Annotated in this window: 56 protein-coding genes, 1 tRNA gene and 3 pseudogenes (1 of these 60 running past the window's edge); 30 read left to right on the top strand and 30 right to left on the bottom strand. The window is 75.9% G+C overall.

What is annotated here, in order from left to right:
* Positions 1-148 carry the 5' portion of a carboxymuconolactone decarboxylase gene (locus AB0442_RS24835; protein WP_363550294.1) on the bottom strand. Its footprint begins 188 nt before the window's first position, so 148 of the gene's 336 nt are visible here — the first part of the coding sequence; the start codon lies at positions 146-148; the stop codon falls past the left edge of the window.
* Positions 149-599: 451 nt separating this feature from the next.
* On the opposite strand from AB0442_RS24835, the gene AB0442_RS24830 reads away from it, so the two are divergent.
* Positions 600-1,067, top strand: coding sequence for a nuclear transport factor 2 family protein (locus AB0442_RS24830; RefSeq protein WP_344626994.1), 468 nt, complete (start codon positions 600-602; stop codon positions 1,065-1,067).
* A 19-nt stretch (positions 1,068-1,086) separates the two neighbouring features.
* Here AB0442_RS24830 and AB0442_RS24825 read toward each other — a convergent pair whose 3' ends face one another.
* Positions 1,087-1,653: a TetR/AcrR family transcriptional regulator gene (locus tag AB0442_RS24825; RefSeq protein ID WP_366165409.1), complete on the bottom strand. Its 567-nt coding sequence runs from the start codon at positions 1,651-1,653 to the stop codon at positions 1,087-1,089.
* Positions 1,654-1,827: 174 nt separating this feature from the next.
* Between AB0442_RS24825 and AB0442_RS24820 the strand changes: the two genes are divergently transcribed.
* Positions 1,828-2,550 carry a (2Fe-2S)-binding protein gene (locus AB0442_RS24820; protein ID WP_366165407.1) on the top strand — a complete coding sequence of 241 codons (723 nt, stop codon included), beginning with the start codon at positions 1,828-1,830 and terminating at the stop codon, positions 2,548-2,550.
* A gap of 24 nt (positions 2,551-2,574) precedes the next feature.
* Here AB0442_RS24820 and AB0442_RS24815 read toward each other — a convergent pair whose 3' ends face one another.
* Both AB0442_RS24815 and AB0442_RS24810 read right to left on the bottom strand, forming a co-directional pair.
* Positions 2,575-3,369 (bottom strand): helical backbone metal receptor, encoded by a 795-nt coding sequence (locus AB0442_RS24815; RefSeq protein WP_366165405.1) that lies wholly within the window; start codon positions 3,367-3,369, stop codon positions 2,575-2,577.
* Between the two features lie 85 nt (positions 3,370-3,454).
* The gene (locus AB0442_RS24810) at positions 3,455-4,099 is read right to left on the bottom strand and encodes a TetR/AcrR family transcriptional regulator (RefSeq protein ID WP_363544118.1); all 645 of its coding nucleotides are present in this window, start codon (positions 4,097-4,099) and stop codon (positions 3,455-3,457) included.
* Between the two features lie 92 nt (positions 4,100-4,191).
* On the opposite strand from AB0442_RS24810, the gene AB0442_RS24805 reads away from it, so the two are divergent.
* The 3 genes from AB0442_RS24805 (at position 4,192) to AB0442_RS24795 (ending at position 6,052) form a co-directional block, all read left to right on the top strand.
* Complete coding sequence (locus AB0442_RS24805) at positions 4,192-5,136, top strand: beta-ketoacyl-ACP synthase III (RefSeq protein ID WP_363544120.1); 945 nt, start codon at positions 4,192-4,194, stop codon at positions 5,134-5,136.
* A 73-nt stretch (positions 5,137-5,209) separates the two neighbouring features.
* Positions 5,210-5,286, top strand: a tRNA-Met gene (locus AB0442_RS24800).
* A 91-nt stretch (positions 5,287-5,377) separates the two neighbouring features.
* The gene (locus tag AB0442_RS24795) at positions 5,378-6,052 is read left to right on the top strand and encodes an SUMF1/EgtB/PvdO family nonheme iron enzyme (RefSeq protein WP_366165403.1); all 675 of its coding nucleotides are present in this window, start codon (positions 5,378-5,380) and stop codon (positions 6,050-6,052) included.
* A 33-nt stretch (positions 6,053-6,085) separates the two neighbouring features.
* Here the strand turns inward: AB0442_RS24795 and AB0442_RS24790 are convergent, their stop codons facing one another.
* Positions 6,086-6,676, bottom strand: a complete 591-nt coding sequence (locus AB0442_RS24790) for a MarR family transcriptional regulator (RefSeq protein WP_366165402.1) — start codon at positions 6,674-6,676, stop codon at positions 6,086-6,088.
* A gap of 80 nt (positions 6,677-6,756) precedes the next feature.
* On the opposite strand from AB0442_RS24790, the gene AB0442_RS24785 reads away from it, so the two are divergent.
* From AB0442_RS24785 to AB0442_RS24770, 4 genes are all read left to right on the top strand, one after another.
* Positions 6,757-7,680 carry a DUF1028 domain-containing protein gene (locus tag AB0442_RS24785; protein WP_366165400.1) on the top strand — a complete coding sequence of 308 codons (924 nt, stop codon included), beginning with the start codon at positions 6,757-6,759 and terminating at the stop codon, positions 7,678-7,680.
* Between the two features lie 434 nt (positions 7,681-8,114).
* Positions 8,115-8,279, top strand: coding sequence for a Beta-galactosidase C-terminal domain (locus AB0442_RS24780; RefSeq protein ID WP_366165398.1), 165 nt, complete (start codon positions 8,115-8,117; stop codon positions 8,277-8,279).
* Between the two features lie 108 nt (positions 8,280-8,387).
* Positions 8,388-8,558, top strand: a complete 171-nt coding sequence (locus tag AB0442_RS24775; RefSeq protein WP_366165396.1) for a hypothetical protein — start codon at positions 8,388-8,390, stop codon at positions 8,556-8,558.
* On the top strand, positions 8,555-9,334 hold the full coding sequence (locus tag AB0442_RS24770; protein ID WP_366165394.1) for a phosphatase PAP2 family protein: 780 nt from the start codon (positions 8,555-8,557) through the stop codon (positions 9,332-9,334). The genes AB0442_RS24775 and AB0442_RS24770 overlap by 4 nt, the downstream gene beginning before the upstream one ends.
* Before the next feature lie 768 nt (positions 9,335-10,102).
* Here AB0442_RS24770 and AB0442_RS24765 read toward each other — a convergent pair.
* A complete protein-coding gene (locus tag AB0442_RS24765) occupies positions 10,103-10,747 on the bottom strand; it encodes a TetR/AcrR family transcriptional regulator (protein ID WP_366165392.1) in 645 nt (214 codons plus the stop codon).
* Positions 10,748-10,831: 84 nt separating this feature from the next.
* On the opposite strand from AB0442_RS24765, the gene AB0442_RS24760 reads away from it, so the two are divergent.
* Positions 10,832-11,497, top strand: a complete 666-nt coding sequence (locus AB0442_RS24760; RefSeq protein ID WP_366165391.1) for a methyltransferase domain-containing protein — start codon at positions 10,832-10,834, stop codon at positions 11,495-11,497.
* A complete protein-coding gene (locus AB0442_RS24755) occupies positions 11,494-11,718 on the top strand; it encodes a hypothetical protein (RefSeq protein ID WP_366165390.1) in 225 nt (74 codons plus the stop codon). The genes AB0442_RS24760 and AB0442_RS24755 overlap by 4 nt, the downstream gene beginning before the upstream one ends.
* Positions 11,719-11,757: 39 nt before the next feature.
* Here the strand turns inward: AB0442_RS24755 and AB0442_RS24750 are convergent, their stop codons facing one another.
* The 4 genes from AB0442_RS24750 to AB0442_RS24735 all read right to left on the bottom strand — a co-directional run bounded on the left by AB0442_RS24750 (position 11,758) and on the right by AB0442_RS24735 (position 14,574).
* Positions 11,758-12,156 (bottom strand): hypothetical protein, encoded by a 399-nt coding sequence (locus tag AB0442_RS24750; RefSeq protein ID WP_366165389.1) that lies wholly within the window; start codon positions 12,154-12,156, stop codon positions 11,758-11,760.
* Positions 12,153-13,109, bottom strand: coding sequence for a M56 family metallopeptidase (locus AB0442_RS24745; RefSeq protein WP_366165388.1), 957 nt, complete (start codon positions 13,107-13,109; stop codon positions 12,153-12,155). Before AB0442_RS24745 ends, AB0442_RS24750 begins: the two co-directional genes overlap by 4 nt.
* Positions 13,106-13,492 carry a BlaI/MecI/CopY family transcriptional regulator gene (locus tag AB0442_RS24740; RefSeq protein ID WP_344628152.1) on the bottom strand — a complete coding sequence of 129 codons (387 nt, stop codon included), beginning with the start codon at positions 13,490-13,492 and terminating at the stop codon, positions 13,106-13,108. The genes AB0442_RS24745 and AB0442_RS24740 overlap by 4 nt, the downstream gene beginning before the upstream one ends.
* A 245-nt stretch (positions 13,493-13,737) precedes the next feature.
* On the bottom strand, positions 13,738-14,574 hold the full coding sequence (locus AB0442_RS24735; RefSeq protein ID WP_363544140.1) for an undecaprenyl-diphosphate phosphatase: 837 nt from the start codon (positions 14,572-14,574) through the stop codon (positions 13,738-13,740).
* A 479-nt stretch (positions 14,575-15,053) separates the two neighbouring features.
* Between AB0442_RS24735 and AB0442_RS24730 the strand changes: the two genes are divergently transcribed.
* Positions 15,054-16,295 (top strand): geranylgeranyl reductase family protein, encoded by a 1,242-nt coding sequence (locus AB0442_RS24730; protein ID WP_366165435.1) that lies wholly within the window; start codon positions 15,054-15,056, stop codon positions 16,293-16,295.
* Between the two features lie 141 nt (positions 16,296-16,436).
* On the opposite strand, the gene AB0442_RS24725 is transcribed toward AB0442_RS24730, so the two are convergent.
* From AB0442_RS24725 to AB0442_RS24715, 3 genes are all read right to left on the bottom strand, one after another.
* Positions 16,437-17,342 carry a squalene/phytoene synthase family protein gene (locus tag AB0442_RS24725; RefSeq protein WP_366165387.1) on the bottom strand — a complete coding sequence of 302 codons (906 nt, stop codon included), beginning with the start codon at positions 17,340-17,342 and terminating at the stop codon, positions 16,437-16,439.
* Between the two features lie 209 nt (positions 17,343-17,551).
* The gene (locus AB0442_RS24720) at positions 17,552-17,752 is read right to left on the bottom strand and encodes a hypothetical protein (RefSeq protein ID WP_363544144.1); all 201 of its coding nucleotides are present in this window, start codon (positions 17,750-17,752) and stop codon (positions 17,552-17,554) included.
* A gap of 94 nt (positions 17,753-17,846) precedes the next feature.
* On the bottom strand, positions 17,847-18,551 hold the full coding sequence (locus AB0442_RS24715) for a ribonuclease H (RefSeq protein WP_366165386.1): 705 nt from the start codon (positions 18,549-18,551) through the stop codon (positions 17,847-17,849).
* Positions 18,552-18,947: 396 nt separating this feature from the next.
* Here AB0442_RS24715 and AB0442_RS24710 point away from each other — a divergent pair.
* Positions 18,948-19,565: pseudogene (locus AB0442_RS24710) on the top strand (serine protease); the annotation flags it as partial.
* 210 nt (positions 19,566-19,775) lie between these two features.
* Positions 19,776-20,495 (top strand): annotated as a pseudogene (locus tag AB0442_RS24705) (putative Ig domain-containing protein); the annotation flags it as partial.
* 134 nt (positions 20,496-20,629) lie between these two features.
* Here AB0442_RS24705 and AB0442_RS24700 read toward each other — a convergent pair.
* On the bottom strand, positions 20,630-22,186 hold the full coding sequence (locus tag AB0442_RS24700; RefSeq protein WP_366165384.1) for a PEP/pyruvate-binding domain-containing protein: 1,557 nt from the start codon (positions 22,184-22,186) through the stop codon (positions 20,630-20,632).
* Positions 22,187-22,203: 17 nt separating this feature from the next.
* Here AB0442_RS24700 and AB0442_RS24695 point away from each other — a divergent pair, with 17 nt between their 5' ends.
* On the top strand, positions 22,204-22,830 hold the full coding sequence (locus AB0442_RS24695) for a transcriptional regulator (protein ID WP_366165382.1): 627 nt from the start codon (positions 22,204-22,206) through the stop codon (positions 22,828-22,830).
* A gap of 25 nt (positions 22,831-22,855) precedes the next feature.
* Here the strand turns inward: AB0442_RS24695 and AB0442_RS24690 are convergent, their stop codons facing one another.
* From AB0442_RS24690 to AB0442_RS24680, 3 genes are all read right to left on the bottom strand, one after another.
* On the bottom strand, positions 22,856-23,230 hold the full coding sequence (locus AB0442_RS24690) for a hypothetical protein (protein ID WP_366165381.1): 375 nt from the start codon (positions 23,228-23,230) through the stop codon (positions 22,856-22,858).
* Between the two features lie 184 nt (positions 23,231-23,414).
* Entirely contained in the window at positions 23,415-25,904 is a 2,490-nt protein-coding gene (locus AB0442_RS24685) for an RICIN domain-containing protein (RefSeq protein WP_366165379.1), read from the bottom strand.
* Between the two features lie 323 nt (positions 25,905-26,227).
* The gene (locus AB0442_RS24680; protein WP_366165378.1) at positions 26,228-27,154 is read right to left on the bottom strand and encodes an SDR family oxidoreductase; all 927 of its coding nucleotides are present in this window, start codon (positions 27,152-27,154) and stop codon (positions 26,228-26,230) included.
* A gap of 285 nt (positions 27,155-27,439) precedes the next feature.
* Here AB0442_RS24680 and AB0442_RS24675 point away from each other — a divergent pair, with 285 nt between their 5' ends.
* Together AB0442_RS24675 and AB0442_RS24670 are read left to right on the top strand one after the other, a co-directional pair.
* The gene (locus AB0442_RS24675; protein ID WP_366165376.1) at positions 27,440-27,835 is read left to right on the top strand and encodes a VOC family protein; all 396 of its coding nucleotides are present in this window, start codon (positions 27,440-27,442) and stop codon (positions 27,833-27,835) included.
* A gap of 216 nt (positions 27,836-28,051) precedes the next feature.
* Positions 28,052-29,383 (top strand): diaminopimelate decarboxylase, encoded by a 1,332-nt coding sequence (locus AB0442_RS24670; protein ID WP_366165434.1) that lies wholly within the window; start codon positions 28,052-28,054, stop codon positions 29,381-29,383.
* A gap of 232 nt (positions 29,384-29,615) precedes the next feature.
* Here the strand turns inward: AB0442_RS24670 and AB0442_RS24665 are convergent, their stop codons facing one another.
* Positions 29,616-30,107 (bottom strand): DUF1269 domain-containing protein, encoded by a 492-nt coding sequence (locus AB0442_RS24665; RefSeq protein WP_366165374.1) that lies wholly within the window; start codon positions 30,105-30,107, stop codon positions 29,616-29,618.
* 200 nt (positions 30,108-30,307) lie between these two features.
* On the opposite strand from AB0442_RS24665, the gene AB0442_RS24660 reads away from it, so the two are divergent.
* The gene (locus AB0442_RS24660) at positions 30,308-30,715 is read left to right on the top strand and encodes a hypothetical protein (protein ID WP_366165372.1); all 408 of its coding nucleotides are present in this window, start codon (positions 30,308-30,310) and stop codon (positions 30,713-30,715) included.
* Between the two features lie 82 nt (positions 30,716-30,797).
* The gene (locus AB0442_RS24655) at positions 30,798-31,562 is read left to right on the top strand and encodes a dienelactone hydrolase family protein (protein WP_366165370.1); all 765 of its coding nucleotides are present in this window, start codon (positions 30,798-30,800) and stop codon (positions 31,560-31,562) included.
* 18 nt (positions 31,563-31,580) lie between these two features.
* Here the strand turns inward: AB0442_RS24655 and AB0442_RS24650 are convergent, their stop codons facing one another.
* The 3 genes from AB0442_RS24650 to AB0442_RS24640 all read right to left on the bottom strand — a co-directional run bounded on the left by AB0442_RS24650 (position 31,581) and on the right by AB0442_RS24640 (position 33,519).
* Positions 31,581-31,844 carry a hypothetical protein gene (locus tag AB0442_RS24650; RefSeq protein ID WP_366165368.1) on the bottom strand — a complete coding sequence of 88 codons (264 nt, stop codon included), beginning with the start codon at positions 31,842-31,844 and terminating at the stop codon, positions 31,581-31,583.
* A gap of 87 nt (positions 31,845-31,931) precedes the next feature.
* Positions 31,932-32,498 carry a GNAT family protein gene (locus AB0442_RS24645; RefSeq protein ID WP_366165367.1) on the bottom strand — a complete coding sequence of 189 codons (567 nt, stop codon included), beginning with the start codon at positions 32,496-32,498 and terminating at the stop codon, positions 31,932-31,934.
* A gap of 76 nt (positions 32,499-32,574) precedes the next feature.
* Complete coding sequence (locus tag AB0442_RS24640) at positions 32,575-33,519, bottom strand: EamA family transporter (protein ID WP_366165366.1); 945 nt, start codon at positions 33,517-33,519, stop codon at positions 32,575-32,577.
* 45 nt (positions 33,520-33,564) lie between these two features.
* Between AB0442_RS24640 and AB0442_RS24635 the strand changes: the two genes are divergently transcribed.
* Positions 33,565-34,062 carry a MarR family transcriptional regulator gene (locus AB0442_RS24635; RefSeq protein ID WP_366165365.1) on the top strand — a complete coding sequence of 166 codons (498 nt, stop codon included), beginning with the start codon at positions 33,565-33,567 and terminating at the stop codon, positions 34,060-34,062.
* 32 nt (positions 34,063-34,094) lie between these two features.
* Positions 34,095-35,279: a hypothetical protein gene (locus AB0442_RS24630; RefSeq protein WP_366165363.1), complete on the top strand. Its 1,185-nt coding sequence runs from the start codon at positions 34,095-34,097 to the stop codon at positions 35,277-35,279.
* Positions 35,280-35,291: 12 nt separating this feature from the next.
* Here the strand turns inward: AB0442_RS24630 and AB0442_RS24625 are convergent, their stop codons facing one another.
* The 5 genes from AB0442_RS24625 to AB0442_RS24605 form a co-directional block, all read right to left on the bottom strand.
* A complete protein-coding gene (locus AB0442_RS24625; RefSeq protein ID WP_366165361.1) occupies positions 35,292-36,020 on the bottom strand; it encodes a VOC family protein in 729 nt (242 codons plus the stop codon).
* Between the two features lie 118 nt (positions 36,021-36,138).
* Positions 36,139-36,765, bottom strand: a complete 627-nt coding sequence (locus tag AB0442_RS24620) for a maleylpyruvate isomerase family mycothiol-dependent enzyme (protein ID WP_366165359.1) — start codon at positions 36,763-36,765, stop codon at positions 36,139-36,141.
* Positions 36,766-36,950: 185 nt separating this feature from the next.
* Positions 36,951-37,724 carry an alpha/beta hydrolase gene (locus tag AB0442_RS24615; RefSeq protein WP_366165357.1) on the bottom strand — a complete coding sequence of 258 codons (774 nt, stop codon included), beginning with the start codon at positions 37,722-37,724 and terminating at the stop codon, positions 36,951-36,953.
* A gap of 84 nt (positions 37,725-37,808) precedes the next feature.
* Positions 37,809-38,261 (bottom strand): SRPBCC domain-containing protein, encoded by a 453-nt coding sequence (locus AB0442_RS24610; protein ID WP_366165356.1) that lies wholly within the window; start codon positions 38,259-38,261, stop codon positions 37,809-37,811.
* Complete coding sequence (locus AB0442_RS24605; RefSeq protein WP_366165354.1) at positions 38,258-38,626, bottom strand: metalloregulator ArsR/SmtB family transcription factor; 369 nt, start codon at positions 38,624-38,626, stop codon at positions 38,258-38,260. The genes AB0442_RS24610 and AB0442_RS24605 overlap by 4 nt, the downstream gene beginning before the upstream one ends.
* 110 nt (positions 38,627-38,736) lie before the next feature.
* On the opposite strand from AB0442_RS24605, the gene AB0442_RS24600 reads away from it, so the two are divergent.
* The 6 genes from AB0442_RS24600 (at position 38,737) to AB0442_RS24575 (ending at position 47,138) form a co-directional block, all read left to right on the top strand.
* A complete protein-coding gene (locus AB0442_RS24600) occupies positions 38,737-40,584 on the top strand; it encodes a GDSL-type esterase/lipase family protein (protein ID WP_366165352.1) in 1,848 nt (615 codons plus the stop codon).
* Between the two features lie 46 nt (positions 40,585-40,630).
* On the top strand, positions 40,631-41,152 hold the full coding sequence (locus AB0442_RS24595; RefSeq protein ID WP_366165350.1) for a nucleoside 2-deoxyribosyltransferase domain-containing protein: 522 nt from the start codon (positions 40,631-40,633) through the stop codon (positions 41,150-41,152).
* A gap of 161 nt (positions 41,153-41,313) precedes the next feature.
* Positions 41,314-43,380 carry a family 20 glycosylhydrolase gene (locus tag AB0442_RS24590; RefSeq protein ID WP_366165348.1) on the top strand — a complete coding sequence of 689 codons (2,067 nt, stop codon included), beginning with the start codon at positions 41,314-41,316 and terminating at the stop codon, positions 43,378-43,380.
* A 236-nt stretch (positions 43,381-43,616) separates the two neighbouring features.
* On the top strand, positions 43,617-44,324 hold the full coding sequence (locus AB0442_RS24585; protein WP_366165346.1) for an N-acyl homoserine lactonase family protein: 708 nt from the start codon (positions 43,617-43,619) through the stop codon (positions 44,322-44,324).
* A 64-nt stretch (positions 44,325-44,388) separates the two neighbouring features.
* Positions 44,389-44,577, top strand: a complete 189-nt coding sequence (locus tag AB0442_RS24580; protein WP_366165344.1) for a hypothetical protein — start codon at positions 44,389-44,391, stop codon at positions 44,575-44,577.
* 155 nt (positions 44,578-44,732) lie between these two features.
* A complete protein-coding gene (locus AB0442_RS24575; RefSeq protein WP_366165343.1) occupies positions 44,733-47,138 on the top strand; it encodes a SpoIIE family protein phosphatase in 2,406 nt (801 codons plus the stop codon).
* A 105-nt stretch (positions 47,139-47,243) separates the two neighbouring features.
* Here AB0442_RS24575 and AB0442_RS24570 read toward each other — a convergent pair whose 3' ends face one another.
* Positions 47,244-48,599 carry a PHB depolymerase family esterase gene (locus AB0442_RS24570; RefSeq protein WP_366165342.1) on the bottom strand — a complete coding sequence of 452 codons (1,356 nt, stop codon included), beginning with the start codon at positions 48,597-48,599 and terminating at the stop codon, positions 47,244-47,246.
* Between the two features lie 27 nt (positions 48,600-48,626).
* On the opposite strand from AB0442_RS24570, the gene AB0442_RS24565 reads away from it, so the two are divergent.
* Positions 48,627-49,787, top strand: a complete 1,161-nt coding sequence (locus tag AB0442_RS24565; protein ID WP_366165341.1) for a helix-turn-helix domain-containing protein — start codon at positions 48,627-48,629, stop codon at positions 49,785-49,787.
* 109 nt (positions 49,788-49,896) lie between these two features.
* Here AB0442_RS24565 and AB0442_RS24560 read toward each other — a convergent pair whose 3' ends face one another.
* Positions 49,897-50,853, bottom strand: a complete 957-nt coding sequence (locus AB0442_RS24560) for an alpha/beta hydrolase (RefSeq protein WP_366165340.1) — start codon at positions 50,851-50,853, stop codon at positions 49,897-49,899.
* A gap of 223 nt (positions 50,854-51,076) precedes the next feature.
* A complete protein-coding gene (locus AB0442_RS24555; RefSeq protein ID WP_366165339.1) occupies positions 51,077-51,898 on the bottom strand; it encodes an NAD(P)H-binding protein in 822 nt (273 codons plus the stop codon).
* A gap of 99 nt (positions 51,899-51,997) precedes the next feature.
* On the opposite strand from AB0442_RS24555, the gene AB0442_RS24550 reads away from it, so the two are divergent.
* Positions 51,998-52,594 (top strand): TetR/AcrR family transcriptional regulator, encoded by a 597-nt coding sequence (locus AB0442_RS24550; protein ID WP_366165338.1) that lies wholly within the window; start codon positions 51,998-52,000, stop codon positions 52,592-52,594.
* 26 nt (positions 52,595-52,620) lie between these two features.
* Here the strand turns inward: AB0442_RS24550 and AB0442_RS24545 are convergent, their stop codons facing one another.
* Positions 52,621-52,986: a three-helix bundle dimerization domain-containing protein gene (locus AB0442_RS24545; RefSeq protein ID WP_366165337.1), complete on the bottom strand. Its 366-nt coding sequence runs from the start codon at positions 52,984-52,986 to the stop codon at positions 52,621-52,623.
* A 456-nt stretch (positions 52,987-53,442) separates the two neighbouring features.
* Between AB0442_RS24545 and AB0442_RS24540 the strand changes: the two are divergent.
* Positions 53,443-53,936, top strand: a pseudogene (locus tag AB0442_RS24540) (hypothetical protein); the annotation flags it as partial.

Raw genomic sequence — 53,936 nt, 5'->3', positions numbered from 1 at the left:
GGTAGGAGATCGTCGGTGCGTCCATGGCGGCGAGCGCGGCGATCCGGGTGAGGATGAGCATGTCCTCGCTCATCCCGCACCGCTCGATCGAGTCGATCGTCATCGCGGCGAGGGTGTCCAGGACGGGCGTTTCGGACGTCGTAGGCATGGTCGACTGCCTTCCGAGGAGTGCGGAGCGGAACGGACCGCCGGGCGCGTGCACCCGTTCGGCCGCTTGCAGTCCGACCCTAGGTCAGCCGGCCGGATCACGCCGTCCCGGTGTCCGGCATCGGAGTGGTTCCGTCGGCGGGCCGGTGTGTCCGCGGCGGGAACCGGCCGCCGACAGGGTCTGCCGGACGGATCCGACGATCCTGCCCGCCGAGTCCCGCGGGCACTTCCCTGCACGGGTCCACCCGCGGCTCGCGGACCCGTACCGCGAGCACGTGTGCGCGGCGGCGGTGCCGGCCGCGGACAACACCGCGCAGCCGTCCCGGCGGGCGCCCGTCGGGCGGGTGACGGCAGGCCCGCGTTTGCGGGAGAGCGATCGTTCTCCTAGGGTGGGGCCATCGGGAGAACGATCGTTCTCTCGACTGGACGAGCCCGCGTGGCCGGAGGATCCCATGAGCAAGCGCCCGCCCCTGCCGCCGTTCACCGAGCAGAGCGCGATCGAGAAGGTCCGCCTCGCCGAGGACGGCTGGAACACCCGTGACCCCGAGCGGGTCGCCCTCGCCTACACCGTCGACTCGCGCTGGCGGAACCGCTCCGAGTTCGCCACCGGCCGCGACGAGATCGTCGCGTTCCTGACCCGCAAGTGGGCACGCGAGCACGAGTACCGCCTCGTCAAGGAGCTGTGGGCGTACGGGGAGCGGCGCATCGCGGTGCGGTTCGCCTACGAGTGGCACGACGACTCGGGCCGGTGGTACCGCTCGTACGGCAACGAGAACTGGGAGTTCGACGAGGACGGGCTGATGCGGGTGCGCCACGCCAGCATCAACGACCTGCCGATCGCGGAGGCCGACCGCAAGTACCGCTGGCCGCTCGGCCGCCGGCCCGACGACCACCCCGGTCTGAGCGAGCTGGGGCTCTGAGGCGCTCCCCGTCGGGGCGTCAGGCGGCGGCCGGTGCGGCGGACGCCAGCAGCGCGGCCGCCGCGTCGCGGGCCCGCAGGGCCACCTCGGGGGAGCCGGTGATCGCGGCGGTCGTCATGGCGCCCTCGGCCAGCAGGAACACCGGGTCGAGCAGGGACCGCGGCCGACCGGCCAGCCGCAGCAGCCCGCCGAGGTAGTCGCGCAGCGCGCCCTTGTGGGCCCGGACGGCCTCGGCGGCCGCCGGGTCGGTCGCGCCGAGTTCGCCGAAGGCGTTGACGAAGGCGCAGCCGCGGAAGTCCGGCTCGCCGAACCAGGCGTGCAGCCAGTCGAAGACCGCCAGGATCCGTTCGTCGCCCGCCGGCCGGGCGTCGGCGTACCCGGTGAGGGAGGCCAGCCAGCGGGTGTCCCGCCGATGCAGGTAGGCCAGCACCAGATCGGACTTGGACGGGAAGACCTGGTACAGCCGCTTGAGCGAGACGCCCGAGGCGGTGCGGATCTGGTCCACGCCGACGGCCTGGATGCCGCGCTCGTAGAAGAGCCGCTCGGCGGCGTCCAGCAGGCGCGTCCGGGCCTCGGCCTGGTCCATGGATCCCCCAGCGGTGTCGGAGAACGTTCGCTCTCCGACGAGCTTACGCCGTGGACCGTGCTGGTGTGCGAATGCGCCGCGGGAGCCGTCCCCGCCGGGTGCGGCGGACCCCGATTGCGCGGCCTACCGGGCCCCTGGTTGGCTTGCCGCGCAGGCCGGGAGGGAGAGGTGGCGATGGGGGTGTCCGAGGTGTGGGCGGCGGTCGGTCGGGTCGGGCCGTACTTCGCGGTGCGGACGGGCCAGGCGCCGCCGGCCGGGTTCCGGCCGCTGCGGGAGCTGTACGCCGCGGGGCCCGACGGGCCGCTCGCCGCGCGGATCGGGCAGGCCGCGCGCCAGATGGGCACCCGGGAGCCGCGGGTGGCGGCCTCGGTGGTGCACCTCGGCCTCGCCTCCCGGCTCTGGTCGGTGGCGCTCGGCGTCGCCGCGCTCGGCGGCGTCGTCCCGGACCTGCACCCCGACCGCGCCCACGGGACGCTGCCCGCCCGGGGAACCTTCGAGCTGTGGCTGCCGGACCGGCCGACCGCCGCGGACAGCCCGCTCGCCGACGGCCTCCGGCAGGCCGTGGCGGTGGAGAACCTCGCCCCGCTGGCCGCGGCCGTCCGTTCGGTCGCACCGGTGGCGGAACGCCTGCTCGACGGCAACGCCGCCTCGGCCCTGGTCGGCGCCGGCCGGGTGCTGGCCGCCGCGCCGTCCGTCCGGCACACCGGGGCCGCGCGCCGAGCCGAGGCACTCGTCCGGGACCTGCTGGACACCCCGCCGCTGGAGGGCGCCGGGAGCGTCACCGCCACGGACCGCCCGCTCGCCTTCCGGCGCAGCTCCTGCTGCCTCTACTACCGGGTGCCGGGCGGCGGGGTCTGCGGCGACTGCGTCTTCGACCGCCCGCCCGGCGCCCGGTGACACCCCCGGCGGACCGCCGGCGGCTCAGGACGGGGTCGCGGCGGCGAGAGCGGCGGTGAGGAGGGCGGGCGCCTCGGCCAGGGAGGGGCCGTACCAGGTGAGGTGGCGGCCGCTGACCAGGGCGGCCGGGACGCCGGGGAAGGCCTCCGGCCCGTCGGTCGCCGTGAAGCGGTAGGGCTCGTCCGGCAGGACCACCAACTCCGCTCCCGCGGCCTGCAGTTCGTCCAGCGGAACGGCCGGGTAGCGCTCGGCGTGGTCGGTGTACAGCTGGTGCACGCCGAGGCGGCGCAGCAGGTCGCCGGCGAAGGTGTCGCGGCCGAGCACCATCCACGGCCGCCGCCAGATCGGCACCACCGCGCGGCGCGGCGGCCCGGCCGGGACGGGCAGGTCGCGCCAGGCCCGCTGCGCCTCGTCGAGCCAGGCGGGCCGGGGCAGGCCGCAGGCGGTGGTGAGCAGCCGGTCGAGCGAGGCGAAGGCCTCGTCGAGGGTGCGGACCCGGGTGACCCAGACGGCGAGTCCGGCGTCGCGGAGCGCCGCGAGGTCGGGGGCGCGGTTCTCCTCCTCGTTGGCGATCACCAGGTCGGGGCGCAGCGCCGCGATCCGGGCGGTGTCCGGGTTCTTGGTGCCGCGGATCCGGGCCACGTCCAGCCCGGCCGGGTGGCTGCACCAGTCCGTGGCGCCGACCAGCAGCCCCGGGCGGGTCGCGGCGACCGCCTCGGTGAGCGAGGGCACCAGCGACACCACCCGGGAGACCGGGCCGAGCCGGACCGGCGTGCCCAGGTCGTCGCTGACGGTCCGTTCGGCGGAGGGAAGATCCATGCCGTCCACGGTAGCGGGGGGCGGCCCGGGCCTGCGTGCCGCCGCCGGTACCCGCGTCCCGGCCGCCGCCCGGGGCGGTGCCGGCTCAGGAGGCGCGGGAGGTGAGGGTCGGGTCCGCCGGGGCGCCCGGGCCGAGCAGGCGGTCCAGGCCGCGGCGGGTGCGCTCGGCGGCGCCGGGGGCGCCGAAGAGCTGGAGCTCCTGGTTCAGCGCCAGGTAGAGGCCGCCCAGCTCGTAGACGAGCTGCTCCGCGTCGGTGCCGGCCGGCAGCTCGCCCTCGGCGACGGCGGTGCGCACCTCCGCGGCCAGCCGGCGGCGCCAGACCCGCAGCAGCCGCCCGACCGCGTCGCGCACCGGCCCGCTGCGGGCGTCGAACTCGACGGCGGCGGTGGTGAACAGGCACCCGCCGGGGAAGGTGTCCCGGTCCGTCTCCAGGTAGGTGATCCACGCCTCGCAGACGGCCCGCAGTCGGGCCAGGCCGGGCGGCCGGTGCTCGGCGGGTGCCCACACCGTGCGGGAGAAGATCGCCGCCGCGCCGTCCAGCGCGGCGAGCTGCAGCGCCTCCTTGGTGCCGAAGTGGCCGAGCACGCCGGCCTTGCTCATGCCCAGGTCGGTGGCGAGGCGGCCGATGGTCAGCCCGTCCAGCCCGTCGACGGAGGCGATCGCAATGCCGTGCTCCAGGATGCGGTCCCTCGTTCTTCGGGCCTCGGCGACGGACTTGCGTGGACTCATGCCGTCATCGTATCCAGCCGCCTCCCGCTTAGCGTCCGACCGATCGGTTGCTATATTCCCGGGAACCGTCGCCGAGCCGAGGAGAAACCGGCATGCAGGGCAGTCGCATCACCGCACTCGGGCACTACCAGCCCGCCCGCGTCCTGACCAACGACGACCTCGCCGCGATGGTCGACACCAGCGACGAATGGATCCGCCGCCGCACCGGCATCGCCACCCGCCGGATCGCCGCCCCCGAGGAGACCGTCGCCGACATGGCCGCCGCCGCGGCCGAGAAGGCCCTCGCCGCGGCCGGCCTGGAACCCGCCGACATCGGCCTGATCACCGTCGCCACCTGCAGCGCGATCGACCGCTGCCCCTCCACCGCCGCCCAGGTCGCAGCCCGGCTCGCGATCCCCTCCGCCGTCGCCTTCGACCTCAACAACGGCTGCGCCGGCTTCTGCACCGCCCTCGCCACCGCCGACCACAGCCTGCGGGCCGGCGCCGCCCGGCACGCCCTGGTCATCGGCGCCGAGAAGATGTCCGACGTCACCGACTGGACGGACCGCAGCACCTGCGTCCTGCTCGGCGACGGCGCCGGCGCGGCCGTGCTCAGCGCCTCCGACACCGCCGGCATCGGCCCGGTCGCCTGGGGCTCCGACCCCTCCCGCGGCGGCGCCGTCCGGCTCGTCGACGACTGGCAGCCGCGGTTCGCCCAGGAGGGCCAGTCGGTGTTCCGCTGGGTCACCGGCGAACTGCCCGCCATCGCCCGCGAGGCCTGCGAACGCGCGGGCATCGCCCCGTCCGAGCTCACCGGCGTGGTCACCCACCAGGCCAACCTGCGGATCATCGAAGCCCTCGTCCGCCAGCTCGACCTGCCGTCGCACGTCCTGATCGCCCAGGACGTCGTCGAGTCCGGCAACACCTCGGCCGCCTCCGTGCCGCTCGCCCTCTCCAAGCTCACCGAGCGCGGCGAACTGCCCTCCGGCGCCCGCGTGCTCCTCCTCGCCTTCGGCGGCGGCCTCTCCTGGGCCGGACAGGTCGTCACCTGCCCCTGACGGGGGATCCACCAGCCCCGCAAGGAAAATGATGTCCCGTCAGCCAGAGCCCGCCGGTGCGGTGAACACCCATCGCCGGATGGAGCAGCTCGGTAGCTCGCTGGGCTCATAACCCAGAGGTCGTCGGTTCGAATCCGACTCCGGCCACCATCCCGAGGGCCCGGCGGGCACCCCTGCCGGGCCCTCGGCGCGACCGGAGAGAGCGCCCGCGGCGCCGTCGTCGACCCTAGGATGGTCGATCATGGACCTGAGCGCGCACCACACGATGATCGCCGTCCCCGCCGGTGAGGTCGTGCTCACCGACCGGCGCACGCAGCGCAGTTGGAGCGTCCGGCCGGCCCCGTACGAGCTCGCCGACGTGCCCGTCACCCGGGCCCTCTACGCCGAGGTCACCGGGCAGCGGCCGGGCCCGGCCCGTGGCGACCGGCTGCCCGTCGAGGGCGTCTCCTGGTGGGACGCCGTCCGGTTCTGCAACGCCCTCTCCGCCCGCGCGGGGCTGCGGCCCGCCTACCGGCTGCACGAGGACGGCGAGGGCATCGACCGGGACGCCTCCGCCGACGGCTACCGGCTGCCGACGGAGGCCGAGTGGGAGCACGCCTGCCGCGCCGGCACCGACGGACCGCACTACGGGCCGCTCGACGAGATCGCCTGGTACCGCGGCAACTCGGGGGAGCGCCCGCACGAGGTGGGCGGCAAGCGGCCCAACGCCTGGGGCTTCCACGACATGCTCGGCAACGTCTGGGACTGGTGCTGGGACGTCTACGACGCCGAGGTCTACGGCAGCTACCGGGTGCTGCGCGGCGGCGGCTGGTTCGACGAGCACTGGAGCTGCCGCGCCTCCGCCCGCCGCCGCAGCCACCCCACCTTCGCCGTCGACGACGTGGGCTTCCGCCTCGCCCGGTCCCTCCCCTCCTGATCCGCCGCCCCGCTGTCCCGTCGTCTCGGCGGGTCAGGGGGTCGGCGGCCCCGCGGGGGTGCCGGCCAGGTGTTCCTCCAGACGGCGCTGGTTGTCGACCAGGCGCAGGCACAGGTGCCGGAAGACGGCGAGGTCCTCCGGCGAGAAGCCCCGGAAGACGGCGGCCATGGCGCGCTGCGTCGGACCGCGGAAGGCCTCCAGCCAGGCCCGGCCCTCCGCCGTCAGGACCACCCGGACCGACCGCCGGTCCGCCGTGTCCCGGACCCGCCGCACCAGCCCGTCGCCCTCCAGCGTGTCGACCAGGCCGGTGACGTTGCGGGAACTGACCCCGCCGGACCGGGCGAGCTCCCCGATGGTCAGGCCCGCCCCGTCCCCGTCCCCCTCTGCCGTGGCCAGCCGGACGAGGACGTCCAGCGCCCCCGTGCTCAACCCGCGGCCGCCCGCGCCCAGTGCCCGCAGGCGGTCCACCGCCTGGGTGGCGGAGCGCAGCGCCGCCGCCGCCTCCAGGGCCCGGGTGTCGCCGTCCACCGCGAACGCCGCCATCGCGGCCCGGACCCCAGCATCGTAGAACCGGCCGTCGGCATCGGCCGACAGCTCCCTCGGAATATGTACGCCCTTCATCATGAAGCAGTACTCTAAGCCGGAAGCGAGGCGGACGGAAGGCCCACTGGTGGGTTCCGGCCGGAAGGCGGAGGATCTGAGCGATGGGCGCAACCCGGGGGCGGGAGGCCGCATTGACGTACTCGATCGTGGCGCGCGACCCCGAGACCGGCGAGCTCGGCGTCGCCGTCCAGTCGGCGGCACTCGCCGTCGGCACGCTCGTCCCCTGGGCCCGGCCCGGCGTCGGGGCGGTCGCCACCCAGGGCTTCACCGAGACCTCCCACGGCCCCCGCTGCCTCGACGGACTCGCCGCCGGGATGTCCGCCCCGGACACCCTCGCCGACGCCGTCGCCACCGACCCGGCCGCCGAGATGCGGCAGGTCGCCGTCGTCTCCGCCGACGGCACCCTCGCCGCCCGCACCGGCGCGCTCTGCGTCGACCACGCCGGCCACCTCATCGAGGACGGCTGCGCCGTCCAGGCCAACATGGCCGCCACCGACCGGGTCTGGCCCGCCATGGCCGAGGCCTACACCGCCGCCCGCGGACCCTTCCCGCACCGCCTGCTCACCGCGCTGCGCGCCGCCGAGGCCGCCGGCGGCGACGCCCGCGGCCGGATGTCCGCCGCCCTGCTGGTGGTGTCCGGCACCCGCGGCGAGCCCTGGCAGGGCCGGCTGGTCGACCTGCGGACGGACCGCTCCACCGACCCGCTCGGCGACCTCGCGCGGCTGCTCACCGCCGCCGACGCCTACCGGGGGTTCGACCGGGCCGTGGAATCGCTGTACGGCGGCGACCCGGACGGCGCCCTCCGGACGATCGACACCGCCCTGGCCTCCCTGCCCGGCGAACAGGGCCTGCGCTTCCTGCGGGCCGGAGCCCTGATGGCCCGCGGTGAGGCCGCCGCCGCCACCGACGAACTGCACGCCCTGCTCGCGGACCACCCCGGCTGGGAGACCGTGCTGCGCGGCTTCGCCGCCAAGGGCCTGCTGCCGCTGCCGCCCGGCACCACCGCCGACGACCTGCTGGAGTGAGCCGGTCGCCGCCGGACCCCCGAGTCGCCGTCCGGGCGGGAGCCGATGCGGTGTCAAGCCGGGCCGGGGCAGCTGCCGGTGGGGTCGATCGCGGTGGTGACGCGGTGTCCGATTCCGCGGAGCCGGCGCTGCCGGGCCAGGGTGGGGGGTCGAAGACGAGGCGGCCGTCCTCGCCGCCTGGGCGGCCCTCGGCCTGGCGCCGACCGTGGTCGGCGCGCGGTCGGCGTCCACGCACGCCGCAAGGAGTGCCCGGGCACCGCCGTCAACCTGCTGCCGCCGGTGCTGACCGCCACCGTGGCCCGGGGGTGCTTCGGCCCCCGGGCCTTCTGTTCCGGCACGGTCCGCGGGCTGAGGCCCCCCGGCTCCTCGACCGTGCCCTGTGCCGGGTCGCGGACGGACCGCCCGAGCGGGCGCTGCCGCACGACCTCGAGGTCGTGGAACAGGTCGGCGAACTCGGCCGCCACCTCCTCGCGATCAACCACGGCGACCGCGGGGCACAGGTGCCGCTGCCCGGCGCCGGCATGGAACTGCTCACCGGACTGCTGGTCGAAGGGGTGCTGGAGGTGCCGGCGGGTGCCGTCCGGGTGGTCCACCTGTGACGGGCGGGCGGGGCGGTGCGAGGCGGCCGCGCCTGTCGTCTACATTGATGTAGACGAGGTGCGGCGGTCCGCCGTCCCCGCGGCACCCCCCGGAGAGGTGTGGCCTGAATGTCGTCCCCTGCCGTCCTGGTACCGGACGCCTGCGGCGCGCCCGGCTCCCCGGTGCCGAGCGCCGACCGTTCGGGCATCGGTCGTCCGGTCGTCCGCCGTCCGGTCGTCGGCCGTTCGGACATCGGCCCTCCGGCCGGCGGTCGCCGCAGCGCCGAGGGCGGCCGGTGAGCGCCGTGGCCGACGCGGACCGGGCCGCCGCCCGCCCCGCCCGCGGGGAGCAGCCGACCGGGACGGACGCCCCGGCGGCGCGGCGCGGTGGCCGTACCGCCCTGGCCGTCCTGGTCGGAGCCTGGGCCGGATTCACCGCGCTGGCCGTGCTCTTCGCCGTCCACGGCACGGCACCGTTCGGCTGGGAACGGGACGCGGTCCAGTGGTCCGACGACCACCGGCCCGGCGCGGCCCGCATCGCGGCCTCCCTGGTCACGTCCTTCGGCAGCGCCCTCGTCCCGTACGCGGCGGCGATCGGGGCCGGTCTGCTCACGGCACGCCGCGTCCCGGCCGGACCGCGGAGACTGCTCGTCGCCCTCGCCCCGCTCGGATGGCTGGGTGTCGGCCAACTGCTGCGGACCCTGGTCATGCACGGCTCCGGCCGGCCCCGCCCCCCGGCCTCCGGATGGGCCGTATCGGCGAGCGGCTTCTCCTTCCCGTCCGGCCACACCTTCACCTCGGCCACCGCCTTCGGCCTGCTCGCCTGGGCGATCAGCCGGCACCTCGCGGCAACCGGCCGCCCACCCGCCACCCGCCGCCGGTGGGCCGCCGTGCTCCTCGGCCTCGCCGCCCTGGTGGGCCTGAGCCGGGTCTACCTCGCCGTGCACTGGCCGCTGGACGTCCTCGGCGGCTGGCTCCTCGCCGCCGGCTGGCTCGCCCTCGGGGCGCTGCTCGCCCGCCGCATCCCGTGGTGGCCGTCGGATCCGCCGCACCGGGCGGGGGCGGACGGGCCGTAGGGGTCGCGCCGATCGGCACCGTGTACGCGATCATCGGGCCGTGAGCGTTGACCGCCGGGCACCGCTGGGCGATTCCGAACGGGCCCGGTGGGGGGGCGTCCCCCGCCGGACCGTCGGGCCGCTGAGCTCCGGCACGGAGCGCGCCGACGCCGCCGCCGTCATGGCGGGGTGCGGCTTCACGGCGGAGCAGCGCGACATCGGGGCGTGGCAGGCGACGCACCGCTCCCAGTGGCGCGTCGCGTTCGGTAGGGGGTCCGTCGGGGCCGGTGGCCGGCAGTGACCTGCTACTTCGTCGAAGGCGCGGGTCTGACGTGCGTGCTCGTCGACGGCCTGACCGGGCCGCAGGTCATCCATGAGGGGATCCGGCTGACCGGCCGCGTCCCGTCGGAGCTCTCCGCGGAGATGGAGGCATTCGCGGTCGAGCACGACGTGGGGATCCCGGCCTGCCTCGGGGGTGGACCTGAGCTGCGAAGGCTTCGAGCTCGAACCGGGCGCGCAGCGTGCCGGCGACGCCGTCGTCAGCTGGGCCCTGTTCTTCGACACCGGAGAGATCGCGGGCACCTCCCGGGACATCGCCCCGGCCGAGGTCCGGCGCCGCTTCCAGGACGTTCCGAACCGCGGCGGAGGCGTCCTCCGACCCGGCCGCGCGGTCACGCCGGACCGCGTCGGCAAGGGGGCGGTACGGCCCCTGTCCGACGGGAACGCCCGGTCGCCGTTGCCGACCCGGCACGGAGGTCGGCCGTACCCCGTGGTTCTTCGAGCGATCCGTCAGGGGGTGGGGGAGTCGCCCACCAGCAACCGCAGGGTCAGCGCGCTGAGGGCGGCTTCGGTGTGCGTGGGGTCGGGGGCGACGGTCTGGCGGAAGCGCTGCGACGAGAGCAGGGAGATCAGCCACCAGGCGCCGGCGGCGGGGGCGACGTCGGGGCGGAGACTGCCGTCGGCGCGTCCCTGTTCGAGCAGGTCGGTGAGGGTGCGGGCGAGGGTCTGATTGCCGCGGCGGGCCGCCTCGAGGACCTCGGGTTCGCTGGTGAGGGTCATGGCGTCCTCGAAGAGCACGCCGACGGTGCCCCGGGCGTGCACCTGGGCGAGGTGCTCGGGGGCGAGGAGTTCGGCGAGCCAGGCACCGACGGTGGGGCAGCGGCCCGCCCAGGAGCGGAGTCCGTCCGACATGAGCGCGGCCGCGTGGTCGAGGACGGCCGCGAAGACGGCGGCCTTGGAGCCGAAGTTCTGGAACACGACCGGCTCGCTGACCCCGACCCGGCGGGCCACCTCGGACATCTTGCCGCGCTGGTAGCCGAGTTCGGAGAAGACCTCGGTGGCGGCGTCGAGGATCGACGCCCGGCGGTCCTCCGCGCTCAGGCGCGGGCGCCGGGCCTTCTGGGCGGCCTTCTGGGCGGGCTGGGGGGCGGGCACACCGGCATCCTATCGGCCCCTTGCCAGATAACTTAGTGGCGACTAAGTTGAAGTTGCTTAGTCGCCACTAAGAAAGGTTCCGGCATGGAACTCGCACGCTTCCTGCACGGCACGGCGGACTCCCGCACGGCCGGCCAGACCATCGGCCACGCCCGCGCCTACGAGGCCTTCGGCGCGGTGTTCTTCGGCGGACGCCGCCGCCGCGTCTACACCCGCCTCGCCGAGCTGTCCGGCGCCCGGCCCGGGGACCGCGCCCTGGACGTCGGCTGCGGCACCGGCTACCTCACGCTGCGCCTCGCCGACGCCGTCACCCCGACGGGCCGCGCGGTCGGCGTGGACCCGTCCGCCGAGGTCCTCGCCCACGCCCGGCGCAGCGCCGCCGACCGCCGCCACTGCACCTTCACCGACGGCATCGCCGAGGAACTCCCGGCGGGCGACGGCGAGTTCGACGTGGTGGCCAGCAGCCTGATGGTCCACCACCTGCCCGAGGACGTCCGCGAGCGGGCCGTCGCCGAGATGCGCCGCGTGCTGCGGCCCGGCGGGCGGCTGCTGCTCGCCGACTTCCGCCCGCCGACGGGTCAGGTCGCCCGCCACCTGGTCGGTGCCGTCACCGGGCCGGTGATGGAGCACAACCCCGTCCACCTGCTGCGGCCGCTGGTGGAGCAGGCCGGCTTCACCGAGGTCCGGACGGGCGACCTGCGCCCCTGGATCCACTACGTGCAGGCGGTCAACCCGGGGTCGTCCGCATGACGGCCGCCGTGCGGACGGGCGGTGCCCTGCGGGCGAACCGGGCGCTGCGGATCGGGGCGGTAGCCCTGGTCGCCGGCGGCCTCGGGTTCCACCTGTGGCTCGGCACCAAGGTCCCGCTGGTCGCCGTCCCGGTCGGTCTGGCCTGCCACCTCGCCGCCGGGGTGGCGGCCCGCCGGGTGCTGCGCGACCGGGCGCGCCCGCCCCGGGCGGGGAACGGGTAGCGGGCAGTCGGGCCCGGGGCCTGACCCTGGCCCGGGAGGTCAGCCGTCCGTGGGGCCGGCGAGGACGTGGAGGTTGAAGGGGACCATGCCGTTGTCGTGTTCCCGGACGGTGAAGCCCGCGCTCGTCAGGACGGCGAGGAGGGCCGTGCACATGGCCGCGTGCGTCCCGCCGGACCGCCGGGCCGACGGGTGTTCGAGGTCGTTGCGCATCATCGCGGCGACCGTGTCGGCCCGCAGCTGCGGGCCCGTCCACCAGGTGACGACCACCTCGGGTGCCAGGCCGAAGAAGTGCCGGTTCCAGGTGTCGACCCGGACCTGGGCGCCGCCGCCGGCGGGCTCCTCGTCCGGGCCGGGGTCGACCACCCGCAGGCCCGCCGCGGTGAGGGCGTCGCGGACGCGCCGGGCGAGTCGCTCGGCCGCGTCCAGCGGGTCGGTCACCGGCCGGCCGGGGCGGCGGGGGAGGTGGTGGCCTGGCCCTGTTCGACGTACTCGTGGAGGTCGTAGGCGGAGCCGAGGCCGGTGGCGGCGGTGGTGCCGACGACGGCGAGCAGGCCGGCCACGACCAGGTGGAGGAGGCGGCCCCGGGGGCCCCGCGGGGCGGGGGCCAGCAGCGCGGCGACGCGGACCGGGACCGGTCCGGTGTGGGCGGCGGGGAGGGCGGCCCCGCGCGGTGCCCGGCGGCTGGAGGCTGCGGCGAGGGCGCCGCGGGCGACGGCGCGGGCGGCGAGCGGGCGGTCGCCGACGGCCCGGGCGGCCTCCTCGTCGGCCCAGCGCTCCAGGTGGAGGTCGAGCGGGGCGCGCAGTGCGCGCAGTGCGGGGTGTACCGCGCCCGCGACCTGGACGGCGCGGGAGAAGACGTGGTGGCGGCCGGTCAGGTGGGCACGCTCGTGGGCGATCAGGACGTGGCGTTCGCGGGCGTCCAGGGCGGTGAGCATGCCGGAGGTCACGACGACCAGCCCCGGTCGGCCGGGCAGCGCGAAGGCCTCGGCGGCGGCGTCCGGCACCACGACGGTGCCGTCCTCCACGGCGAAGCCGGCCACCGCGCGGCGGGCCGCGGCGAGCTGGGCGCGCTGCACGGCCAGGGCCCGGCCGGCCGCGGTCACGACGGCGGCGAGCAGCAGGCCCGCGGCCGTGGCCACCGGTACCGCGGCAGGGGAGGTCGCGGCGAGCCAGGCGAGCGGCAGGCGTCCGGCGGCGGCCAGCCACGGCAGGTGCAGCAGCCCGGCCAGGAGCAGCACGGACAGGCCGACCGCCGTACCGGCGGCGAGCAGCGCGGCGCAGCAGGCGACCGCGAGGGCCGCCCAACGCGGGGTGAGCCGGGCGGCGAGCGCCCGGACGGCGGGAGCGGCGAGCCAGGGCAGCAGGAGTGCGGCCAGGGCGGGTGTGTTCACGCCCGCTCCGGGGTGCCGCCGGCGTCGGCGAGCAGGCTGCGCAGCAGGGCCTCGTCGCCCGGGCCGAGCGCGGAGACGAAGTGCCGCAGCACGCTGTCGCGGTCGGCACCCTTGCTGAGCTCGGTGTGCATCCGGGAGGCGACCATGCCTGAGGCGTCCTGGGCGGCGGCGTACACGTAGCCGCGACCGGCCCGCTCGCGGTGGACGAGGTCCTTCTCGTGGAGCCGGGTCAGGATCGTGGTGACGGTGGTGCGGGCGAGGGCGCTGCCGAGTGCGTCGTTGACCTCGCCCGGACTGAGCGGCCGGTCGGCCTCCCAGAGGACGGCGAGGACGTCGGACTCCAGCTGCCCGTGCGGGCGCCTCGTCGCTGCGGCGTCGGACATTCCCGGTGTTCCCCTCTCCCCGTCGGACCGCGCCCGGGGCCGTGGCGGCGGCTCGGTCTCCAGGCTACGCGGCGGTGTGCGCGGCCGGGGGCGCGGTGCGGTCGGGGGTGCGTGCGGTCGACGGTGTCGACCGGGCGGACGGACGGAGGCGCTGCGGGCCGGATCCGGTGCGGCGCGCAGCCGGTGCGGACACGGCGCGGGCGGCCGCCCGGGTGGTGGGCGGCCGCCCGTTGCGGCGGTGCGGATCAGGCGTTCAGGACGCCGGTGCCGAGCAGGCCGAGCAGCAGCACGCCGACGACGATCCGGTAGGCCACGAAGGCGTTGAAGGAGTGCTTGGCGACGTACTTCAGCAGCCAGGCGATCGAGGCGTACGCGACGACGAAGGAGACCGCCGTGCCGACGATCAGCGGCAGCGGGTCGACGCCGGCGCCGAGGGCGTCCTTGAGCTCGTACAGGCCGGCGCCGGTGAGGGCCGGGATGCCGAGGAAGAAGGAGAGCCGGGTGGCGGCGACCCGCTCCAGGTCGAGCATCAGACCGGCCGACATGGTCGCGCCGGAGCGGGAGAAGCCCGGGAAGAGCAGGGCGAGGATCTGGGCGGAGCCGACGATCATGGCGTCCTTGAGGCCGGTGTCGTCCTCGCCGCGCTTGAGGCGGCTCATCTGGTCGGCCGCCCACATGACGCCGCTGCCGACGATCAGCGAGCCGGCGACCACCCACAGGGAGGCGAGCGGGCCCTCGATCAGCGGCTTGGCGGCGAGGCCGACGACCACGATCGGGATGGTCGCGTAGATCACCCACCACGCGAACTTGTAGTCGTGGTGGTACCGCTCCTCCTTGTTCACCAGACCGCGGCCCCAGGCGCCGACGATCCGGGTGATGTCCTTGAGGAAGTAGAGCAGCACGGCCGCGATCGCGCCGACCTGGATGACGGCGGTGAAGCCGACCACCGACGTGTCGTCGACCGGGATGCCCATCAGGCCCTCGGTGATCTTCAGGTGGCCGGTGGAGGAGATCGGCAGGAACTCCGTCACTCCCTCCACCACGCCGAGGACGACGGCTTGACCGACGGTGATCACGCTCACGTGGGACCCTTCCCGGATCTCGACCCTGCGGGCGGGCCACCGCCCGCACGTCTACGAGAATGTAGACGTCCTGGGTCGCGGAGGTCCACCCGGGTCGGCGTGGCGTGCGCCCGGGCCTCCGCGGGCGGCGTGCGGGCCGCCCGTCCGGCCCGCGGACGGGTGCCGCCGCCGGGGCGCGGCCCGCCGTCGACCGGCCGCGCCTGCCGCCCCGCGCCCCCGCCGCCGTGCCACGATCGTGTGGTGAGGATCACAGCCGGCGGCGCGGCGCCCCCGGTGGGTAGGGATCAGGCATTCGCACGGTGCACAGGCGCACTCAGGAGGAGACCGTGAGGCCACCGGCGCAGAACCCGCCGACACCGCAGGACCCCGAGACACCGCAGAACCCCGACCACGCGACCGCCGCCGGGGCCCCCGAGCCCCGGACGTCGCCCGACACCCCCGACGCCCACGAACCGGCCGACGGCGAGGAGGCCCGGGTCATCGTGGTGGGCGCCGGACCCGCCGGCGCGTCCACCGCCGTCCACCTCGCCCGCGCCGGCGTCGACGTCCTGCTGCTGGAGAAGAGCCGCTTCCCGCGCGACAAGGTCTGCGGCGACGGCCTGACCCCCCGCGGCGTCCACCAGCTCCTGCGGATGGGCGTCGACATCGACGGCCCCGGCTGGATGCGCTCCCGCGGCATGCGCTGGGTCTGCGCAGGCCGCCAGGTCACCATCGACTGGCCCGACCTCGGCCGCTACCCCGACTTCGGCCTCACCCGCAGCCGCCACGACTTCGACGACATCCTCGCCCGGCACGCCGAGGCCTCCGGCGCCCGGCTCCGGCTCGGCGTCAGGGCCACCGGCCCGGTCACCGACCGCGCCGGACGGATCACCGGCGTCACCGCCACCGGACCGGACGGCAGACCCGTCACCTACCGCGCACCACTGGTCGTCGCCGCCGAGGGCGCCTCCGCCCGCACCGCCATCGCCATGGGCCTGGAACGCGACCCCCGGCGCGCCCTCGCCACCGCCGCCCGCCGCTACTACCGCAGCCCCGAACTCTCCAAGGACGAGTACCTGGAGCTCTGGGCCGACCTGCGCTGCGCCCGCACCGGCCGCGACCTGCCCGGCTACGGTTGGATCTTCCCGCTCGGCGACGGACGGGTCAACGTCGGCCTCGGCGCGCTCCCGCACCGCGACCACGGCACCATCGACCTCCGCGCCACCCTCGACCAGTGGCTCGCCCGGCTGCCCCGCCACTGGGGCCTCAACGAGCAGAACGCCGACTCGCCGCTGCGCAGCGCCGCCCTGCCGATGGGCTTCAACCGCCACCCCCAGTACAGCCGCGGCCTGCTGCTGGTCGGCGACAGCGCCGGGATGATCAGCCCCTGGAGCGGCGAGGGCATCGCCCAGGCCATGGAGGCCGCCGAGGTCGCCGCCGAGGCCGTCGTCCTCGCGCTCACCCGACCCGACGGGCCCCGCCGCGACCAGGCACTGCAGCGCTACCCCGCCGAGATCCGGCGCCGCTGGGGCCGGTACTACCGGCTCGGCAACACCGCCGGTGACCTGGTGTTCAGCCGCTTCGGCTACCGGCCGATCCTCAACGGCCAGGTCATGTCCCGGCCGGGCCTGCTGGCCTCGCTCGCCCGGCTGCTCACCCACCTGATGGAGGACCCGCCGCGGGACACCGCGGACCATGTCCTGAACGCCCTGGTCAAGGCCGTTCCGCTGCGCCGCCGCTGACGCGGCGCGGGCGGGGCAGGGGCGGGACTCGACGCGGCGGGGTCGCGCGCACGGAAGGGCGGACGTGGCCGTTCCCGCGCGTGGCCCCGCCCTGCGCCCGCCCGGCAGCGCGTCCGGCCGCCCGCAGGGCCGGGAGCGGGCTCAGCGGGCCAGGCGGTCGTGCTCCAGCTCGCGGGCGTCCGGGCGGCGGGCCGCGCCCAGCAGGGCCAGCAGGCCCGTGGCGGAGTCGCGGACGGGACCCTCGGCGACGCCCGCGCCGGCCCGGCGGACCGCCGCCAGCCGCCGGCGGGCCAGCCGCAGCGCCATCCGGCTCAGCGGGCGGTACTCCGCGGGCACCTCCAGGATCGCGTCCGCCTGCAGCAGCGCCTTCTCGGCCAGGTCCGCGAGGTCCGCCACCAGGTGCTCGACGCCGTCCGTGCGGCGCCCGGCCGCCAGGTCCTCCCGGGTCACCCGGTGGTCGGCGAGGCTCTGTTCGGGCAGGTACAGCCGGCCCCCGCGCAGGTCCTCGGCCAGGTCGATCAGGAAGTCCAGCCGCTGCCACGCGTCGGCGAGCGCCCGGCCGGCCGCGGCGTACCGTTCGTCCCCGCCGCCGACGTGCACCAGCCCGGCGGTCAGCATGGTGAACGGCCAGGACAGCCGGTCGACGTACGCCTGGTAGTCGGCCTCGGTCGCGAAACCGGTGAAGTCCAGGTCGGCCCGCGCACCGGCGAGGTAGTCCTCGATCCAGTGCCGGGGCAGCCCGCGCAGCCGCACCGAGTGCGCGAAGGCCCGCGCCAGCGGCTGTCCGCACTCCTCACCGGCCAGCGCCGCACCGACCTGGTCCCGCCAGTGCGCGAACCGCTCGGCCCGGACCTGCGGCGCCCCCTGGTCGCACAGGTCGTCGGTGTAGCAGGCGAACGCGTAGCCGGCGACGGCGTGCGGCTGGTACGCCGCGACACCGAGCAGCCGCACCGCGGCGAACAGCGCGGGCTCGCGACGGCGCAGGAACCGGGCGGCCTCCCCGTAGTCCCGGGCCAGCGCAGCACCGTCCGCTCCGGAACCGCTCACTTCGGCCACTCCGGCCACTCCGGCCTCGACGAGACACCGCCGCCACGCATACACCCGGACACCTCTCCACCCACCGCACAGGAACGCATCCATGATCGGTGACGCCCTGGGGCCGGGCCGCACCGGGCCACCCACCTGGGGTTTCCCCGCCGTCCGGGCGCGCCTCGGCGCGCCCCCCGACCGGACGGGGCGGGGCGCTGCGGTGCCGCTCAGTCCGGCTCGTCGTCCTTGGTCGGCGGGTGCGGGTACACGGCGGACGACGGACCCATCAGGTCGTCGTCGCCGCCGTACTGGGCCGCGTCCTGCCGGCGCGCGGCGGACTCGCGGTGGTGGGGAGGCGAGGCATCGAGGGCGGACCACTCCGGGTCCGTCACGTCGGCCGGCCGGTGCTGTGCGGGATTGCTGCTCATCGGACTCTCCGCCCCTGCTGGTCCCGATGCTCCCGATGCTACGCCGGGCCCGGGGCCGGGCCCCGGGCGCCGGGCACACCGGGGTCGGCGGCCGTCACACGCAGTCCGGGTGCCCCCAGCTCTCGCCGACCCGGGTGATCCGCTCGCCCTTGCCGTACCCGCGCCCGCACGGGCAGGTGCCGGGGAAGCGGGCGGCGAGGGTCCGCCGGGCCCCGCCGGACGACGCGGCCGCACCGGAGGCGCCGGTAGCGCCGGAGGCCGGGCGGGAGGTGCGGGGGCGGCGGGCCGGGCGGGCCGGCCGTTCGGCGACCGGGTCGGGCACCGGCAGGTCCTCGGCGGTGCCGTCGCCGCCCTGCTGGGTGCGGGCGGCGTCGCTGGCCGCCTTGTCGGCGATCGCGTTGAGCGGGTCGCCGTCGACCCGGTGCGCGGCGACGTGGACGAAGGAGACCTCACGGTCCGCCAGCAGCGCGTCGATCCGCTGGATCAGCTCCTGGTTGGCGACCGGCGAGCCCGAGGCCGTCCGCCAGCCGTTCCGCTTCCAGCCCGGCAGCCACTTGGTGACCGCGTCCCGGGTGTAGGTGCTGTCCAGTCGCACCTCCAGCGGCACCGCCGGGTCCGTGGCGGCCAGCAGCCGCTCCAGCGCGGTGAGTTCGCCGATGTTGTTGGTGCTCCGGCCCAGCGCACCGGACTGCCAGCGCTGTGGGGCGCCCGCGGCGTCCGCCAGGACCCAGGCCCATCCGGCCGGGCCGGGATTGCCCTTGGCGGCACCGTCGCAGGCTGCAATGACTCGTTCGACCATGCCCCGATCCTTTCATCGGTCGGGCGGTGCTCCGTGCCGCCGGCCGGGGGTCGGCAGGTTCCGACCGCGTGATCGATTTCCGGTCAATCTTGCCGCGCACGGCAGGGTCTGGACCTCTGCGCGACCGGCCGCCCGTGCGGAGCAGGGCGAAGTCCGGTGGGCCGGCACCGGCCCGCCGGTGCGCGCCGCGGCGGGAGGCGCCCGCTTGCGGGGGCTGGGCGGGAGTCGTCCGGATTTGGCCGTGGCCACTTCGCGCGGTTCGGGCGCGGCCGGGCGCCGTCGGTGAACGGCCTTTTCCGCCGGGGTGGTTGACCCTCTTGAAGCGGCCATGGCAGTTTCGTGCGGCCCGCGTGCGCAACCGGTCGCGCGTCGGCACATCCCCCACAAGGAGACCCCATGTTCAAGGGACTCGCCGCCGGAATAGGCGCGGTCGCGATCGCCGCAGGCACGGTGACCGCGGCGGCCGTGCCCGCGCACGCCGTCCAGGCGGGCGATCTGACGGCCACCATCGCGCTGAGCAACTGTTCCGCCTCGCTCGTCCGGTACCCCGCATCGGTCGACACCGACCGGGCGATGATGCTCACCAACGGCCACTGCCTGCCGACCATGCCCGCCTCGGGCGTGGTGATCCAGAACCAGACCGCCAGCCGCAGCGGCACCCTGCTCAGCCCCTCCGGCTCCTCGCTCGGCACCGTCTCGGCCGACAAGGTGCTGTACGCCACCATGACCGGCACCGACGTGGCGCTGTACCAGCTGACCGACACCTTCTCGTCGATCCTCAGCAAGTACGGCGTCACCGCGCTGACCATCAGCGACACCCACCCGGTCGACGGCTCGGCGATGTTCATCCCGTCCTCGTACTGGAAGCAGACCTGGAACTGCTCCATCAACGGGTTCGTCCCGACCCTGCGCGAGGACGAGTGGACCTGGCACGACTCGCTCCGCTACAGCGCCGGCTGCAACACCACGCACGGCACCTCCGGTTCGCCGATCGTCGACGCCGCCTCCAAGAAGGTCGTCGGCATCAACAACACCGGCAACGACGACGGCGCGATGTGCACCCTCAACAACCCGTGCGAGGTGGCCGCCGACGGCACCACCACCGCCACCAAGGGCCAGAGCTACGGCGAAGAGACCTACTGGTTCACCACCTGCCTCGGCGCCGGGCGGGCCATCGACCTCAACGTCGCGGGCTGCCTGCTCACCAAGCCCGCCGGCAGCGGCACCGTCACGGTGACCAACCCCGGCAACCAGACCACCGCGCTGAACGGCACCGCCGACCTGCAGATCGCGGCCTCCGGCGGCACCGCCCCGCTCACCTTCAGTGCCACCGGCCTGCCGACCGGTCTGTCGATCAGCAGCTCCGGCAGGATCACCGGCACCGCCACCGCGGCCGGCACCTACAACGTGACCGTCACGGCCAAGGACGCCGCCAACAAGACCGGCTCCACCGCCTTCACCTGGACGGTCTCCGGCAGCATCAGCTGCGTCCCGGCCCAGCTGCTCGGCAACGCCGGCTTCGAGACCGGCACCGCCGCCCCCTGGACGACCACCAGCGGCGTCGTCGACAACAGTGCCTCCCAGGCCGCCCACTCCGGCTCCTGGAAGGCCTGGCTGAACGGCTACGGCTCCTCCCACACGGACAGCGCCGCACAGACCGTCAGCATCCCGGCCGGCTGCAAGGCCACGCTCAGCTACTGGCTGCACATCGACACGGCGGAGACCAGCACCACCACCGCCTACGACAAGCTGACCGTCACGGTCAACGGCACCACGGTGGCCACCTGGTCCAACCTCAACAAGAACACCGGGTACGGCCAGAAGACGGTCGACCTGTCCTCGTACGCGGGCCAGTCGGTCACCGTGAAGTTCAACGGCGTCGAGGACTCCTCGCTGCAGACGAGCTTCGTGATCGACGACACCGCGATCCAGACCGGCCCCTGACCGGCGCCCGACCGGCCCGAAGGCGTACGGATGCCTCATGGGGGCTCCTGAGTCGACCTCCGTCGAAGACGTCTCCTTGCACCCGGGCCCGGCCGCAGCAGCGGCCGGGCCCGGTCCGTCCGAGGCCCGGGCCCTCAGGACCCGCCGGCGGCCTCGTCGGCCCAGGCGAGGAAGCGGCGCAGGTACGGGTCGTCCGCGGCCGCCGCGACCGGCGGCGAGCCGAGGACGGCCAGGCCCAGGCCTCCGTCGAGGGTGACGACCGCGCCCTCCGGCACCGTCCGGGCGCCGACCCGCAGACAGCCGCCCGCGACGTCCACCGCCAGGCCCGCCGCGCCGACCACCGCCGGCCGGCCCATCGCCCGGGCGACGACCGCCGCGTGGCTCGCCGGCCCGCCGAGCGCGGTCAGCACGCCCGCGGCGGCGGCCAGGCCGTGCAGGTCCAGCGGAGAGGTCTGCGGCCGCACCAGCACGACCGGCCCGTCCGCAGCCATCCGGACGGCAGCGTCGGCCGTCAGCGCCACCCGGCCACCCGCCACCCCCGGCGAGGCACCGAGACCGCGGACGAGCAGGTCCGTGTCGTCGGCGAGCGCGATCCGCGGGGTGGCGGCGTCCCGCAGCCGGCCGGGGGCGACCCGGCGCAGCGCCTCGTCCCGGGAGATCACCCCGCGGTCGGCGAGGTCGACCGCCACCCTCGCGCCGGCCGCGCCGGCGAAGCGGCCGGCCCGCAGCTGCAGCAGCCACAACCGGCCGGCCTCGAAGGTGAACTCCAGGTAGCAGGCATCGCGGCAGTGCCGCTCGCCGAGCTCCAGCGCCTCCAGCAGGCCGGCCATGACCCGCGGCTCCTGCGCGGCGAGGTCGGCGAGCGGGCGGACGGCGGCGCCGCCGGAGACGACGTCCTCGCCCTGACGGCCGAACAGGACGTCGCCGCGGGGCACCGGTTCGCCGGTGGCCGGGTCCCGGCTGAACGCCACCCCGGTGCCGCTGTGCCGCCCGCGGTTGCCGAACACCATCGCCTGCACGGTGACGGCGGTGCCGAGCCCGTCCGGAATGCCGTTCAGCGCGCGGTAGGTGCGTGCCCGCGGTGAGTCCCAGGACCGGAAAACGGCGGCGACGGACTGCGCCAACTGCTCCCGCGCGTGGTCGAGCACCGGCTCGCCGAGGTGCCGGCGCACCGCCTCCGCGGCCGCCGCGAGTCGCTCCCCGTCGCTGCCCCCGCAGCCCCCGGAGCCCGCGGGGTCGGCGGGCCGGCCCGTGGCGGCGGCGACGAGCCCGGTGAGCAGGCGCAGCCGGGAGTCGCGGACGAACTCCGGTTCACCCGTTTCGGCGACCAGCGCCTCGGCGGCCCCGCCGGTCAGACCGACGTCGAGCACGGTCGCCATCATGCCGGGCATCGGGACGGCGGCGCCCGAGCGGACGGCCACCAGCAGCGGCCGCCGCCCGTCGAACCGCCGCCCGCCGAACCGCCGGCCGGTGGCGGCCTCCAGCGCGGTGACCGCGGCGGCGAGCTCCTCGGTCAGGCCGTCCGGCAGCCGTCCGTCCCGCAGGAAGGCCCGGCAGGCCGCGGTGCCGATCACGAAGCCCGGCGGCACCGGCAGCCCCAGCCGCAGCAGCGCCACCAGGCCGTGCGCCTTGCCGCCGAGGACGTCCGCCGGCTCCCGGAGGTCCGCCGACAGCGGGTGGATCCACCTCACCGCTGTAGCATACGGGCGTGCCCGAGCTGCCCCACCGCACCAGCCCCGACCTGCTGGTTCTCCACACCCTGCGCTGCACCGGATTCGCCGAACTCGCCCGGGCGGCCGAGGCCGCGGGCCTCCCCGAGGCCGACGTGGAGTCCGAGCTGATCGACCTGGCGGTGGCCGGGCTGGTCACCCGGATCTCCGGCCCCTTCGGCGGCTGGGGCCTGACCGAGGCCGGCCGCGCCGCCGACGCCGAACGGATCGCCGCCGAACTCGCGGCCTCCGCGTCCCGGAAGCCCGTCGCCGAGGCCTACGAGCGCTTCCTCGTCCTCAACCCGGAACTCCTCGACCTCTGCACGGCCTGGCAGACCCGCCCGGTCGACGGCGCGATGGCCCTCAACGACCACGCCGACACCACCTACGACACCCTCGTGCTGACCCGGCTGACCGACCTCGACCGCCGGGCCGCCGAGGTCTGCGCCGAGCTGTCGGCCGTCCTGCACCGCTTCGCCCGCTACCGGGAGCGGCTGGCCGGCGCGCTCGGCCGCGCCCACGCGGGCGAGCGGGGCGCCGTCACCGAGAGCACCGACTCGTATCACGCCGTCTGGTTCCAGCTGCACGAGGACCTGCTGACCACCCTCGGCATCCCCCGCCACTGAGCCGCCCGGCGGCCCGCTGCGCCGTTCAGCGGTCGTCGGACCAGTCCGCGTCGACCGGCGGGACACCGGTGGCCAGCACGTGGCCGACGATCCGCAGGCCCTCCGGGAGCGGCACGGTCTCCGTGTCGGGGTACTCGTCGTGCTGACCGCTCGTCAGGACGAAGCCGGTGCTGCGGCCGGCGGCCAGCGGATCCACGGCGTGCCCGCCCGGGTCGCCCTCGGGATCGAGCAGCAGCACCATCGCGCGCTCGCCGTTGCTGACGACGCCCAGCGACCGGCCGGAGGAGGCGGCCAGCCAGGTCTCCAAACGTCCCGCGGCGATCCGACCGCGCAGCAGGTCGAGCGCCGCCTCGACCGTCGCCGGAGCGGTGCCGTCGTCGAAGACCCAGGACTCGCCCATGTCTTCGACCCTCTCACAGCAGGCTCCGGCCCGCGCCGCCCGCGCCGCCCGCGCCGCCCGCACGGCCCGCGCCGCCCGCGCCGCCCGCACGGCCCGCATCGCCCCGGGCAACGGCGGTGCTCGGCCGCAGACACCGGGAGGGCCCCGCGGTCGACCTCCCCGCGGGGCCCTGCGGACCGTTCGGTCAGCCGACCGTCCAGCGCTGCAGCGCCGAGCCGGTGTCCGCCTGCTGGGTCACCGCCGCGCCGTCCGCGGTGGAGGCGGTGGTGAGCAGCAGGCCGCTCTTCTGCGAGCTGATCCGGTATCCGCCGCTCACGGCGGTCACCACCCAGCGCTGGTTGCTGCCGCCGGTGCAGGTCCACTGGATGACCTGGGCGCCGGCCGCGGTCGAGCCGCCGCTGACGTCCATGCAGAGGTTCGACTCACCGTTGGTGATCTGGTAGCTGCCGTCCGCCTGCGCGGTGAAGACCCAGGTCTGGTTCGGGCCGCCGTTCGGTGTCCAGGTCACCAACCGGGTGCCGGCGGCGGTCGAGTGGTTCGGGTCGTCGAGCGCCTTGCCGGAGGCGGTCAGCGTGTGGCTGCCCGCGAGCGCCGGGTTGACGGCCCAGGTGAAGGTGGTCGAGCCGGTGGCCGTCCCGGAGGAGGCGGTGACCGTCACCGTCGACGATCCGGTGGCCGTGGGCGTCCCGGTGATCAGACCGCCCGCGCCGATCGTCAGGCCGGCGGGCAGGCCGGTCGCCGAGAAGGTGAGCGTCCTGTTCGCGGAGTCGCTGCCGGTGAGCTGCAGGGAGACCGCGGTGTTCACCTTGGTGGACTGGTCGCCCGGGTCGGTGACGGTGACGGTCTCGGCCGCCGCGCCGACGGCCGTCAGCGTCAGTGCCTGCTCGTCCGCGCTGCGCCCGCCGCCGACGCCGCTGCCGCCGGTGTCCGTCCAGCTGCGGACGGGCGTGGTCTCGGCGAGCCGGCCGGCCGCCGGGGTCAGGCCGAGGACGAGGCCGCTGTAGCGGTTGACCAGCTTGACGGTGCCGGTGGCCGTGCCGGAGGCGGTGGTGCCCGGGATCACCCACCACTGCTGGCCGACGGCGGGCCCGTTCGCGGGGGCGGCGGTGGCGGTGGGCAGTGCGCCCCAGGCCCGGCCGGCGACGGCGCCTGAGTCCACGCCGAGCAGCCGGCCGGTGGAGCCGTTGGCGATCCGGTAGGAGCCGTCGCCGTTGGCGGCGAAGGTCCACGACTCCAGGGCGGAGCCGGTGGCGGAGGCCAGCGAGGTGGTCGCCGAGCCGCCGGAGACCTGGGCGAGGACCCGGCCGTTGGCGCCGGCGATCCGGTAGGACCTGGAGGGGTCGACGGGCGGCGCGGCGGCGGCCGAGGCGCCGACGGTGACGTCCACGTACTGGCCGGAGGCCCCGCCGGAGCAGCCGAACGCGCAGTACGAGCGGAAGGTCCGGCCGGTGATCGTGGAACTGGTGCGGTTGGCGCCGTCGAGGAACCAGCGGTACCAGGACGCGGTGCGGTAGCTGCCGGTGTCGCCGAGCAGGAACCACTTCTGGGTGGCGAGGTCGGCGGTGGCGTAGAACTGCTGCGGTGCGTTGCCGCTCTGGTCGACGGCCTGCGGTTCGCCGATGTAGAGGCCGAGGTGGGCGTTCCAGGTGACGTCCATGACGAACAGCGGCGAGGTCGCGGGCATCGTCCCGGCGGCGATCTGCTGGGCCGCGGTGCCGGTGTTCGCCGGGTCGTACTCGCCCGTCACCGGGGTGTACCCGGTGGTGCCGGACGGGCCGACGGGCACCATGTTGCTCTCCCGGCCGCCCACCCCGGGCTGCGACCAGGCGCCGTCGTACCACTTCTGCCAACTGCCGGGCGCCATCTTGGCGGAGAGCGGGGCGCGCGCCGCGTGCTCGTAGAAGGCCTTCCAGCCACCGGACTTGTCGACCACGCGCGAGCCGTAGAAGACGTAGAAGTACCCGGAGGCGGTGTCGACGAACAGCCGCTGGTCGCCGTCGCCGTAGGAGTACGTCTGGTGGGGGAAGGCCGTGGTGTCGCCGCGGGCGGTGCTGTACGGCGAGGTGATGACGTGGTCCCGGATCGTCCAGGTCCTCCCCTGGTCGGTGGAGACGGCGTAGTCGATGGCGTCGAAGTGCAGGCCGTCGCCGAACGGTTGCGGGGTGAACTCGTTGTGCACCAGCCCGTACCAGTCGCCGGTGTCCGGGTCGACCCAGACGCCCGCGAGGTCGCAGTAGTTCTTGTGCGCGTAGCTGCCGGAGCCGGCCGCGGGCGTCGCCGTCCGGCCCGTCGGGCTGTTGTCGCACCGCCAGGTGGTGTCGTCGTTCCGGTCGTCGGAGTTGGCCGGGTTCACGGCGTTGCTGACGGCGGACGAGCGGGTGGCGGTGTCGAAGTCGGTGCCGGTGAAGAAGTCCCAGTAGCGCGGGTCGTTCGCGCCGTACAGCGCGGCGGACTGCTGGAACCAGAAGGTGCCGTCCTTGTCGACGTACGGCGCCGCCGGGGTGTCGGTGGGGTGGCCGTACGTCGCCGGTGCGCCGACCGAGACGGTGTAGGTGGTTCCGGCGGGCGGTGCGGCGGCGGGGTCGGCCGCGGCCGTCGGTGCGCCGGCGCCGGCCAGTGCCAGGGCGGCAGCGGCCAGCCCGGCCGTGAGGATGCTGCGCAGGGGTGTGGGCACGGAGGCTCCTTCCGTGGCGGTGCACGGTGGTGGGGGATCGGTGGGGGTCGGCGCCGGGGCCCGCCCACGGCGCCGCCGAGCGCGCTCATGCTTGAAGATGCTCATTAGGGCTCGTTTGAAAGCAGCTTCAAGCACACCGTGGCAGCGTGCCGACAAGGGTGTCAAGGGTCGCGCCGCAGCCGTCCGCAGAGCTGCCCGAAACCCGGCCCACCAGCGATAAAAGTCCAAGTCCCGGCGCGCGGCCGTCCTTTGACACCGCCGCCCGACCCGGCCAGACTCCGTGGCGGGCGATGCCACCGGTCGCCGGGCGGCGTACGGGAGGCTCAGCGGTATCCGGTGGCGTCGGCGGGGCGGCCCGGGTCCTGGACCTCCACCATGTAGCGCCAGGCGTCGGGCCGGCTGCCGTCGCGGTCGGTGAAGCCGTAGACCTGGGCGAGGCCGCCGCTGGACAGGGACCGGCCGTTCCAGCGGCCCACCTCGGGGTCGGCGGCCAGCGCGGCGACGGCCCGGCCGACGAAGAACGGGGTCTCCGAGATGCAGAAGTGCGGCTCGACCCGGAGGGCGTCGCGCCAGTTCTCCTCCGTCACCCCGAAGTGGCCGAGCATGATCTCCGAGCGCATCCAGCCCGGGGTCAGCGCGACCGCGGCCGCGCCGCGCGGCCCGAGCTCCTCGCCGAGCGCGAAGCCCATCCGCAGCACCGAGGTCTTGGCGAGGTCGTAGAAGAACGAGACCCGGTAGGTGTCGCGGTTGTACTCGGCGGTGCCGTCGGTCACTTCGACGACGAGGCCGCCGGGGCGACGCAGCAGCAGGGGCAGCGCGTGGTGGCTGGTGATCGCATGGGTCTCCACCGCGAGGCGCAGCAGGCGCAGCCCGTTGTCCAGGTCGTGCTCCCACACCGGGGTGTCCCACTGGAAGAGGTTCTCGCCGCCCCAGATGTCGTTCACCAGGACGTCGAGCCGGCCCTGTTCGGCGTCGATGCGGTCCACCAGGCTGCGGACCTGAGCGGGCACCAGGTGGTCGGTGGGGACGGCGATGCCGTGCCCGCCCGCCGCGGTCACCAGGTCGGCGGTGTCCTCGACGGTCTCGGGGCGGTCGTACTCGGACCGCTGCGCGCGGGTGCTGCGGCCGGTCACGTACACCGTGGCGCCCGCCGCACCGAGTTCCACCGCGATGCCGCGCCCCGCGCCCCGGGTCGCCCCCGCGACCAGGGCGACCCTGCCCTTCAACGCTCCGTCCGACGCACCGGTCATGCCCGGAGTCTACGGAGTGCGGGCGGTGGGTCGCGGGGTGAAACGCGGACCGTCCGCCACCGCCGAAAGGGCGTTGCCCGGTCGGCGGGCGGCCGCTAGGGTCGGTCGGGTGACTGCCGGGTCGGCCATGGGCCACACACGGAACGGGCACCCGGCCTCGGCTTGAGCACGAGGCGGGGCAGGGCCCCGCCGTTCTCTCCACGTCGTCGCAGTGCCCCTGCGAGCGCACCGCTGCGAGCACATCGCCGTGCGCCGCGTTCCACGACCCGGAGAGAAGGACCAGCCATGTCTTCCGTCACCACCGTCCAGCTCAACCACACCGCCGTGTACGCCCGGGACCGGCGGGTGTCCGCCGCGTTCCTCGCCGGCATCCTCGGCCTGGAGGTCGGCGCCCCGTTCGGGCCCTTCCTGCCGGTCGACCTCGGCAACGGCGTCACCCTCGACTACTACGAGAAGCGCGACGAGCCGATCCAGTCCCAGCACTACGCGTTCCTCGTCCCCGACGAGGACTTCCAGGCCATGATCGACCGCCTGGAGGCCGCCGCGGTGACCTACTACGCCGATCCCAGCCACACCGCGCCCGGTCGGACCAACGACTGGTTCGGCGGCCGCGGCGCCTACTTCGAGGACCCGGACGGCCACAACATGGAGATCATGACCAGGCCGTACGTCCGCCCCTGACCACGGCCCCGGCCCCGCACCGGCCCTGCCGGGAGGGTGCGGGGCCGGGGCGACCCGGGTGACGTTTCCCGGCAGATCCATGCCGAACGGCCGCGGTGTCCCGATGCTGGATGTGACGGGACCACGTGCCACAGGGCGGCGGCGGGCCCGCGAGGCGGCGAGGGCGAGGAGCACGGCACGGTGGAGAGCACACCCGAGCACGACCGGCGGCAGTGGATCGACGCCGGCAGGCGCGACCGCGTCGTCCGGGCGGCGGCCACCGCCGGCCTGGTCGGCGCCCGGCACGCCGCGGCGGGCTTCCTGGACGTCGACGGGGTGCGCCGGACGGTCACCGGTCTGCACGCCGCCTTCGGCCCGGACGTGCCGGTGCTGCACACCTTCGCGGCCAAGGCGGCCGCCCTGGTGCCCGTGCTGCGGCTGGTCGCCGACGCCGGCATGGGCTGCGAGGTGGCCAGCCCCGGCGAACTCGCGCTCGCCCGCGCGGCCGGCGTCCCTGCCGACCGGATCGTGCTGGACTCCCCGGCCAAGACCGCCGCCGAACTCGCCCAGGCCGTGGACCTCGGCATCGCCGTCAACGCCGACAACCTCCAGGAACTGGAACGGATCGCCGCCCTGCCGGCCCCCGGCCGCAGCGGCTCCGTGCTCGGGCTGCGGGTCAACCCGCAGGTGGGCACGGGCACGATCGGGGCGATGAGCACGGCCTCCGCGCAGTCCAAGTTCGGGGTGCCGCTGCGCGACCCGGGCGCCCGCGACCGGGTGCTCGACGCCTTCGGCCGGTACCCCTGGCTCAGCCGGCTGCACGTCCACGTCGGCTCGCAGGGCTGCTCGCTCGACCTCATCGCGTCCGGCGTCCGCGCCACCTGGGAGCTCGCCGAGGAGGTCAACCGCCGGGCCGGCCGCCGGCAGGTCGACTCGCTCGACCTCGGCGGCGGACTGCCCGTCAACTTCGACGACGACGAGGTGCGGCCGACGTTCGCCGCGTACGCGGCCCAGCTGCGGGCCGCCGTCCCCGCCCTGTTCGCCGGCCGCTACGCGCTGGTCACCGAGTTCGGCCGGTCGGTGGTCGCGAAGAACGGCTTCACCGCGGCCCGCGTCGAGTACACCAAGGAGGTCGGCGGCCGCCGCATCGCGCTCACCCACGCCGGCGCCCACCTCGCCACCCGGACGGTGCTCATGCCCGGGGCCTGGCCGCTCCGGGTGGGCGTGCACCGGCCGGACGGCACCCGGCGCGAGGGCCCCGAGGAGATCCAGGACGTCGCCGGGCCCTGCTGCTTCTCCGGCGACGTGGTGGCCCGCGGCCGGGCCCTGCCCCGCATCGAGCCGGGCGACCTGGTCGTGCTGCACGACACCGGCGGCTACTACACCTCCGCCCCGTGGGCCTACAACAGCCTGGCCAGGCCCGCCGTGCACGGCTTCAGCACGGCGGGCGGCCCCGTCCGGTTCGCCACGATCCGGCCGGAGCAGACCCTCGCCGAGATCGCCGCCGAATCCGGCGCCGCCCACGCCGACGCCCTGACCGCGCTCACCGCCGGCGGCCCGGGCACCTAGGACCCAGAGGGCGCTCGGGAGGTCGAACGAGGGGCGCGGGAACTACGCAGTCCGGGAGCGGTGCTCGTGGCGACTCCGGCTCACCGCTGGTCCACACGGTCCCCCGCATCCGAATCGCGCAGCCCCCGCCTTCGGCCGGGAGGTGCCCCCGCGCGCCCCGAATGCCCGTCCGAGCGCCCTTGAAGACGACTCCCGCACCCGGACGGTGCGGCTGGCTGATCGTGCGGAGGAGTCACTCGTCCTCGGCGAAGGTCTCCCGCAGCACCTTCTCCTGCTCGTCGGACAGGTTGGTCTGGATGAGCTCCGCGTGCTGCCCCTGGAAGGCGGGGGCCACCTTGTCCAGGACGGCGTGCGAGGTGAGCAGGAACAGTGCCGAGGTGCCGGGGGTCACCTTGTCGCGCACCTCCTGGATGAACTCGTCGTCGATCCCGACGTGCGTGAAGTGACCGGAGACGGCGCCGGTCGCGGCGCCCACCGCCATGCCGAGGAGCGGCACGAAGAAGATCATGCCGAGCAGCAGGCCCCAGAAGGTGCCGCCGATCGCGCCCAGCCCGGTCAGGTTGCTCAGCTGCTTCGTCTTGGGCTTCTTCTTGTCCTCGGGCCAGCTCACCACCGCACCGTCCTGGACGATGATCAACCCCTGGTGCTGCAGGTCCTTCAGGACCTCCAGGGCGTCCTGCGCCCCCTCCGGGGTGGGAAAACGCCACACGGTCAGGCTCGCCATCACCGGCTCCGATCTCCTGCGGACAGACTTTGCCCTCATCCTCGGCCCGCGCCGCCCCGGCTGCCACGCACACCCCGCCGGAGGGGTGAGTACCGGCGTGTCGCCGCACGTCCGGGCGCTGCGGCGGGCAGGGATCGGGGCGAGGATCGACACGGTCCGGTCGTCGAGGAGACCGACCGGTACGGAATCGAGGCGCACCCATGGCAGAAGCAGTGAACGGCCGACGCGGCACCGACGGCGCGGCGAGCGGCGTGGTGGCCGTCGCCGCCGTCCTGCTGCTCGTCTCCGGTGTGCTCAACCTGCTGCGCGCCGTCATGGCGCTGGCAGGCGACCCGGTGTTCGTGATCGTCCCGAAGTACACCTTCCGGTTCACGCTGACGAGCTGGGGCTGGATCCACCTCGTCCTGGGGGTGGTGGCGATCCTGATCGGCCTGGCCCTCTTCCGGCTCGCCCTGTGGGCCCGGATCGCCGGGGTGGCCGTCGCCTGTCTGGTGATCGTCGCCAACTTCCTGTCGATCCCGTACTACCCGCTCTGGTCGCTCGTCGTGATCGCCGCCTGCACCGTCGTCATCTGGGGCCTGTGCACCGTGCGCCGCACCCCGGCCTGAGGCCCGCGTCCTTTCGACTGATCATCCGTCAATTCCACTCCGTGGTACGGGTTAGACTCCGATCGACCACGAAGGGGGAGCGATGGCGGACAGCACGACGACAGCACGGTGGATCCCGCTCGGCGAGGGCGAGGGCGGTGGCCCGGAGGGGCTGCTCGTCCTGCCGGACGGGCGGCCGGCCCACGGATCGGTGGTGGTGGCCGGGGAGTTCTTCGGCGTCACCGGCCACCTGAAGGCGGTCTGCGAACGGCTCGCCACGGCCGGGTACGCCGTCCTGGCACCCGACTTCTACTGGCGCAACGCCCGGCGCGCCGGCTTCGGCCACGACGAGGCGGGCCGCGCCGAGGGCCGCCGGCTGATGACCGCACTGCGCCGGTACGAGGTGCTCGCCGACCTGACGGCCGCCCGGTCCACCGTCCGGGAGTTCGGCGGGCAGGGCGGCACCGCGGTGCTCGGCTTCAGCCTGGGCGGGCACATCGCCGTCCTCGGCGCCACGGCGCTGCCGTTCGACCTGGTCGTCAGCTACTACGGCGGCTGGCTGCTCGACGGCGGCATCCCGCTGGCCGAGCCCCGTCCCCCGGTTGCCGACAGTGCCGCGATCGCGAAGAACACCGGCTTCCTGCTGGGCTTCTTCGGCGCCGACGACTTCGTGATGTCCCTCGACGAGTGGCACCGCGTCGGCGAGCACCTGCACGCGGCCGGCGTCCGCCACGAACAGGTCACCTACCAGGGCGTGGGCCACGGCTTCTTCAACGACGAACGCCCCGACACCTACGACGAGAAGTCCGCCACCGACGCCTGGCGGCGCACCCTCGACGCCCTCGCCGAGCACCTCCGCCGCGGCTGAACCGCGCCCGCGGACCGGCTACGCCTCGAGGTGGCCGCCGAGCTGGTACTCCAGCACCGCTCGGAACCCGAGGCGGGGGACGGCTGCCCGCATCGCCTCGTACAGCTCGGGCGGCACCACGTACACGGCGGTCGCCAGCAGGTCGTCCTCGCGGCCGGGGAAGAAGTCCCGGACGCTCAGGATCTCGTCCCGCGTGAGGTCGTCGGTGACGTGGGCCGCGACATCCTCGGCGTCCCAGCCGATGAACGCCCGGGCGAGGGTTTCGGCAGCGTTGTCGATCATGCTTCCCGCCGTAGCGAGGGCGTCCGGCGGCTTCACGCGGATTCCCCGGGGCGGGTGGGCGGCGGCCGGTGCGGCGGGGTCGGCCCGTCACCCGGCTGCGGAGGTCCGTCCGGTGACGAGGTGCTCGCGGGCGAGGACACCCGTCTGGACGTGGTCCTGCCAGCGGCCGTGGCGGAAGACGGCCTCGCGGCGGCGGCCCTCCTCGGTGAAACCGGCCTTGCGGTAGGCGGCGAGGGCGGGCAGGTTGTCGCCGAGGACGGTCAGTTCGGCGCGGTGCAGGCCGAGTTCGGCGAAGCCGTGGTCGAGCAGGGTGCGGACGGCGTCGGTGCCGAGGCCGCGGCCCTGGTGGGGTGCGCCGACGATGACGGCGAGGGTGGCGCAGCGGTCCTTGGGGTCGGCGCCGTAGAGCGTGACGTGGCCGACGGTCTCGTCGCCGTCGAGGGTGACGACGGTGAGGCCGACGTTGCAGCCGGTGTTCTGGCTCCACGAGCGGAACATGGCGGCGATCTCGGCGCCGGGCCGGGGGCGGACCGGGCCGGTGACCCGGCGGACGGCGGTGGCCGGGTCGTTCCACCAGGTGACGAGCCGGTCGAGGTCCTCCTCGCGGAGTTCGCGCAGGCGGACGAGCCGGCCGGTGAGCGGCGGGGGAGCCACGGGGCCTCCTGGTGGCCGTAGGTGATCTTCTTCGCGGGATGGTGGCCGCCCGGGGCGCGGCCGAAGCCGGGGACGGTCAGTCGTCGGTGCGGCTGCCGGTGAACTCGGCGGGTCGGAGGGCCTGTTCTGCGGTCAGCGCGGCCGGTGCGGCCGGTGGGGCGGCGGGCCGGTGGCGCAGTTGGGCGAGGACGACCGAGCCGATCGCGAGCAGGGCGCCGAGCAGTTGCAGGGCGGTGAGTCCCTGGCCGAGCACCAGCCACCCGAGGGCGGTGGCGACCAGTGGGCTCAGCAGTCCGAGGAAGGTGACCTGGGTGGGGGAGAGGGCGCTGATGCCGCGGAACCACAGGGTGTAGGCCACGGCGGCGCCGATGATCCCGAGGTAGGCGTACCCGCCGAGGTTGCGGGCGGTGAGGTCGGCGGGCGGCGGGCCCTCGGCGAGCAGGGCGACGGGCAGGAGCAGCAGTCCGCCGGCGACGAGCTGCCAGCCGGTGACGGCGAGCAGTCCTGCGGGCGGGGCCCAGCGCTTGCTGAGCACCACGCCGGAGGCCATCACGGCGGCGCCTCCGAGGGCGGCGGCGATGCCGACGGCGTCCGGCCGGGCCTCGGCGCGCAGCACCATGAGGGTGACGCCGGCGATGCCGCCGACGGCGGCGGCCGCCGTGCGGGCGGTGAGGCGTTCGCCGAGGAGGAGGGCGGAGAGTCCGGCGACCAGCAGCGGCTGGACGGAGCCGACGGTGGCGGCGAGTCCGCCGGGCAGCCGGTAGGCGGCGACGAACAGCAGCGCGAGGAAGACGCCGATGTTGAGGGAGCCGAGCACGAGCGAGCGCCACCACCAACTGCCGCTCGGCAGGCGGCGGGTGAGCAGGACCAGTAACAGGCCGGCGGGCAGCGCGCGGAGCATGGCGGCCGTCAGCGGGCGGTCGGGCGGCAGGAACTCGGTGGTGACGAGGTAGGTGGAGCCCCAGACGGCCGGGGCGATCGCGGTCAGCAGGAGGACGGTCAGCCGTCGATTTCTTAGCACTAAGGCAATGTATCTCACTGCTAAGAGATCCGCTAGGCTGATTCCATGGCAGACCACGTCGACACCGTCCTCGCCCAGTGGGCCCGGCAGCGCCCGGACCTGGACGTCTCCCCGATGGCCGTGATCGGCCGGCTCAAGCGGGTCGTGGCGGCCTTTGAGCCCGAGATGCGGCGCACCTTCGCCGCGCACGGCCTCGACGCGGCCTCCTTCGACGTCCTCGCCACCCTGCGGCGCAACGGCCCGGACCATCCGCTCACCCCCGCCGAACTGATGCGCTCCGCGATGGTCACCTCCGGCGCCGTCACCCAGCGGCTCGACCGGCTCCAGGCCAACGGCCTCGTCACCCGCAGCCCCAGCCCCACCGACGGCCGGGTCGTCCTGGTCTCCCTCACCGACAAGGGACTCGCCCTCATCGACGGCGCCCTGCCCGACCACCTCGCCACCGAGGAACGCCTGCTCGCCGCGCTCGACCCCGCCGCCCGGGACGGCCTGGCGGCCACCCTGCGCACCCTGCTGGAGACCCTGGAGGACCCGCACCGCTGAACAGTCCGGCCCGTTTCCTAGAGTGACGGACCATGTCGACCGGCACCCTCCTCGTGGACACCGCCGTGGCCGGCTCCGTCGCGGTCGCCCTCCGGCAGGCCCCGCGGGTGCTGCGCCGCCCCGCACCGGCCGCACCGGGCACACCGGCCGGGGTCACCGCGGAGACCGCACTGGCCGCCGTCACCGCACTGATCCTCCTCAACCAGCTGCTGGTCACCGTCTACCTGCTGCGGGTGCACGACGGCGACGCCTCGTTCGTCGCCCGGCTGCTGCCGCCCGGCTGGTTCGACCTCGCCGACGGGCCGACCGTGCGGGCCCTCGCCGCCCACGTGCCCGCACCGGAACTGCTCGCACCGAGCCTGCTCCGCGTCCCGGCGCTGCTCGAACTGCCCTTCGTCCTGCTGGTGTTCCTGACCGTCCTGCGCCGACTCGACCCGGTGGCGTACCGGCAGGCCGCCCTGTCGCCGCTGCTCGGTCTCGCCGCGGCCTCCTGCACCGCCGTCTTCTGCACCGTCGAATGGCAGCTGCGCACCCCGTGGACGGAACAGGACATCGCGATCCGGCTGCTCTCCGCCGTGCTCACCCCGCCCGCCGTCGCCGCCGTCGTACGGCGCGACGCGCGGGCCGCCCGCACCCCGGCCGGGCCGCCGGGCACCGCGGGCCTGCTGCTCTTCGCCGTCGACCTCGCCGCGTTCGGCCACCTCGTGCTGACCGTCTACGACACGGCGCTGCTCTACAACCTCGGCCGCCTGCCCGGCCGCCTCCCCGGCGCGGCCGCGGCGGTCGCCGTCCTCGCCGCCACCACGCTGCTCCGCCGCCGGATCCCGGCCGCGGCCGGCCCGGCGGCGCGGCCGGCCACCGGGATGCTCGCGGACGGGCTGCGCCGGTCACTGGTGCTGTTCTTCGTCCCGGCCCTGGCGATCCGGTACGGCGTCACCTTCGGGACCCCGCCGCTCGCCGCCGCGGCCGGGCTCCTCGTCCTCCTCGCGGCCGCCGTCCCCGTCCTGGCCGCCCGCCCCCGTACCGCGGCGCTCGCCCTGCTGCCTGCCGTGCTCGCGGCCCTGCTCGCGGGCGCCGCCGCCGGACGTCTGACGGCGGGCGCCCACTACGAGACGGCGCTGCTCGGCGCGGCCGTCGCCGCCCTCACCGCGGCCGTGCTGACCTGCGCCCTCGCCGACCGGCTCACCACGGCGGCGGTCGCGGACGGGCGGCGCTGAGCGCTCCCGCCGTCAGCCCAGGGCGCCGGTGTGCGGGTCGCGGGCGGTGAGGCAGTAGGTGCCGCCGGCCGGGTCGCGCATCACCGTCCAGTGGCTGTGCTCGGCGACGAAGACCGCGCCGAGGTCCTCGTGGGCGCGCCGGGCGGCCGCGCGGTCGGCGCAGGCGAAGTCCAGGTGGGCGCCGGTCGGCCGGGGGTCGTCCAGTCGGTGCAGCAGGATCCGGACGGGCAGCTCCGCCGGCGACTCGACCACCCGGAACTCCGGCCGCGAGCCGGTCAGCACCGGCCAGCCGGTCAGCCCGCCCCAGAACGCCGTCTCGGCCTCGAACGCCCCGCCCGGGACGTCGACGGCGAGCTGGTCCAGCCGGGTGCCCGCGTGGACCTCCGGACGGCGGGACTCGCCGCGCCAGGGCACCGCGCAGAACGACTGCCCGGCGGGGGAGGCGAGGACCACCAGGCCGTCGCCTTCGTCCGCCAGTACCGAGGCACCCAGTTCGACGGCGCGGCCGGCGAGCGCCCGGACGTCCTCGACCGCCAGGTCCAGGTGCGCGCCGCCGGCGCCGCCGGCCACGCCCTGGAGCTTCAGGCAGGCGTCCGTCCCCTCGCTCAGCAGGGTCGCGAACTCGCCGTCCGCGCCCCGGCGTCGTGACAGCGACGTGCCGGTCGTCGCCGTCCAGAACCCGGCGGCCTGCGCGAACCGCTCCCGCGGCCGGTCCACGAACGCGTACACCCAGCGGATCATCCCTGCTCCCGTCACCTGACGGCCGTGCCGACCGGCCGTGCGGGGACATCGTGCTGGCCGGGGGCGGCCGCGCACAAACGGGTCGGCCGACCGGCAGCCCTCCGGCCCCCGCCGGGGGTCACTGGGTGGCGGTGACGATGCAGCGCTTCAGCTCCGCGACGGCGTCGGGATCGCCCTCGACGGTCAGACCGGGCGCCGGGTCGCCGTCCTGACGGTTCCACACCCAGCGCAGCACGGCCGCGGGCGGACCGCTCACCACGGTGTCCGCCGGGCCGTCGCCGGCCCCGTCCTCGACCGTGAACACCCCGGGGCCGGTCCGCAGCCGCCAGGCGGCGCCCTCGGTCCGCACCTCGTAGCCGCGGCCGGGGGAGTCCGCCAGGATCCCGGTGAAGTAGTCGCCCCACTCCTCGACGCCGTACGCCACGAAGACCTTCAGCAGTTCGTCGATGCCGTCCACCGCGAGATCGGCCGGGACGGGCGCGACCCGCTGCCCGGTGCCGAGCTCGGCGTCGATCCGGTGGATCACCGTCTCCTGCGCCATCCGCCGGATCCAGAAACCCACCGACCTGTCCGGCGCGTACCAGGAGCCGGCCGGGTCCTCGGGGCGGCGGGCGGCGAACTCGGCCAGCAGGCCCTGGTAGGCCCGGTCGAGGAGCGCGATCGGCTCCTCCTCGTCGAGCCCCTTCGGCGGCCACTGCTCGGGTTCGGCGCCCTCCCGCATCGCCGCGATCTTGTGCAGGTACACGGCGCCGACGTGCCGGGCCAGGTCGGTGACCGTCCACCCGGGCAGGTCGGCACGGCCGCGGTGGGTGCGAGCGGCACCACGGACCGCAGCCGGGCGAAATCGGCCGCGAGGCATTCCAGGTATCGGGCGTTGTCCATGACGACAGTTCAGCACGGACCGCCGCCGCACCGGGCCCCGATCGGGCCTCAGCCGAGGAAGAACTCCGCGAGGACGGGCGCCAGCGCCTCCGCCGCCACGTCGTGCGTCTGACCCTCCAGAACGCGGTGCACCGCACCGGGCAGCACCTCCGCGGCCGCCCGGGCGGCCTGCTGCAGCACCGGCGGACTCGCACCGCCCGCCAGGACGAGCGCCGGCACGCCGACCCGCCGTGCCAGGTCGCGCGGCACGGAGCCGTCGGCCAGCACCGCGTCGTCGTACCCCAGCGTCGGGGCGATCGCCTCGAACGCCGGCCAGTGCGGCTGCGTCCGCATCCCCGCCACCGCCTGCGCGGGGACCCCGGCGTGCGTCATGAACAGCGCCACCGCATCGCCCCGGCGGCCGGCGGCGAGCAGCTCGTGCAGCCGCGCCGAGTACTCCTTCGCCTCCGCGGCCGGACCGGCCTCGGCGACGAACGGCGGCTCGTAGAGGGAGATCCGGGTGATCCCCGGCTCGGCCGCCGCCGACCGGAGGACGAGTGCGGCCCCGGAGGAGGTCCCGTGCACGGCCGCCCGGCCCCCGGCGGCCGCGACCACCGCCCGCAGGTCCTCGACCTCGCGGTCCACCGCGTAGGGCGGGGTGTCCCCGCTGTCGCCGCGGCCCCGGCGGTCGTAGGCGTACACGGTGAAGTCCCGTTCCAGCAGCGCGGCCAGCGGGCGGGCCGAACGGTGGCACAGCGCGCCGTCGACCAGGACGAGCGCCGGTCCGGCGCCGCCGTACTCGTAGGCGATGCGGGTGCCGTCGGTGGAGGTGAGGACGGGCATGGTGACTCCCTGCCTTCCATGGAGATCGGGGCTGCACGGAGACCGGTGCCGCGGCGGCCCCCGGGGGGATCGGCGCCGGCGGGCTCAGTCGTGCCCGGCGTCCAGGCCCGCGACGTACGCCTCGAAGCGGTCGAGGCCGGTGGCGAAGCCGGCCTGCGCCGCGGCGCTCAGGTACGCGGCCGGGACGTTGGTCTGATGGGTGACCACCTCCGTCCGGCCGTCGTGCAGGTCGGTGAAGGTGACGGTGGTCCGCATGCCGCCCTCGACGTCGGCCTCGACCCAGACCAGCCGGTCGGGCCGGCTGACCTCCGCGTACACCGCCCGCATGGTGTGGGTGCTGCCGTCGGCGTCGCTGACCATGGTGGTCTCGAAGGCGCCGCCCGGCCGCAGGTCGACCACGATGCCGTCCAGCGGGGTGGTCGTGCCGGTCGGACCCCAGAAGCGGGTCAGGTGCTCCGGGGTGGTCATGCAGTCGAAGAGCAGCTCGGGCGTGGCCCGGTGGATGCGCCGGTAGGTGAGTTCGCCGGTGGTGGTCATGGGGTGCTCGTCTCCTCGGCGCCGCCGCCGCGCTGCTCCGCGCCCAGCGCGGCCAGGTGTGCGTCGAGGCGGTCGTGGCGGTCGGCCCAGACGCGGCGGTGCCGGCCGATCCAGTCGGTGGCCGCGTCCAGGTTGGTCGGCTCCAGCACGCACGGGCGGGACTGCGCCGCCCGGGTGCGGGAGATCAGGCGGGCCTGCTCCAGCACCTTCAGGTGCTTGGAGACCGCCTGCTGGCTCATCGCGAACGGCTCGGCCAGCTCGCCCACGGTGGCGCTGCCGGCGGCGAGCCGCTCGAGTATCGCCCGCCTGGTCGGATCGGCCAGCGCGGCGAAAACCAGGCTCAACTCGTCCTCGACGACCGTCATGACGCCAGCCTATGCACAACCAGCCGTTTGCACAACCAAAAGGTTGTGGACGGGTTCCGCTGCTGGGGCGGTGGACGGACCGCGGACCTACAGTGACGTCGAGGGATGCCGTGAACCGCCTCCGGGTGCGTCCGGCTGCCGGCCCGACGGCCGCGTTGACCGTCCTGTCGGTGGTGGGCGCCCATCTGCTGTCCCCGGGTGCCGCGCCGCCGGGCGCCGCCGCCGAGGGCGCTGCCCCCTTGGCCGCGCTCTACGACAACGCCGCAGTCACCGCCGGGAGCGCCCCCGCCGGGGACCTGGACGGGAGGGGCGGCAGCCTCGCCGAGGCCGACCTGGCGGCGGCCGGATGGGCACGGGGCGCGCGGATCACCGTCAACGGCACGACCTACACCCGCGCCGACGTGGCACCCGGCCGGCCCGACAACGTCCTCGCGGCGGGCCAGGACGTGGCCCTCTCGGGCCGCGGCAGCGCCCTGGGCTTCCTCGCCACCGCCACCGGCGGCCCTGCCACCGGCACCGGCACGGTGCGCTACGCCGACGGCACCAGCAGCGGCTACGAACTCACCGTCGGGGACTGGGCGGCCGGGAGCACCGCGGCGGCGGCGCTGACCCTGCCGCACCGCCACACCCCGGCCGGCACCGTGCCGGAGCAGGCGCGGCTCTACACGGCGGCCGTCCCGATCGACCGCGGCAAGGCGGTCGTCGCGGTGACCCTGCCCCGGCTCCGCGACGACCGCCACGACCGCGCCCCGGCACTCCACGTCTTCGACCTCGCCGTCCGCAACACCACGGACGCGCCGGGCGGCCGGGTCTGGGAGGCCGCCTGGACGGCGTCCCCGGGCACCGCGTCCGCCGTGCCGGAGCCCGACGGCTGGACGGACCGCACGCTGCGGATGGTCGTCCACCCGAACCTGGCCGGGCGGACGGTCCGGATCAGGCTGACCAACGCCCTCTCGCCCGTGCCGGTCACCTTCGGCCGGGTGACGCTCGCCGTCCGGGCCGACCACGGCACCGCCCGGGCGGCGCCCGTCCCGGTGACCTTCGCCGGGCGGACGCGGACGACCGTCCCGGCCGGCGGCGACGCCTACGGCGACCCGGTCGACCTCCCGGTCGCCGAGGGAGACGAACTGCTGGTGAGCATCCACCTGCCGGGCCGCGTCCTGGTCGCGCCCCGCCACGTGTGGGCGCTGAGCACCTCCTACACCACCGCGGCCGGCGCGGGCGACCACAGCACCGACACCGGCGGCGCCGCGTTCACCCGGCCGATCCCGTACTGGGCCTTCCTCACCGGCGTCGACCTCGCCACCGCGGACGGCCGCGGCACCCTCGTCGCCCTCGGCGACTCGCAGACCGACGGCGCCCACACCCGACCCGACGCCGACCACCGCTGGCCCGACCTCTGCGCCGCGGACCTGCGCCGCACCGCCCCCGGCACCGGCATGGCCAACGCCGGGCTGTCCGCCAACTCCCTGCTGACCGACAGCACCGGCGCCGCCGGGCCCGCCGCGCTCAACCGCCTCGACCGCGACGTCCTCGCCCAGCCGGACGCCCGGACCCTCGTCCTCTACGAGGGCATCAACGACATCACCCTGCACGACGCCTCCGCCCGGGACCTGATCGCGGGCATCCGGCGGATCACCGCCCTGGCGCACGCCCACGGCCTGCGGGTGGTCGTCGCGACGATCCCGCCCTTCGGCGGCAGCACCCTCTGGACGGAGGAACGGGAGGAGGTCCGACAACGGGTCAACTCCTGGATCCGGTCCTCCCGCGACATCGACGCCCGCACCGACTTCGACCTCGCGGCACGCGACCCCGCCGCCCCGGAACGGCTGCGCGACGGCGTCCACGACCCGCGCGACCACCTGCACTTCAACGACACCGGCACCCGGCTGCTCGCCGACACCCTCGCGCCCGCCCTCGCCGGGGTGCTCACCCGCGGCGCCCCCTCCGGCCGGTAGTCTCGCCCCGCACGGGCGAGCGCGGAACGGCGGCGGAGGGGCAACGATGACGGGCACCGTCCGACAGGTGTGGGCACGCGAGGAGATCCCGTCCGGCCCGAGCGTCTTCCTCGCCGGACCGACGCCGCGGGCGGCACGGGTGGCGTCCTGGCGGCCGCAGGCCGTCGACCTGCTCGCCGAGCGGTGGGACGGGCCGCAGCCGCTGACGGTGCTGCTCCCGGAGGACCGCGGCGGCTTCCGCGCCGCCGACTACGACCACCAGTTCGCCTGGGAGACCGCCGCCCGGGCCGGCGCCACCGCGATCCTCTTCTGGATCCCGAGGGACCTGCGCACCCTGCCCGGCTTCACCACCAACGTCGAGTTCGGACACGACGTCACCACCGGGCGGACGGTGCTCGGCTGCCCGCCCGACTGCCCGAACCCCGAGCGCAACCGCTACCTGCTGCACCTCGCCCGGCACTACGGCGCACCCGTCCGCGAGACCCTCCCGGAGACGGTGGCGGCGGCCCTCGCCCTGGTGACGGCCGCCGCCGGGGCCGATGCGTCCGCGGCCGAACGACGCCGGTGACCCGCCGCGCCGGGCCGCAGCCGCTGCCATAGGGTGATGCCGTCGCAGGCCCGGTGCCGACCGAACGGGACACCCCTGCGGCCGGGCCGCGGCCCGTCCCACGGTGCGTCAGGACCGCACCCGCGGGCACGTCAGGGCCCGGACCAGCAACGGAGGACGCCATGCCCCGCTCCGCGCCCCGCCGCCCGCAGCCCGCGCGCAGCGGCACCCCGCACCGGCGGCCGTCGGCAGTGGCGCTCGCGGCGGCCGCCCTGGCACTGACCGTGCTCGGCCTGCCCGCACCGACCGGTCCACGGGCCGCGCAGGCCCCGGCCGCGGCCACGATGGGCAGCGGCCTCGTGCCCCGGCCCGTCCTGGTGCAGCCGGACCCGGCGACCGGCTACCCGCTCACCGCGCAGACGGCGATCACCACCGAGGCCGGCTCCGCCGAGGCCGCACGGATCGGTACCCGGCTGGCGGAGCTGCTGCGCCCGGCCACCGGCTATCCGCTGACCGTCCGGACGGCCGCGTCGGCGGCCGCGCCCGCCGACGGGATCGCCCTGCTGCTGACGGGCGCCGACCCGTCCGTCGGCCCCGAGGGCTACCAACTGGACGTCACCGCCACCGGCGTGGTGATCCGGGCCGCACAGCCGCAGGGCCTGTTCAACGGGGTGCAGACGCTGCGCCAGCTGCTGCCCGCACCGATCGAGTCGGCCACCGTGCAGCCCGGCCCGTGGACCGTCCCCGGCGGGCACATCGTGGACCACCCCCGCTACCCGTACCGCGGAGCGATGCTGGACGTGGCCCGGCACTTCTTCACCGTCGCCCAGGTCGAGCGCCACATCGACGGACTCGCCCGCTACAAGATCAACCACCTGCACCTGCACCTGACGGACGACCAGGGCTGGCGGATCGCCGTGGCCGGCCGGCCCGAACTGACCTCGATCGGCGGCTCCACCCAGGTGGGCGGCGGCCCCGGCGGCCACTACACCCAGGACGACTACCGGGCGATCGTCGCGTACGCCGCCGCGCAGAACATCACCGTCGTCCCCGAGGTCGACCTGCCCGGCCACATCAACGCGGCCCTCGCCGCCACCCCGGAGCTGAACTGCGACGGCCAGGCCCCGCCGCCCTACACCGGCACCGACGTCGGCTTCAGCTCGCTCTGCCTGAGCACCCCGGCAGGGCGGGCGGCCGCCGAGGAGTTCGTCGACGACGTCGTCGGTCAGCTCGCCGACCTCACCCCCGGCCCCTACCTCGCCATCGGCGGCGACGAGGCGCACACCACCGATCCCGCCCAGTACGCCGACTTCATGACCTGGGTGCAGCAGGACGTCGCCCGGCACGGCAAGACCGCCGCCGCCTGGAACCAGATCACCGGCGCGACCCTGCAGCCGTCCACCCTCGTCGAGGACTGGGACACCACCGGCGACGACCCCGACCTCGCCGCGGCGGCCGCCGCCGGCACCGGCCTGATCATGGCCCCGGCCCGGTTCGCCTACCTCGACCAGAAGTACACCGCCGGCACCGTCCTCGGACAGCGCTGGGCCACCCCCTCCGGCCTGGAGGTCCGCACCGCCTACGACTGGGACCCGGACGGCTACCTCCAGGGCGCGCCCGCCTCCGCCGTCCGCGGCGTCGAAGCCCCGCTGTGGACGGAGACGGCCGCCACCCCGCAGGACCTCGACCACCTCAGCCACCCCCGGCTGCCCGCCCTCGCCGAGCTCGGCTGGTCGCCCGCCGCCGCCCACGACTTCACCGACTTCGCCCGCCGGATCGCCACCCACGGCCCCCGCTGGGAACTGCTCGGCATCCGCTACTACCGCTCGCCGCAGATCCCCTGGCCCGCCGCCCCGGCCGGCCCCACCGGCCCCACCGGGCCGGTGACCGCCGGAGCGGGCCGCACCTGCCTCGCCGTCACCGGCGGCCGGACCGCCGACGGCACCCCGGTCGACAGCCGGACCGCCTGCGACGCAACCCCCGCCCAGACCTGGACGCTCGGCGACGACGGCACGCTGCGCGCCCTCGGCAAGTGCCTCGACGCCACCGGCGGCGGCACCGCCAACGGGACCTCCGTCCGGCTCTGGACCTGCAACGGCACCGGCGCCCAGACCTGGCAGTGGAGCTTCGGCGCGGGGCCCGCGCTGCTCAACCCCGCCTCGGGGCGCTGTCTCGACGCCACCGCCTCCGGCAGCCTCCGCCTCTACGACTGCGGCAGCACCGCGGCCCAGGTCTGGCACCTGCCCTGACCCGCGGCCGGCCCGCCCACGGCGGCGCCGGACACCACGGCGGTGCCGGACGCCGTGGGGGTGGCAGACACCGTCCCGGCGGAACGACCAGTGGTGCGCGCCGGCGAGGTGCTCCGCTGACGCCCCGTCGACGGCCCGGGTCCGGGTCTGTGCCCGGGATCGGGGCCGGGGCCGGGGCCGCGTCCGCCGTCGGCGGACAGCCGGACCAAGGCGCGCCGGGCTGCCAGGCTGGCGGGATGGAGAACACCGTCGTCCACCGCCTCGACCTCGGGTACATCGTCCGTCCCGCGTCCGAGACCGGCGGCCCGCAGCCGCGGGTCGAACCCGTGCTCGCCTACCTGCTGCGCCACGGCGGGGAGCTGATCCTCTTCGACACCGGCATCGGGGCAGCCGGCCCGGAGACCGAGGCCCACTACCGGCCCCGGCGGCGGCCGCTGCAGGCCGCCCTCGAAGGCGTCGGCGCCCGCCCGGAGGACGTCTCCCTGGTCGTCAACTGCCACCTGCACTTCGACCACTGCGGCGGGAACCCGCTGCTGCCCGGTCGGCCGATCCTGGTCCAGTCCGCGGAGCTGGCCGCCGCCCGCACCGGCGGCCACACCGTCGACGAGCTCGTCGACTTCCCCGGGGTGCGGTACGAGGAGCTCGCGGGCGAGGCCGAGATCCGGCCCGGCCTCCTCGTCGTCCCCACCCCCGGGCACACCGAGGGCCACCAGTCGCTGGTGGTCCGCAAGGGCGACGGGACGGTGGTGCTCGCCGGCCAGGCGCACGACTCCGCCTCCGAGTTCTCCTCCGACCACCTCGCCCGCCGGGCGGCCCTCGACGGCGTGCAGCCGCCGCTCCCGGGCCACCGGCCCTGGCTGGACAGGCTGCTGGAGCTCGACCCGCGACGCGTGCTCTTCGCCCACGACAGCTCCGTCTGGGAACCGCCCGGCCACGCCGGGTGACCCCGGCGGCCGGTCGCGGGCTCGCCCCCGTCCGTTGTCAGTGGTGACGCATAGTGTCGTCGACATGAGCCCGACCACCCTCGCCGCCCACCGTCCCGCCACCTCCGCCGAGCTGCCCGCGCTGCTCGCCGACCGGCCCGCACCCCGGCCCGCACCCCGGCACGCGGCCGCCGTGACAGCCGGTGCCCGCGTGCTGCCGCTGTGGGCCTCGCCGCTGGCCGCCACCGGCGTCCGGCCCCGGGCCACCGCCTGAGCCGCCGGGCCCGCTCCTGCTCCCGCCCGACCGCGCTGGCCCGCCCCCGCCCTCACCGGCCGTAGTCGATCCGGCGCGCGAACAGTGCGCCGACTCGCGCCGCAGTGGGAATACCCATACTGGAGGAAGCGGTCCGTGACCTGTGGAGGAGCAGGATGGGCGATGCGGGAGGCCTCAACGGCGGCGGGGTCCTCGACGACGTCGTGACCGCCGTGATCGACGCGCAGGGGACGGTTCTCGCCTGGTCGGCCGCGGCGGAGGAGCTCACCGGCCGCACGGCCCGGCAGACCTGCGGACGGCCGTTCGCCGAGCAGCTCGCCGCCCCGCAGCCGTCCGACCCCGCTGCCGCCGTCACCACGGGTGACGAACTGCCCGCCGTCGGCGTACTGCACCTGATCGGGCCGGCCGGCGAGGCCGTCCCCGTGCACTGCCGCCTGCTGCCGATGGAACACACCGGCGCCACCGGGAGCCGCCTCCTCCTCGCCGTCCGCACCGACCTCGCGCAGGAGTTCGACCAGGGCGCCGCGCTGCTGCGCGCCCTCCTCGCCCAGAGCCGGATCGGATTCGTGCTGCGCGGCACCGACCTCGTGGTCGAGCGGACCAACACCGGCCCCGGCACGCCGACCCTGCCGGGCATGCCCACCCTGCCCGTCGGCAGCACCCTCGCCGAGGTGATCGCCGGCCCGGACGCCGCCGGCGCCGAGAACCAGCTGCGGATCGTCCTGGAGACCGGCCGGCCCCGGGCCGCCCGGCAGCAGCAGGTCCGCTCGCTCACCGACCCGGGCAAGGAGTGGTCCGTCCTCCTCTCCGCCGTACGGCTGGAGGACCGGAACGGAAAGCCCGCGGGTGTCGCTTCGCTGCTCACCGACGCCACCGCCCAGTGGCGGGCCGCCCGCCGCCTGGAGCTGCGCCACCGTGCGGTGGCCGGCATCGGCGGCTCGCTGGACGTCGTCACCACCGCCCGGGAGATCGCCGAGGTCCTGGCGCCCGCCTTCGCCGACCTGGTCACCGTGGACCTCGCCGAGCCCGTCCTCACCGGCGACGAGCCGCCGAAGACCTCCGGCGGCGGCGACCTGCACCTGCGCCGCGTCGCCATGCACGCCGAGGGCGACACCGGCCCGCTCGGCGCGCTGCGCGACGGGGACGCCGTGCCGCGGCTGCCGAACCACCCACTGGTGCGCCGGCTCCAGGCCGGCGGCACGGTCGTCCTCGACCGGGCGACCCTGCTGGCGGGGCTCGCCGAACCCGAGCTGGTCCGCCTGATCGTCCCCGAGCGGGCCCGCTGCCTCGCCGTGGCGCCGCTCTTCGCCCGCGGACTGGTCCTCGGCACCATCGCCGCCTGGCGGATCGACCGGCCCGAACCCTTCGACGACGCGGACGCCGCACTGCTCGCCGAGATCGCCGCGCACGCCTCGCTCAGCGTCGACAACGCCCGCCGCTACGCGCGCGAGCACCGCGCCGCCGTCGCCCTCCAGCAGCGGCTGCTGCCGCGTGCCGCGACCCGCACCTCCGCCCTCGAAACGGCCGGCCGCTACCTGCCCGCCACCGACGGGGTCGAGATCGGCGGCGACTGGTTCGACACCATCCTGCTGCCCTCGCTGCGGGTCGCCCTGGTCGTCGGCGACGTCATCGGCCACGGACTGCACGCCGCCGCCACGATGGGACGGCTGCGCACCGCCGTCCAGACCCTCGCCGACCTCGAACTGCCGCCCGACGAACTGCTCACACGCCTCGACGAACTGGTCGCCCGGCTCGCCGCCGAGGCCGACCCGGCGCACCGCGACACCATCGGCGCGACCTGCCTCTTCGCGCTCTACGACCCCGTCGGCCGGCAGTGCACCCTGGCCAGTGCGGGCCACCCGCCCCCGGTCGTCGTCGACCCGGACGGCACCGCCCGCCCGCTGCCGGTCCGGCCCGGCCCGCTGCTCGGCGTCGGCGGCCTGCCGTTCGAAACCACCACCGTCGAGCTGGCCCCCGGCTCGCTGCTCGCCCTCTACACCGACGGCCTGCTCGTCCGGCAGGGCGGCGACCTCGACACCGCCGTCCACACCCTCGCCGACCGGCTCGCCGCGCTCGCCGCCACCGGCGGCAGCCTCGCCGCGATCGGCCGCGAACTGACCACCGGCCCCGCCGCGCCGGTCTCCGACGACACCGCCCTGCTGCTCGCCCGCATCCGCGCGCTCGGCACCGACGCCGTCGCCGAGTGGCAGTTCCCCGCCGATCCGGCCAGCGTCGCCGAGGCCCGCGCCGTCGTCGCCGCCCGGCTCGACGACTGGGGGCTCGACCACCTCGCCTTCACCACCGAGCTGATCGTCAGCGAGCTGGTCACCAACGCCGTCCGCTACGCGGGCGGGCCGGTCGGCCTGCGGCTGATCCACGACACCGTCCTGATCTGCGAGGTCAGCGACCCGAGCAACACCCAGCCCCGGCTGCGCCGCGCCCGCACCACCGACGAGGGCGGCCGCGGCCTGTTCCTGGTCGCCCAGCTCAGCCACCGCTGGGGCAGCCGCTACGGGCCGTCCGGCAAGACCATCTGGTCCGAGCAGCAGCTGGAGGAGTGAACGCGGGCCGGGACGGCGGCGGTGTCCGCCGGGGACACGGCGCACCGCGAGGGACGCGGGGGACTGCGGAGTCCCCGCGCCCCTCGCGGTGCGCCACCCACGGCGTCAGCCGAGGGCGCAGGGGGCGCCGTTGAGGGCGAAGGCGGTCGGGGCGGCGGTGTTGCCGGTGTGGGCGGCCTGGTAGCCGATCGACACCGAGGCGCCGGGTGCGATCGCCGCGTCGTACGGGGCGTTCCGCGCGGTGACCGCTCCCGAGGCCGGGCTGTACGTGGCGTTCCAGCCGGAGGTGATGGTCTGTCCGGTGGGCAGGGTGAAGGCCAGCGACCAGCCGTTCACCGCACTCCCGCCGGTGTTGGTGACGGTGACGGACGCGGTCAGGCCGGTGTTCCAGGCGTCGGCGGTGAACCCGACCCGGCAGGCCGCACCCGTGGGCGGGGTCGTCGGCGGCGTGGACGGGGGAGTGCTGGGCGGTGTGGTCGGCGGCGTGCTCGGGCCGGAGGCGTCCAGGCCGAAGAAGGCGATCGCCTGTGCCGCCATGCCCGCCGTCGGCAGGGTGTGGCCGGCGCCCTGCACGCTGACCGCCTCGACCGGCGGCCGGGTGTCGGCGCTGCCGTAGCGGGTGCGCGTCCAGCTGCTCTGCGGGTGGTCGGTGAGGACGGGGGCCGGGCTCACGCCCAGCACGTCCGTCCACTGCTTGATCTCCTCGCCGAAGTTCGGGTAGCGCAGGGTGGTGTCCTCGGTGCCGTGCCACAGCTGCATCCGCGGCCGCGGGCCGGTGTGGCCGGGATCCGCGGCGCGGACAAGGTCGCCCCACTGCGGCCCCGTCCGGCTGACCGTGCCGTTGGCGCACGCGCTGTTCCACGAGGAGCCGTCGGTGGTGGCGAAGCAGCCGAACGGCACCCCCATGAACGCGGCGCCGGCGCTGAACACGTCCGGGTAGTCGCCCAGCAGCACGTTGGTCATCATCGCGCCGGAGGAGGCGCCGGTGACGAAGATCCGGCCGCTGTCCACCGCGTAGTGCTGCTGCACCCAGCCGACCATCGACCGGATCCCCACCGGGTCGCTGCCGCCGTCCCGCCTCAGCGCCTGCGGCGAGGACACGTCGAAGCAGCCACCGCTGCGGGTCGCCGACGGGTAGACCACGACGAAGCCGTACCGGTCGGCCAGCGAGGCGAACTCCGTGCCCGAGTAGAAGGCCGGACCGGAGCCCGTGCAGTAGTGGACGGCGACCAGCACGGCGGGCCGCGGCGCCACGTTCGCCGGCACGTACAGGTACATCCGCAGGCCGCTGGGGTTGCCGCCGAAGCCGGTCACCTCGGTCAGGCCGGCCGCCCCGGCGGTCGGGGCCACCAGCAGCAGGGCGGCCAGCAGCGGGAGCACCGCCCCCAGCAGCAGGGCGGGCAGTGAGCGCAACCGCCGTAGGAGCGGGGCGGATCGGGCGTGCAGACGACTGTCGGGCATGTCCCTGTCCTTTCTAGACTGCGGGCTGTGAAGGGCTTGCTGCTGCGCTTGTCGGCCTTGGACGCGGATGCCGCCGCGGCCGTCCGGGTGATCGCCCACTACGAGGCGCTGCTGTCGGCGGGGGCGCTCGACGCCGCCGCCCTGGTGCGCTCCACCGCCGGACTCGCCGAGTGCCCGGCCGGCTGGCAGCCGGCCGGGGGCGGGCCCGTGCGGTTCGCGGCCGACGGCGGTGAACTGGCCGGCCCGCCCGGGCGGACCTCCACCGTCGCGGAGCTCGGCACGGCGGGCCGGGTCTGGCTGGAACGCCCCGGCACGGCAGGGCCGTTGGACGACCTGGTGCTGGAGTGGATGGCGATCGCCGCCCGGGTGGTGGCCGGTGGCACCGGGGCGTGGCAGGTCGCCGACCCGGCACTGGTGGAACTCGTGCTCTCCGGCCGGGAGGCGGTGGCCGACCGGGCCAGGGCGCTGCGGCTGCTCGGACTGGTGCCGGAACGGCCGCTGCGGGTGGTCGCGGTGGCGGGCGATGCCGGCACGGACGCGGGGGCGGAGGCGGCGGCGCTGTTCGGGTACGGCACCGTGCCGGGGACGGTCCGGGTGGCGAGGCTCGGGGCGGTCGGCGCGGTGCTGCTCCAGCAGCCGGGTCCGGACGGTCCGACCCCACCGGCCGAACTGCTGCGCGCCGCAGTGGCGGAACGCGGCCGCCGTGGTGGCGGACCGCGGCCGCACACGGGTGCACCGTCGAACGGGCGCGGCACCAGGGTCGGCGTCGGCGGCCCGGTGGACGCGCTGGCGGCCGGTGAATCGTGGCACCAGGCCCGGGCAGCCCTGCGGTTCGCCGTCGCGGGCAGTCCGGCCGAGGCGGTCGCCGACCACGAGGCGCTCGGCACCGTCGCCCTGCTCGCCGACCTCCCGTTCGAGCGGCTGCGCAGCCGCCCGGACGTCCGGGCCCTGGAGGACCTGTCCGGACGGGAGGAGAGCGCACCGGCGGTGGCGGCGCTCGCGGCCTTCTGCCGGACCGGCTCGCTGCGGCAGGCCGCGGCCGAACTCCACCTCCACCACAGCTCGGTGGCGGCGCGCCTGGCCAGGGTCGAGGAGGAGACCGGCTGGCGGCTGCGCGATCCGCAGGACCGCTTCCGGGCCCAACTCGCCTGGTACGCCTGGCGGCTCACCCGTTCCGCGGCCGACTGAACACGGGCAGGGCGGGCACCGGCGGGCCGGGTGTCGGCCGACCGGTCGTGGCCCGACCTCGGCCGTCCGGGTAACAGCGGTCGGCAGGCGGGCGGTGCGTGCCTCCCGTTCACCGGCCGAGCGCCCGGCGCAGCACGGCGACCGCCTCGGCCCGGGCCCGGCGGACGACGCCGGCGTGGGCCACCATCCCGGCGCCGTGGAACGTCCCCGGCAGCAGGTGGAGTTCGGTCGGCACGCCGGCCGCGAGCAGTGCCCGGGCGTAGTCGATGCCCTCGTCCCGCAGCGGATCGAACTGCATCACGGTCACGTGCGCGGGCGGCAGCCCGACCAGGTCGGCCCTCGCCGCGCGGGCGGGTGCGGCGAACCGGCCGGGGGCGGCCCGGCGGTCACCGGGCCGGCCGGGGCCGAGGTAGGCGGCCCAGGAGAGTTCGGCGTTCCGCCGGTTCCACACCGGGGTGTCGGTGTACTCGACGGCGCTCGGCGTGGCCAACCGGTCGTCCAGCGCCGGGCTGTGCAGCTGCTGCAGCCGGACGGCGGGACCGCCGCCGTCCCGGGCCAGCATCGCCAGCGCGGCGACCAGCCCGCCGCCGGCGCTGTCCCCGCGCAGTGCGAGGCGGCCCGGATCGGCGTCCAACTCGGCTGCCCGCCCGACGAGTCCGCGGAGGCCGGCCCAGCAGTCGTCCAGGGCCGCCGGGTAGGGGTGCTCGGGGGCCAGCCGGTAGTCCACCGACACGACCAGGGCCTGCAACTCCCGGCAGAAGGACAGGTTCTCCTCGTGGTCGACCTCCGGCGAGCCGAGGACGAAGCCGCCGCCGTGCACGGTGTAGAGCACCGGCAGCGGCCCCGGACGGTCCACCGGCCGGTAGGTCCGCAGCGGTACCTCCGGCGCGCCGGGCGGGCCCGGGACGAGGAGGTCCTCGACCTTCACCCCGGTGCTGTCGGCGCGCCCGCGGGCGGCCGCCAACTCGGCGGCCTGGGCGGCCCGGGCCGCGGCCAGGTCCGCGATGTCGACCGGCGCCCACAGCGCCAGCGCGGCGGCCAGCTCGGGGTCGAAGGCGTGGGCCATGCCGGTGCTCCCTCCGGGACGGGGATCGGGCCGTGCGGCGACCGCGCGGTGCGGGCCCGGGCGGTGCGGGCGGCGCCCGCCGGAAACCCTCGTGATCCGGCGGGCGCCCGGGAAGAACCGTCCCACGCCCCGGCGGCACCGGGCATCCGACAGGCGTCGGAGGATCCGCCTCCGCCACCCGACACCCGCGCGGGGCCGGGCCGCGACGAGGCGGTGGGTGCAGTCAGCGGAAGGCGGCGGCGTTGCGCACGGCCCAGGCGGCGAAGGGCTGCGGTGCACGGCCGAGGACGCGTTCGACGTCGGGGCTGACGCGCCGTTCGTCGGGGGTGGGTGTGCCGAGGACGGCGAGGGTGCCCTCGACGACGGGCGGCGGCATGAAGCGGGCCAGTTCGGCCCGGGCCTGCTCGGCGGTCTGCTCGTGGAAGGCGACCGGCGCCCCGATCGCCTCGGCGATCGCGGCCGCGCGGCTCCGGGGTGTGCTCGGCTCCGGCCCGGTGAGGACGTACGTGGCGCCGTGGTGGCCGTCCTCGCGCAGCACGGCCGCGGCGACCGCGGCGACGTCCTCGGGGTCGACGAACGGCAGGCCGACGTCGGCGAAGGGCCCGGCGGCCGCGCGGTGGGTGCGGATCGGCTCGGCCCAGGCGAGGGCGTTCGACGCGAGACCGCCGGAGCGCAGCACCGTCCACTCCGGTGCGCCGGCCGCCACCGCGGCCTCGAAGCGTGCGGCGTGCGCGTAGCTGTCCGGCCGGGTGGCGACGCCCTGCGAGGAGAGCAGGACGATCCTGCGCACCCCGGCGGCCCGGGCCCGGTCGACCAGGCCGGCCGGGTCCTCGCCCGCCACCAGCAGGAAGAGTCCCTCGGCCCCGTCCATGGCCGCCCGGACGGCGGGCGGGTCGGCCAGGTCCGCGGCCACGTGCCGCACGCCCGGCGGCAGCGGGTCCTCGGGCCGGCGGCGGGACACCGCGGTGACCTGCTCGCCGGCCTCGACCAGGTGCCGGACCAGCGCCCGGCCGACGTTCCCGGTGGCGCCCGTGACCACGATCATGGCTTCTCCCTCGTGACATATAGAAGTGAGTTGACTGACTCACTCGGTGAACGGCTGTGAGCCTAGCCCGCGGCGAGCGGGCTGTCTATAGTCAGTCGGGTGACTGACTCACCCGGCCTGTCGAGGGCCGAAGCCGCCGCCGCCAAGCGCCGCCGCCTGACCGCCGCCGCCGCTGCCGTCCTGCACGAGAAGGGCGTCGAGCGCACCTCGATCGCGGACATCGCGCAGGTCGCCGAGGTGCCCGTCGGCAACGTCTACTACTACTTCAAGACCAAGGACGAGCTCGTCGAGGCGGCGCTCGCCGAACACACCGGACGGTTGGACGCGCTCACCGGCCGGCTCGACCTGCTGCCCGACCCGAGGGAGCGCCTCAAGGGCCTGGTGGCGGCCTGGGTCGAACAGCGCGAGACCGCCGCGCGCTACGGCTGCCCCACCGGGACGCTCGCCATGGAGGTCGACAAGCGCCCGCCCGGCGGACTGGACGAGTCCGCGGCCCGGGTGATCCGCCGTCTCCTCGACTGGGCCGCCGAGCAGTTCCGGCAGCTCGACGCCCCCGACCCGCACGGGCAGGCCGTCACGCTGGTCGGCGCCTACCAGGGCATGTCCCTGCTCGCCAACGCGCTGCGCGACCCGGAGATCATGACCCGGGAGGGCGACCGGCTGCGCCGCTGGCTGGACACCCTGCCCGTCGACTGAGCTTCACCCCCGGTGGGGGAGCGGACTCAGACGCCGTCGGGCAGGCCGTCGGGCGGGACGTGGCCGCGCAGGTCCGCGGAGGGCGCGGCCGGTGCGGCACGGAGGCTGTCGACGGCGATGCGTTCCGCGAGGACGGGCACGAAGGCGCGGATCCGGCTGCCGTCGAAGCGGTGGAGCGCTTCGTCCAGGGCCCGGTCCACCGCCGCGGTGCCCGCGGTCGCGTCGAAGCGCTGGTGCAGCCGGCGGCCGACCGCGGCCAGGTTCGCCCGCTCCTTGTCGTCGCTCGGGTCGGGTGGGTCGGGCGGGTCGGGCTCCGGTTCCGCTTCCGGTTCCGGCTGCGGATCGGGTGCGGCGGCCGCGGCTGGCGGGTCACCGGGGACGTGCGGGTCCATGACGGCCTCGCGGGGCGTGGGACGGGGCTGTCGGCAGGTCCCCGCGTCCCGTCCGCGCCGCGCGGTCGGTGTCGGCCGCGACCGTGCAGGGCGGTGCGACCGGTGCGGTGGGCACCACCGCCGCGGGGGTGCAGGGGCGGTCGGGGGACACGTGCCGTGCCGGGACATGCGCAGACATCGGTGGCCGTCGCGCGGGCACGGCCGGACCGGGGCAGCAGGGCCGCGAGGACCGCGGTGCTCGCCCGGCACCTGTGTCGCTCATGGGTGCAGCCTTCGTCGGAGGCCGGGCGGACCGGGGCGCCGACGGCACCGCCCGGTGGGTGCGCCGACCCCTTGGTGCCAGCTTGGCACGCCCCGGCCCGCAGATCCTGTCGGCAGCACGCGGGCTGCCGTACCGCCCCGGCCGGTGCAACGCCTCCTGCACCGGCCGGGGCGTGCGATCAGTGCGCCGCCGCGGTGGCGGAGACCGAGGGGCTCGCCGCGGCGGTCGGCGTCGGGCAGCCGCCCGGCACCGGCGCGGTCGGCGAGGGCGAGGCCGAAGCCGTCGCCGAACCCGTCGGCGTGGGCGTCCCGGTGGCGGTCCCGGTCGCGCCGGCGGTCGCGGTGGCTGCCGGGGTCGGCGACGGACCGGCGGGCGGCGTCGCGGTCGCCGTGGCGCCGGGAGTGGCGCCGGGGGTCGCACCGGGAGTGACGCTCGGCACGGGCAGCGTCGGGCAGGCGGTCGGGCTCGGTGACGCACCGCCGGTCGGCGTGGCGGCCGGTGTGGGGCCGGGCTTCCCGGGCGTCGGGGACGGGCTCGCCCACGGCGAGGGAGTCGGCGAGGGGGTCGGCGAGGGCCGTGCGGGCGGCGCGGTCGGCGACGGGGTCGGCCGCGGTGTCGGCGGGTGCGCCGGACGGGACGGGGTCGGGAGCACGGTCAGCGGCGCGTCCGCCTCGGCCACCGTGCCGGA

Source organism: Kitasatospora sp. NPDC085895 (assembly GCF_040702125.1).
GTDB lineage: Bacteria > Actinomycetota > Actinomycetes > Streptomycetales > Streptomycetaceae > Kitasatospora > Kitasatospora arboriphila.
The sequence above is the reverse complement of the archived record's forward strand: the minus strand, read 5'-3'. Positions and strand labels throughout refer to the sequence as shown.

What these genes read in the sequence shown, in the direction of transcription:
- AB0442_RS24830 (WP_344626994.1), top strand. Translation starts at nt 600, where the DNA reads ATGAGCAAGCGCCCGCCCCTGCCGCCGTTCACCGAGCAGAGCGCGATC.
- AB0442_RS24825 (WP_366165409.1), bottom strand. Translation starts at nt 1,653, where the DNA reads ATGGACCAGGCCGAGGCCCGGACGCGCCTGCTGGACGCCGCCGAGCGG.
- AB0442_RS24820 (WP_366165407.1), top strand. Translation starts at nt 1,828, where the DNA reads ATGGGGGTGTCCGAGGTGTGGGCGGCGGTCGGTCGGGTCGGGCCGTAC.
- AB0442_RS24815 (WP_366165405.1), bottom strand. Translation starts at nt 3,369, where the DNA reads ATGGATCTTCCCTCCGCCGAACGGACCGTCAGCGACGACCTGGGCACG.
- AB0442_RS24810 (WP_363544118.1), bottom strand. Translation starts at nt 4,099, where the DNA reads ATGAGTCCACGCAAGTCCGTCGCCGAGGCCCGAAGAACGAGGGACCGC.
- AB0442_RS24805 (WP_363544120.1), top strand. Translation starts at nt 4,192, where the DNA reads ATGCAGGGCAGTCGCATCACCGCACTCGGGCACTACCAGCCCGCCCGC.
- AB0442_RS24795 (WP_366165403.1), top strand. Translation starts at nt 5,378, where the DNA reads ATGGACCTGAGCGCGCACCACACGATGATCGCCGTCCCCGCCGGTGAG.
- AB0442_RS24790 (WP_366165402.1), bottom strand. Translation starts at nt 6,676, where the DNA reads ATGATGAAGGGCGTACATATTCCGAGGGAGCTGTCGGCCGATGCCGAC.
- AB0442_RS24785 (WP_366165400.1), top strand. Translation starts at nt 6,757, where the DNA reads ATGGGCGCAACCCGGGGGCGGGAGGCCGCATTGACGTACTCGATCGTG.
- AB0442_RS24775 (WP_366165396.1), top strand. Translation starts at nt 8,388, where the DNA reads ATGTCGTCCCCTGCCGTCCTGGTACCGGACGCCTGCGGCGCGCCCGGC.
- AB0442_RS24760 (WP_366165391.1), top strand. Translation starts at nt 10,832, where the DNA reads ATGGAACTCGCACGCTTCCTGCACGGCACGGCGGACTCCCGCACGGCC.
- AB0442_RS24755 (WP_366165390.1), top strand. Translation starts at nt 11,494, where the DNA reads ATGACGGCCGCCGTGCGGACGGGCGGTGCCCTGCGGGCGAACCGGGCG.
- AB0442_RS24740 (WP_344628152.1), bottom strand. Translation starts at nt 13,492, where the DNA reads ATGTCCGACGCCGCAGCGACGAGGCGCCCGCACGGGCAGCTGGAGTCC.
- AB0442_RS24720 (WP_363544144.1), bottom strand. Translation starts at nt 17,752, where the DNA reads ATGAGCAGCAATCCCGCACAGCACCGGCCGGCCGACGTGACGGACCCG.
- AB0442_RS24715 (WP_366165386.1), bottom strand. Translation starts at nt 18,551, where the DNA reads ATGGTCGAACGAGTCATTGCAGCCTGCGACGGTGCCGCCAAGGGCAAT.
- AB0442_RS24690 (WP_366165381.1), bottom strand. Translation starts at nt 23,230, where the DNA reads ATGGGCGAGTCCTGGGTCTTCGACGACGGCACCGCTCCGGCGACGGTC.
- AB0442_RS24680 (WP_366165378.1), bottom strand. Translation starts at nt 27,154, where the DNA reads ATGACCGGTGCGTCGGACGGAGCGTTGAAGGGCAGGGTCGCCCTGGTC.
- AB0442_RS24675 (WP_366165376.1), top strand. Translation starts at nt 27,440, where the DNA reads ATGTCTTCCGTCACCACCGTCCAGCTCAACCACACCGCCGTGTACGCC.
- AB0442_RS24665 (WP_366165374.1), bottom strand. Translation starts at nt 30,107, where the DNA reads ATGGCGAGCCTGACCGTGTGGCGTTTTCCCACCCCGGAGGGGGCGCAG.
- AB0442_RS24660 (WP_366165372.1), top strand. Translation starts at nt 30,308, where the DNA reads ATGGCAGAAGCAGTGAACGGCCGACGCGGCACCGACGGCGCGGCGAGC.
- AB0442_RS24655 (WP_366165370.1), top strand. Translation starts at nt 30,798, where the DNA reads ATGGCGGACAGCACGACGACAGCACGGTGGATCCCGCTCGGCGAGGGC.
- AB0442_RS24650 (WP_366165368.1), bottom strand. Translation starts at nt 31,844, where the DNA reads ATGATCGACAACGCTGCCGAAACCCTCGCCCGGGCGTTCATCGGCTGG.
- AB0442_RS24635 (WP_366165365.1), top strand. Translation starts at nt 33,565, where the DNA reads ATGGCAGACCACGTCGACACCGTCCTCGCCCAGTGGGCCCGGCAGCGC.
- AB0442_RS24630 (WP_366165363.1), top strand. Translation starts at nt 34,095, where the DNA reads ATGTCGACCGGCACCCTCCTCGTGGACACCGCCGTGGCCGGCTCCGTC.
- AB0442_RS24625 (WP_366165361.1), bottom strand. Translation starts at nt 36,020, where the DNA reads ATGATCCGCTGGGTGTACGCGTTCGTGGACCGGCCGCGGGAGCGGTTC.
- AB0442_RS24615 (WP_366165357.1), bottom strand. Translation starts at nt 37,724, where the DNA reads ATGCCCGTCCTCACCTCCACCGACGGCACCCGCATCGCCTACGAGTAC.
- AB0442_RS24610 (WP_366165356.1), bottom strand. Translation starts at nt 38,261, where the DNA reads ATGACCACCACCGGCGAACTCACCTACCGGCGCATCCACCGGGCCACG.
- AB0442_RS24605 (WP_366165354.1), bottom strand. Translation starts at nt 38,626, where the DNA reads ATGACGGTCGTCGAGGACGAGTTGAGCCTGGTTTTCGCCGCGCTGGCC.
- AB0442_RS24595 (WP_366165350.1), top strand. Translation starts at nt 40,631, where the DNA reads ATGACGGGCACCGTCCGACAGGTGTGGGCACGCGAGGAGATCCCGTCC.
- AB0442_RS24590 (WP_366165348.1), top strand. Translation starts at nt 41,314, where the DNA reads ATGCCCCGCTCCGCGCCCCGCCGCCCGCAGCCCGCGCGCAGCGGCACC.
- AB0442_RS24585 (WP_366165346.1), top strand. Translation starts at nt 43,617, where the DNA reads ATGGAGAACACCGTCGTCCACCGCCTCGACCTCGGGTACATCGTCCGT.
- AB0442_RS24580 (WP_366165344.1), top strand. Translation starts at nt 44,389, where the DNA reads ATGAGCCCGACCACCCTCGCCGCCCACCGTCCCGCCACCTCCGCCGAG.
- AB0442_RS24575 (WP_366165343.1), top strand. Translation starts at nt 44,733, where the DNA reads ATGGGCGATGCGGGAGGCCTCAACGGCGGCGGGGTCCTCGACGACGTC.
- AB0442_RS24570 (WP_366165342.1), bottom strand. Translation starts at nt 48,599, where the DNA reads ATGCCCGACAGTCGTCTGCACGCCCGATCCGCCCCGCTCCTACGGCGG.
- AB0442_RS24560 (WP_366165340.1), bottom strand. Translation starts at nt 50,853, where the DNA reads ATGGCCCACGCCTTCGACCCCGAGCTGGCCGCCGCGCTGGCGCTGTGG.
- AB0442_RS24555 (WP_366165339.1), bottom strand. Translation starts at nt 51,898, where the DNA reads ATGATCGTGGTCACGGGCGCCACCGGGAACGTCGGCCGGGCGCTGGTC.
- AB0442_RS24545 (WP_366165337.1), bottom strand. Translation starts at nt 52,986, where the DNA reads ATGGACCCGCACGTCCCCGGTGACCCGCCAGCCGCGGCCGCCGCACCC.